This is a genomic window from Cobetia sp. ICG0124 (genome assembly GCF_004006355.1).
GTDB classification, from domain to species: Bacteria; Pseudomonadota; Gammaproteobacteria; order Pseudomonadales; family Halomonadaceae; genus Cobetia; species Cobetia marina.
Window position 1 is genome coordinate 2,809,652 of record NZ_CP024893.1, and the last position, 57,671, is coordinate 2,867,322.

Annotated in this window: 42 protein-coding genes, 2 tRNA genes and 2 pseudogenes (2 of these 46 running past the window's edge); 17 read left to right on the plus strand and 29 right to left on the minus strand. The window is 64.8% G+C overall.

Going from position 1 to position 57,671, the window contains the following annotated elements:
• The 5 genes from CU110_RS13105 to sdhC all read right to left on the minus strand — a co-directional run.
• Positions 1–1,446 carry the 5' portion of a 2-oxoglutarate dehydrogenase E1 component gene (locus CU110_RS13105; RefSeq protein ID WP_077379225.1) on the minus strand. The gene continues 1,389 nt to the left of window position 1, outside the view, so only the first 1,446 of its 2,835 coding nucleotides appear in the window; it begins with the start codon at positions 1,444–1,446; the stop codon falls past the left edge of the window.
• A gap of 228 nt (positions 1,447–1,674) precedes the next feature.
• Entirely contained in the window at positions 1,675–2,379 is a 705-nt protein-coding gene (locus CU110_RS13110; protein WP_077379223.1) for a succinate dehydrogenase iron-sulfur subunit, read from the minus strand.
• A 114-nt stretch (positions 2,380–2,493) separates the two neighbouring features.
• Positions 2,494–4,266 carry a succinate dehydrogenase flavoprotein subunit gene (gene sdhA / locus CU110_RS13115; RefSeq protein ID WP_077379221.1) on the minus strand — a complete coding sequence of 591 codons (1,773 nt, stop codon included), beginning with the start codon at positions 4,264–4,266 and terminating at the stop codon, positions 2,494–2,496.
• Between the two features lie 3 nt (positions 4,267–4,269).
• A complete protein-coding gene (gene sdhD, locus CU110_RS13120; RefSeq protein WP_077379219.1) occupies positions 4,270–4,617 on the minus strand; it encodes a succinate dehydrogenase, hydrophobic membrane anchor protein in 348 nt (115 codons plus the stop codon).
• A complete protein-coding gene (gene sdhC / locus CU110_RS13125; RefSeq protein WP_043333108.1) occupies positions 4,611–4,988 on the minus strand; it encodes a succinate dehydrogenase, cytochrome b556 subunit in 378 nt (125 codons plus the stop codon). Before sdhC ends, sdhD begins: the two co-directional genes overlap by 7 nt.
• 391 nt (positions 4,989–5,379) lie before the next feature.
• Between sdhC and gltA the strand changes: the two genes are divergently transcribed.
• A complete protein-coding gene (gene gltA, locus CU110_RS13130) occupies positions 5,380–6,666 on the plus strand; it encodes a citrate synthase (RefSeq protein WP_077379217.1) in 1,287 nt (428 codons plus the stop codon).
• Between the two features lie 30 nt (positions 6,667–6,696).
• Positions 6,697–7,584 (plus strand): NAD(P)-dependent oxidoreductase, encoded by an 888-nt coding sequence (locus CU110_RS13135; protein ID WP_084209308.1) that lies wholly within the window; start codon positions 6,697–6,699, stop codon positions 7,582–7,584.
• A gap of 526 nt (positions 7,585–8,110) precedes the next feature.
• On the opposite strand, the gene CU110_RS13140 is transcribed toward CU110_RS13135, so the two are convergent.
• The 3 genes from CU110_RS13140 to gltX all read right to left on the minus strand — a co-directional run bounded on the left by CU110_RS13140 (position 8,111) and on the right by gltX (position 9,831).
• Positions 8,111–8,186 (minus strand) — tRNA-Glu (locus CU110_RS13140).
• Positions 8,187–8,204: 18 nt separating this feature from the next.
• A tRNA-Ala gene (locus CU110_RS13145) sits at positions 8,205–8,280 on the minus strand.
• A gap of 75 nt (positions 8,281–8,355) precedes the next feature.
• A complete protein-coding gene (gene gltX, locus CU110_RS13150; RefSeq protein ID WP_077379213.1) occupies positions 8,356–9,831 on the minus strand; it encodes a glutamate--tRNA ligase in 1,476 nt (491 codons plus the stop codon).
• Between the two features lie 180 nt (positions 9,832–10,011).
• Here gltX and CU110_RS13155 point away from each other — a divergent pair, with 180 nt between their 5' ends.
• Both CU110_RS13155 and cydC read left to right on the plus strand, forming a co-directional pair.
• Positions 10,012–11,688, plus strand: a complete 1,677-nt coding sequence (locus CU110_RS13155; RefSeq protein ID WP_127736273.1) for an ABC transporter transmembrane domain-containing protein — start codon at positions 10,012–10,014, stop codon at positions 11,686–11,688.
• A 14-nt stretch (positions 11,689–11,702) separates the two neighbouring features.
• Positions 11,703–13,922, plus strand: a complete 2,220-nt coding sequence (cydC, locus tag CU110_RS13160; protein WP_276317869.1) for a thiol reductant ABC exporter subunit CydC — start codon at positions 11,703–11,705, stop codon at positions 13,920–13,922.
• A gap of 18 nt (positions 13,923–13,940) precedes the next feature.
• On the opposite strand, the gene CU110_RS13165 is transcribed toward cydC, so the two are convergent.
• The 3 genes from CU110_RS13165 to CU110_RS13175 form a co-directional block, all read right to left on the minus strand.
• Positions 13,941–14,840 carry a LysR family transcriptional regulator gene (locus tag CU110_RS13165; protein WP_043333112.1) on the minus strand — a complete coding sequence of 300 codons (900 nt, stop codon included), beginning with the start codon at positions 14,838–14,840 and terminating at the stop codon, positions 13,941–13,943.
• 371 nt (positions 14,841–15,211) lie between these two features.
• On the minus strand, positions 15,212–16,096 hold the full coding sequence (corA, locus tag CU110_RS13170; protein WP_164850375.1) for a magnesium/cobalt transporter CorA: 885 nt from the start codon (positions 16,094–16,096) through the stop codon (positions 15,212–15,214).
• Between the two features lie 725 nt (positions 16,097–16,821).
• Positions 16,822–17,376, minus strand: a complete 555-nt coding sequence (locus CU110_RS13175; protein WP_077379203.1) for a carboxymuconolactone decarboxylase family protein — start codon at positions 17,374–17,376, stop codon at positions 16,822–16,824.
• Positions 17,377–17,649: 273 nt separating this feature from the next.
• Between CU110_RS13175 and CU110_RS13180 the strand changes: the two genes are divergently transcribed.
• The 3 genes from CU110_RS13180 (at position 17,650) to CU110_RS13190 (ending at position 20,992) form a co-directional block, all read left to right on the plus strand.
• The gene (locus tag CU110_RS13180; protein WP_127736283.1) at positions 17,650–18,258 is read left to right on the plus strand and encodes a TetR/AcrR family transcriptional regulator; all 609 of its coding nucleotides are present in this window, start codon (positions 17,650–17,652) and stop codon (positions 18,256–18,258) included.
• A 46-nt stretch (positions 18,259–18,304) separates the two neighbouring features.
• Positions 18,305–19,312 carry a tRNA dihydrouridine(20/20a) synthase DusA gene (dusA, locus tag CU110_RS13185; protein WP_084209813.1) on the plus strand — a complete coding sequence of 336 codons (1,008 nt, stop codon included), beginning with the start codon at positions 18,305–18,307 and terminating at the stop codon, positions 19,310–19,312.
• Between the two features lie 282 nt (positions 19,313–19,594).
• Positions 19,595–20,992, plus strand: coding sequence for a peptide MFS transporter (locus CU110_RS13190; protein WP_084209315.1), 1,398 nt, complete (start codon positions 19,595–19,597; stop codon positions 20,990–20,992).
• Positions 20,993–21,012: 20 nt separating this feature from the next.
• Here CU110_RS13190 and CU110_RS13195 read toward each other — a convergent pair whose 3' ends face one another.
• Positions 21,013–22,050: a succinylglutamate desuccinylase/aspartoacylase family protein gene (locus CU110_RS13195; protein ID WP_127736287.1), complete on the minus strand. Its 1,038-nt coding sequence runs from the start codon at positions 22,048–22,050 to the stop codon at positions 21,013–21,015.
• 193 nt (positions 22,051–22,243) lie between these two features.
• On the opposite strand from CU110_RS13195, the gene CU110_RS13200 reads away from it, so the two are divergent.
• From CU110_RS13200 to CU110_RS13215, 4 genes are all read left to right on the plus strand, one after another.
• Positions 22,244–23,014, plus strand: coding sequence for a sulfite exporter TauE/SafE family protein (locus CU110_RS13200; RefSeq protein ID WP_240499597.1), 771 nt, complete (start codon positions 22,244–22,246; stop codon positions 23,012–23,014).
• A 23-nt stretch (positions 23,015–23,037) separates the two neighbouring features.
• Positions 23,038–23,379 (plus strand): DOPA 4,5-dioxygenase family protein, encoded by a 342-nt coding sequence (locus CU110_RS13205; RefSeq protein ID WP_084209316.1) that lies wholly within the window; start codon positions 23,038–23,040, stop codon positions 23,377–23,379.
• 26 nt (positions 23,380–23,405) lie between these two features.
• Positions 23,406–23,897 carry a CreA family protein gene (locus CU110_RS13210; protein WP_077379193.1) on the plus strand — a complete coding sequence of 164 codons (492 nt, stop codon included), beginning with the start codon at positions 23,406–23,408 and terminating at the stop codon, positions 23,895–23,897.
• A gap of 176 nt (positions 23,898–24,073) precedes the next feature.
• Positions 24,074–24,565: a pyridoxamine 5'-phosphate oxidase family protein gene (locus CU110_RS13215; protein ID WP_084209317.1), complete on the plus strand. Its 492-nt coding sequence runs from the start codon at positions 24,074–24,076 to the stop codon at positions 24,563–24,565.
• Positions 24,566–24,714: 149 nt separating this feature from the next.
• Here CU110_RS13215 and adhP read toward each other — a convergent pair whose 3' ends face one another.
• Positions 24,715–25,743: an alcohol dehydrogenase AdhP gene (gene adhP / locus CU110_RS13220; RefSeq protein ID WP_169477233.1), complete on the minus strand. Its 1,029-nt coding sequence runs from the start codon at positions 25,741–25,743 to the stop codon at positions 24,715–24,717.
• 85 nt (positions 25,744–25,828) lie between these two features.
• Entirely contained in the window at positions 25,829–27,349 is a 1,521-nt protein-coding gene (locus CU110_RS13225; protein WP_084209318.1) for an aldehyde dehydrogenase family protein, read from the minus strand.
• 231 nt (positions 27,350–27,580) lie between these two features.
• Between CU110_RS13225 and CU110_RS13230 the strand changes: the two genes are divergently transcribed.
• Positions 27,581–28,387, plus strand: a complete 807-nt coding sequence (locus CU110_RS13230; protein ID WP_084209319.1) for a response regulator transcription factor — start codon at positions 27,581–27,583, stop codon at positions 28,385–28,387.
• Between the two features lie 21 nt (positions 28,388–28,408).
• Here the strand turns inward: CU110_RS13230 and CU110_RS13235 are convergent, their stop codons facing one another.
• The 10 genes from CU110_RS13235 to CU110_RS13275 all read right to left on the minus strand — a co-directional run bounded on the left by CU110_RS13235 (position 28,409) and on the right by CU110_RS13275 (position 44,773).
• On the minus strand, positions 28,409–29,725 hold the full coding sequence (locus tag CU110_RS13235) for an Nramp family divalent metal transporter (protein WP_240499598.1): 1,317 nt from the start codon (positions 29,723–29,725) through the stop codon (positions 28,409–28,411).
• 5 nt (positions 29,726–29,730) lie between these two features.
• Complete coding sequence (locus CU110_RS13240; protein WP_240665579.1) at positions 29,731–30,774, minus strand: hybrid sensor histidine kinase/response regulator; 1,044 nt, start codon at positions 30,772–30,774, stop codon at positions 29,731–29,733.
• On the minus strand, positions 30,656–31,225 hold the full coding sequence (locus tag CU110_RS17285; RefSeq protein WP_240665391.1) for a histidine kinase dimerization/phospho-acceptor domain-containing protein: 570 nt from the start codon (positions 31,223–31,225) through the stop codon (positions 30,656–30,658). The genes CU110_RS13240 and CU110_RS17285 overlap by 119 nt, the downstream gene beginning before the upstream one ends.
• Positions 31,215–32,405 (minus strand): nitric oxide-sensing protein NosP, encoded by a 1,191-nt coding sequence (gene nosP, locus CU110_RS13245; RefSeq protein ID WP_084209815.1) that lies wholly within the window; start codon positions 32,403–32,405, stop codon positions 31,215–31,217. Before nosP ends, CU110_RS17285 begins: the two co-directional genes overlap by 11 nt.
• A 112-nt stretch (positions 32,406–32,517) precedes the next feature.
• Positions 32,518–34,677: an exodeoxyribonuclease V subunit alpha gene (gene recD / locus CU110_RS13250; RefSeq protein WP_084209321.1), complete on the minus strand. Its 2,160-nt coding sequence runs from the start codon at positions 34,675–34,677 to the stop codon at positions 32,518–32,520.
• On the minus strand, positions 34,670–38,908 hold the full coding sequence (gene recB, locus CU110_RS13255) for an exodeoxyribonuclease V subunit beta (RefSeq protein WP_127736290.1): 4,239 nt from the start codon (positions 38,906–38,908) through the stop codon (positions 34,670–34,672). Before recB ends, recD begins: the two co-directional genes overlap by 8 nt.
• On the minus strand, positions 38,905–40,992 hold the full coding sequence (locus tag CU110_RS13260; RefSeq protein WP_127736293.1) for an exodeoxyribonuclease V subunit gamma: 2,088 nt from the start codon (positions 40,990–40,992) through the stop codon (positions 38,905–38,907). The genes recB and CU110_RS13260 overlap by 4 nt, the downstream gene beginning before the upstream one ends.
• Positions 40,992–42,935 (minus strand): exodeoxyribonuclease V subunit gamma, encoded by a 1,944-nt coding sequence (locus tag CU110_RS13265; protein ID WP_127736296.1) that lies wholly within the window; start codon positions 42,933–42,935, stop codon positions 40,992–40,994. The genes CU110_RS13260 and CU110_RS13265 overlap by 1 nt, the downstream gene beginning before the upstream one ends.
• 39 nt (positions 42,936–42,974) lie before the next feature.
• Complete coding sequence (locus CU110_RS13270; protein ID WP_127736299.1) at positions 42,975–44,339, minus strand: MFS transporter; 1,365 nt, start codon at positions 44,337–44,339, stop codon at positions 42,975–42,977.
• A gap of 14 nt (positions 44,340–44,353) precedes the next feature.
• Positions 44,354–44,773, minus strand: coding sequence for a DUF1499 domain-containing protein (locus CU110_RS13275; protein WP_077379176.1), 420 nt, complete (start codon positions 44,771–44,773; stop codon positions 44,354–44,356).
• A gap of 216 nt (positions 44,774–44,989) precedes the next feature.
• Between CU110_RS13275 and sbcD the strand changes: the two genes are divergently transcribed.
• The 3 genes from sbcD to CU110_RS13285 are packed head-to-tail and all read left to right on the plus strand — an operon-like array spanning position 44,990 to position 49,789.
• Entirely contained in the window at positions 44,990–45,517 is a 528-nt protein-coding gene (sbcD, locus tag CU110_RS17290) for an exonuclease subunit SbcD (protein ID WP_240665392.1), read from the plus strand.
• Positions 45,486–46,391: an exonuclease SbcCD subunit D C-terminal domain-containing protein gene (locus CU110_RS17295; protein WP_240665393.1), complete on the plus strand. Its 906-nt coding sequence runs from the start codon at positions 45,486–45,488 to the stop codon at positions 46,389–46,391. The genes sbcD and CU110_RS17295 overlap by 32 nt, the downstream gene beginning before the upstream one ends.
• Positions 46,388–49,789 (plus strand): AAA family ATPase, encoded by a 3,402-nt coding sequence (locus tag CU110_RS13285; RefSeq protein WP_127736302.1) that lies wholly within the window; start codon positions 46,388–46,390, stop codon positions 49,787–49,789. Before CU110_RS17295 ends, CU110_RS13285 begins: the two co-directional genes overlap by 4 nt.
• On the opposite strand, the gene CU110_RS13290 is transcribed toward CU110_RS13285, so the two are convergent.
• From CU110_RS13290 to CU110_RS13300, 3 genes and pseudogenes are all read right to left on the minus strand, one after another.
• Positions 49,790–50,557 carry an endonuclease V gene (locus CU110_RS13290; RefSeq protein ID WP_084209327.1) on the minus strand — a complete coding sequence of 256 codons (768 nt, stop codon included), beginning with the start codon at positions 50,555–50,557 and terminating at the stop codon, positions 49,790–49,792. It abuts the gene before it with no gap.
• A 53-nt stretch (positions 50,558–50,610) separates the two neighbouring features.
• A complete protein-coding gene (locus CU110_RS13295) occupies positions 50,611–51,183 on the minus strand; it encodes a PRC-barrel domain-containing protein (protein WP_084209328.1) in 573 nt (190 codons plus the stop codon).
• 178 nt (positions 51,184–51,361) lie between these two features.
• Positions 51,362–53,060 (minus strand): annotated as a pseudogene (locus CU110_RS13300) (DEAD/DEAH box helicase).
• A 480-nt stretch (positions 53,061–53,540) separates the two neighbouring features.
• On the opposite strand from CU110_RS13300, the gene CU110_RS13305 reads away from it, so the two are divergent.
• A complete protein-coding gene (locus CU110_RS13305; protein WP_346427195.1) occupies positions 53,541–54,041 on the plus strand; it encodes a YaiI/YqxD family protein in 501 nt (166 codons plus the stop codon).
• 162 nt (positions 54,042–54,203) lie between these two features.
• Here CU110_RS13305 and CU110_RS17300 read toward each other — a convergent pair.
• Both CU110_RS17300 and CU110_RS13315 read right to left on the minus strand, forming a co-directional pair.
• Positions 54,204–54,827 (minus strand): annotated as a pseudogene (locus CU110_RS17300) (glutathione S-transferase C-terminal domain-containing protein); the annotation flags it as partial.
• Positions 54,827–55,840, minus strand: a complete 1,014-nt coding sequence (locus tag CU110_RS13315) for a LysR family transcriptional regulator (protein ID WP_240665394.1) — start codon at positions 55,838–55,840, stop codon at positions 54,827–54,829. The gene CU110_RS13315 and the pseudogene CU110_RS17300, both read right to left, overlap by 1 nt.
• A gap of 499 nt (positions 55,841–56,339) precedes the next feature.
• On the opposite strand from CU110_RS13315, the gene CU110_RS13320 reads away from it, so the two are divergent.
• Positions 56,340–57,671, plus strand: partial view of a peptidoglycan DD-metalloendopeptidase family protein gene (locus CU110_RS13320; RefSeq protein ID WP_346427142.1) — the 5' portion only. It continues 66 nt past the right edge of the window; only the first 1,332 of its 1,398 coding nucleotides appear in the window; it begins with the start codon at positions 56,340–56,342; its stop codon lies off the right edge, out of view.

A 57,671-nucleotide genomic window follows, 5' to 3' on the forward strand; every position in this document is an offset into this window, starting at 1 on the left:
GATCTTGGCGTACATCAGCGGCTGGGTGCCGGACGGCTCGTCCGCCTCGTTGTGACCGCGCTTGCGGTAGCACACGAGGTCGATCACCACGTCACGCTTGAACTGCTGGCGATAGTCGATGGCGACCTGGGCGGCGTGCAGCACGGCGTCCGGGTCGTCACCATTGACGTGGATGATCGGCGCCTGAACCATCTTGGCGATGTCGGTGCAGTATTCGGTGGAACGCGCGTCATCGGCACGCGAGGTGGTGAAGCCCACCTGGTTGTTGATGACGACGTGAACGGTACCCCCCGTCTTGTAGGCACGGGTCTGCGACATCTGGAAGGTTTCCATCACCACGCCCTGACCGGCGAATGCCGCGTCACCGTGGATGGAAATCGGCAGTACGCTGTCACCCTCGGCGTCTTCACGACGATCCTGACGGGCACGCACCGAGCCCTCGACCACCGGAGAGACGATCTCCAGGTGCGACGGGTTGAACGCCAGTGCCAGGTGGACTTCGCCGCCCGGTGTCATGACATTCGAGCTGAAGCCCTGGTGGTACTTCACGTCACCGGAGCCCTTGGCGATCTGCTTCTTGCCGTCGAATTCCTCGATCAGCTCGGACGGGCTCTTGCCCAGCAGATTGACCAGCAGGTTGAGGCGGCCACGGTGAGCCATGCCGATCACGACTTCCTTGGTACCGTACTTGCCGCTGCGCTGGATCAGCTCATCCATCATCGGAATGAAGGATTCGCCGCCTTCCAGACCAAAGCGCTTGGTCCCCGGGTACTTGCTGGCGAGGTAGCTCTCGAGACCTTCGGCGGCGGTCAGACGTTCCAGCACGTGATGGCGGACATCGCGTGAGAAGTTCGGCTTGGAACGCACGGACTCGAAACGCTGCTGCAGCCAGCGCTTCTCTTCCGTATTGACGATGTGCATGAACTCGGCGCCGATGCTGCGGCAGTAGGTCTGCTCCAGCGCGGCGTGAATTTCCTTCAGCGGTGCAACGTCCTTGCCGAGGAACAGCGAGCCGGTCTGGAACTCGACGTCCATGTCAGCGGAGGACAGCTGGTGGAAGGAAAGCTCAAGATCAGGAATCGGTGCCGGCTTGCGCAGACCGAGGGGATCGATGTCCGCCTTCTGGTGGCCACGGAAGCGATAGGCGTTGATCAGCTGAAGAACACGAACCTGCTTCTTGTTCTCGCTGCTCTCGCCCGCCGAGACAGCCACCGAGCGGCGACTGTTGCGACCCATCTCGTAGAACTGCTCACGGATCGGGGTCAGCGGAACATCCTGGGAGGGGCTGCCGTCATGACGCGGCAGAGTATCAAAGTAGTTGCGCCACTCGTCGGGAACCTCGTTCGGGTCGACAAGATAACGCTCGTAGAGATCTTCTACGTAGTGGACATTCCCGCCGCTCATATGGGAAGTGCGCCACATCAACTCCATTGTGCCTTCTTGCATCTCTCGGTCACCCTGACTGATGGGGTGGGGTAGGCGCCGGACAAGCGCTGTCGGCGTCACTCGATTATGCCCTGTATGGCGAAACCATGGAGGCCTTCACCATCTGAGTCTTCTTTTATCGTCAAAAGCCGGTGCACAAGGCACCGGCTCCAGCAAGCTGTGCGCTGCGACAAGGTGTGACACCCTGCCGCAGCTGACGTGCAATCATAACAAGCTAGCGCTCGGCTTTTAAGTGGCGTTTGCCAGCAAAAGCTCACGAATCTTGCCGATGGCACGTGTCGGGTTCAGACCTTTCGGGCAAACCGCGACACAATTCATGATTCCGCGACAGCGGAATACGGAGAACGGGTCGTCCAGTTCGCTCAGACGCTCCTTGGTGGCCGTGTCACGCGAGTCGGCCAGGAAGCGATAGGCCTGCAGCAGACCACTCGGACCGACGAACTTGTCCGGGTTCCACCAGAAGGACGGGCAGGCCGTCGAGCAGCAGGCACACAGGATGCATTCATAGAGACCGTCGAGCTTGTCGCGGTCTTCCGGCGACTGCAGACGCTCGATGGCCGGGGCCGGCGTGTCGTTGAGCAGGTACGGCTGGATGCGCTCGTACTGCTTGTAGAACAGGCTCATGTCGACGACCAGGTCACGCACGACCGGCAGGCCCGGCAACGGACGCAGCACCAGCTTGTTGTCCTTGACGACTTCGGACAGCGCGGTGACACAGGTCAGGCCGTTCTTGCCGTTCATGTTCATGCCGTCGGAACCACAGACACCTTCGCGGCAGCTGCGACGATAGGCCAGCGAGCTGTCCTGTTCCTTGAGCATTTCCATCACGTTCAACACCATCAGGTCACGGCCCTGGGTGTCGACCTGAAACTCCTGCATGTACGGCGCAGTATCGGTTTCAGGGTTGTAGCGGTATATGGATACCTGAAGCATGGTTTCCCCTCCGGGCAAACGGGTCAGGTGCGTGCGATGCCCTGCACGCACCTGGATCACGGCGAACTCAAGCGAGCGTGAACTCGAGCGAGTGCGAACTGGTGCTTGTCAGACTCAGTAGGTACGAATCTTCGGCTCGAAACGCTCGACGGTCTTCGGCGCGAAGTTCACGTCACGCTTGCCGACACGCTTCTCGTTCGGGAAGAACAGAGAGTGCTTGAGCCAGTTCTCGTCATCACGATCCGGGAAGTCGTAACGGGAGTGGGCACCACGGCTTTCCTTGCGGGTCAGGGCCGCAATGGCGGTGGCTTCCGCCACTTCCATCAGGTTGTCCAGCTCAAGGGCTTCGATACGCGCGGTATTGAAGACCTGGGACTTGTCAGCCAGACCCGCCTTGGCGATACGCTCACGCAGCTCGGACAGCTGCTTGACGCCTTCTTCCATCTTGTCTTCCTGACGGAAGACGCCGAAGGAGTTCTGCATGATCTGCTGCAGTTCGCGCTTGAGTTCCGGCACGGACTCGCCGCTTTCGGACTCGTTCCAGCGATTCAGACGCACCAGGGCAGAATCGATGTCGCTCTGGGTCGGCTCGAGGTACTCGATGCCTTCGTTGAGCGCGCTCTCGATGTACTTGCCTGCCGCGCGGCCGAAGACGACCAGATCCAGCAGCGAGTTGCCGCCCAGACGGTTGGCACCGTGAACGGAGACGCAGGCCACTTCACCCACGGCATAGAGGCCGTTGACGATGCGGTCGGTGCCGTCTTCGTTCTGCGCGATGGCCTGACCGTGCACGTTGGTGGCGATACCACCCATCATGTAGTGACAGGTCGGCACGACCGGGATCGGCGCGTTGGTCGGATCGACGTGCGCGAAGGTCTTGGACAGCTCGGAGATACCCGGCAGGCGCTTGTTGAGCACTTCCTCACCGAGGTGATCCAGCTTCAGGAAGACGTGATCGCCATTCTCGCCACAACCACGACCTTCGAGGATCTCCATGACCATGGAGCGCGCGACGACGTCACGGCCCGCGAGGTCCTTGGCATTCGGCGCGTAACGCTCCATGAAGCGCTCGCCGTCCTTGTTGACCAGGTAGCCACCTTCACCACGGCAGCCTTCCGTGACCAGCACGCCCGCACCGTGGATACCGGTCGGGTGGAACTGCCACATTTCCATGTCCTGGACCGGCAGGCCGGCACGCAGTGCCATGCCGATACCGTCACCGGTGTTGATCAGGGCATTGGTGGTGGAGGCGTAGATACGGCCCGCACCACCGGTGGCCAGAACGGTGGCCTTGGACTTGACGACGACGGTCTCGCCAGTCTCGATGCACAGGGCAATCACACCGACGATGTCGCCGTTGGCATTCTTGACCAGGTCGATGGCGTACCACTCGTCGAGGAAGACGGTGCCGTTTTTCAGGTTGGCCTGATACAGCGTGTGCAGCAGCGCGTGGCCGGTACGGTCAGCCGCGGCGCACGTACGTGCTGCCTGGCCACCCTTGCCGAAGTCCTTGGACTGGCCACCGAACGGACGCTGATAGATGCGGCCATTGTCGAAGCGAGAGAACGGCAGACCCATGTGCTCCAGCTCGAAGACCGCCTTCGGGCCTTCGGTACACATGTATTCAGCCGCGTCCTGGTCAGCGATGTAATCGCCGCCCTTGACGGTGTCATACATGTGCCAGCGCCAATCGTCGTTCGGATCAGCAGAGGCGATGGCACAGGTGATACCGCCCTGGGCAGAGACAGTGTGCGAGCGGGTCGGGAAGACCTTGGACAGCACGGCAGTCTTCTTGCCGGACTGGGACAGTTCGAGACCGGCACGCAGGCCAGCGCCGCCGCCGCCGATGATGATCGCGTCGAATGTCAGGCTACGCATGGTGGACATGTATCAGGCTCCCCACAGGACTTGAACGCCCCAGACCAAGAAGATGAACAACGCAAGGATGACGAAGACCTGGAAACCGAAGCGCAACGCGGTCGGCTTCATGTAATCGGTCGCCACGGTCCACAGACCGATCCAGGCGTGTGCGGCAATCGCGATGAATGCCATCAGAGAGAAGATGCGCATTGCCGTGTTCTCGAACAGACCACTCCAGGTGGCGTAATCGAGGTTCGGGTGCAGCAGGAGATAGCCGACCATGAACACGGAATAGGCTGCCAGAACCACGGCAGACACACGCTGCAGCACCCAGTCAGACAGACCACTGCGACTGAAATTGGTGATGTTGTTTACCATACCCAGACTCCCGCCAGGACCACGAGAACGGCACTGATCACGACAGTGACCTGCGCCTTGCGATTCGCACTTTCAAGTTCGACACCAATGTCCATGTCCATCAGCAGGTGCTTGATACCTGCCACGAAATGGAAACCGAGGGCAGACAGCAGGCCCCAGGCCACGATCTTGGCAAGGAAATTGGTTGCCAGGGTGTCACGCACTGCCTCGAACCCTTCCGGGGAGGACAGCGAGGCATCGAGTGCCCACAACGCGAACACCAGGCCCACGAACAGAATCACGCCGGTAATACGGTGAGTGATTGAAGTAAGGGCAGGGAGAGGGAATTTGATCGTCGTCAGATCGAGATTTACGGGTCGTTTGCTATTCACGGCTCTTACACACTCTCTTGGCCCAACACGGACGCAAGCCCGCAGGGGCGGTGGTTTGAGGAAGGGTCTCGGGCGCAGGCCATCCACGGTACCGAGCCGAATTTCCCGCCAGTCGCGCGACGGAGGATTATAGGGGTTGGCCATTGGCATGACAAATGACACGACGTCGCATAGCCGCAACCACGAATTGCACAAAATGCGGCGATCAGGACGCAACCTGAAGGGCATGGAACGACAAACGTCGGGAAACTGACGCACAGCGCAGCATCGCACGTCTCTACGCCGAGTGGCGAATTGACAATCTTTGGCGGGCTTCTATAGTGGGCGGGATTGATGCAAGCCCGGCATGGCAAGCAAGTCAAAGAGTTACGCGAATAATGAGGAGGTCGGCATGACTGACAAGAAAGCGACACTGACGGTAGACGGTATCGACAAGACCATCGAATTTCCGGTCTATTCCGGCACGCTCGGCCAGGACGTCATCGATGTCCGCGGCCTGACCGCCGAAGGCATGTTCACCTACGACCCGGGCTTCGTCTCCACCGCCGCCTGCGAATCTTCCATCACCTTCATCGATGGCCAGAAAGGCGTCCTGCTGCATCGCGGCTACCCCATCGACCAGCTGGCCAAGAGCTCCAACTATATAGAGCTGTGCTACCTGCTGCTGTTCGGAGAGCTGCCGAACAAGGAAGAGTACGACAAGTTCGCGCAACTGATCGGCAACCACACCATGGTGCACGAGCAGATCGTCAACTTCTTCAAGGGCTTCCGTCGTGATGCCCACCCGATGGCGATCCTGTGTGGCGTCGTCGGTGGCCTGGCCGCCTTCTACCACGACAATCTGAACATCAACAACGAGAAGGAACGCTACGTCAGTGCGGTGCGCCTGATCGCCAAGATGCCGACCCTTGCGGCCATGTGCCACAAGTACAACATCGGCCAGCCGTTCATGTACCCGCGCAATGACCTCTCCTACGGCGAGAACTTCCTGTACATGATGTTCGGCAATCCGTGTGAGGAGTACAAGATCAACCCGGTGTTCGCCAAGGCGATGGACACCATCTTCATGCTCCACGCCGACCACGAGCAGAATGCCTCGACCTCCACCGTGCGTCTGGCAGGCTCCACCGGTGCCAATCCGTTCGCCTGCATCAGCGCCGGCATCGCGGCACTCTGGGGCCCGGCACACGGCGGCGCCAACGAGGCCGTGCTCAACATGCTCGATGAGATCGGTGAGGATTCCGAGGAGAACATCCAGCGCTTCATCGACAAGGCCAAGGACAAGGATGACCCGTTCAAGCTGATGGGCTTCGGTCACCGCGTCTATCGCAACTTCGATCCGCGCGCCAAGGTCATGAAGGAGACCTGTGACGAGGTGCTGGAGCAGCTGGGTATGGCCGACGATCCGCAGCTCAAGATCGCCAAGCGTCTGGAGCAGATCGCACTGGAAGACGAGTACTTCATCGAGCGCAAGCTGTACCCGAATGTCGACTTCTACTCCGGCATCATCCTCAAGGCGATCGGCATCCCGACCAACATGTTCACGGTCATCTTCGCCATGTCACGCACCATCGGCTGGATCTCCCACTGGAACGAGATGATCGCCGGCGGCCATCGTATCGGCCGCCCGCGCCAGCTCTACACCGGCCACCCGCAGCGCGACTACCCGGCCAAGTAAGCCACTGATAGATGGCCAGGAGCCCTTCGCATGTCAGAGACACACGCAACGCCACGCATTGCCGCCTTCATCGGACTCGGCGTCATGGGTCACCCCATGGCCGGCCACCTGACACGCGCAGGATGGGAAGTGCGCGTCTACAACCGGACCCGCTCGCGCGCCGAACAGTGGTGCGAGGAGTACGGTGGCACCCATCACGCCACGCCGCGAGAAGCCGCGGAAGGCGCCGAGATCGTGCTGATGTGCGTCGGCAATGATGATGACGTGCGCAGCGTCACCTACGGCGCCGATGGCGTACTGGCCGGTCTGTCGGAGGGAGGACTGCTGGTGGATCACACCACGGCCAGCGCTGATCTGGCGCGAGAGCTGTCCGTGGCGGCGCGCGAGCATTCGGTCGGCTTCGTGGACGCCCCCGTGTCTGGCGGCCAGCAGGGGGCCATCAATGGCGCGCTGACCATCATGTGCGGCGGTGACCCGCAAGATTACGATCGCGCAGCACCGGTACTGGCGCATTACGGGCGCATGGTGAAGCGTATCGGGGAGACCGGTGCCGGCCAGACCACCAAGATGGTCAACCAGATCTGCATCGCCGGACTGGTTCAAGCGCTCTCCGAGGGACTGCACTTCGCCGAGCAGGCGGGACTGGATCGCGAGGCGGTGATCGAGGTGATCTCCAAGGGCGCAGCGGGCTCGTGGCAGATGGAGAACCGACACGCCACCATGATCCGCGATGAGTACGAGCACGGCTTCGCCGTCGACTGGATGCGCAAGGACCTCGACATCTGTCTGGCGGAGGCACGCCGCATCGAGGCAAGCCTGCCGGTGACGGCGCTGGTCGATCAGTTCTATGCCGACGTCCAGAGCATGGGGGGCGGCCGCTGGGACACCTCCTCGCTGCTCAAGCGCCTGGCCAGATGAGGCGAGCCCTCCCCACTCGAAGCGGCCTCGCCCGCGTCAGCCGCCCGATGAAAAGCGCCGATTCCAGCGTCAGCGAGACGTTGGAATCGGCGCTTTCTTGATGCCGCATTGCAACAACCCTGTCACCGTCACGCTGCGCTGCCTTTTTCCACACTATCTGTGGATAACCTCGTTGATAACCCTTAGACAAGCGCTTCCAACCTGCATGACAGCGGGCTTACCAACAGATTGCACAATTTTTAACCAGCTTATAAGCCATTGATATAAAAGAAAATTTTGGCATGCAGGAGCAAGTGCAGACCGGATGGGCCGCACTTCGAGGGGGAGTATGAGGAAAGTTCACGTCCTGGCCGCGCAGTGGACAACACAACAGCGATGTCAAGGGCGACTTGGGGATAACATGCGTTTCGGGCGACACACCGGCTGTGCATAAGCCGAAATCAGAGACAAAAAAAACACACCCCGCAAGGTGTGCTTTTTGTTGACTTCCCGAGGCCATCACAGGCGACTCGAGATGTCAGAAGAGTGGCGTCCCATAGGGGGTTCGAACCCCTGTTACCGCCGTGAAAGGGCGGTGTCCTGGACCACTAGACGAATGGGACGCAGTCGCTTGAGAAACTTGGTGGAGCCTAGCGGGATCGAACCGCTGACCTCAACACTGCCAGTGTTGCGCTCTCCCAGCTGAGCTAAGGCCCCGTCTCTCAAGAACGAGGCGTATAATACTGACCCGCCTCGTAGTCGTCAACTTCTTTTTCACACAATTCGACACCCTTACAGCTCGCGATATTCCTTCTCGAAGCGCTTGGCAGCCTTCTTGGAGACGCCGCCCAGCACTGCCACGGCATGACGCAGACGTGCACGGGTCATGTCGGAACCGAGAATGACCATCGCATCCATCACCGAGGTGGAGGTCGCCGAGCCAGTCACCGCCACGAACACCGGCGCCAGGAAGTCCTTCATCTTGAGTTCGAAGTGCTCGGACAGCAGCTTCACTTCCGCCAGCAGGTGCTCCTTGTCCCAGGTGCTCACGGCCTCGAGCTTCCAGGTCAGGAACTGCATCTGACGCACCAGATCTTCGCCCTGAAGCTTGGCCTTGGCGAAGTCGTCCGGCGTGATGGCCGGCAGTCCGGAGAAGAAGTGCCCCGCCAGCGGAATCGCCTCGGACAGCGTCTCGATGCGCGGCTTCACTTCCGGCAGGATCTGCTTGACGTAGGACTCGTTGAAGGCCCATTGACGCAGCTCGCTCAGCAGCTCGTCCTCGGACAGGTCACGGATGTAGAGACCGTTCAGCCAGCTGAGCTTCTCGACATCGAACACCGGGCCGCCAAGGGAGACGCGCTGGATGTCGAAGTGCTCCTGCATCTCGCTCAACGTGAACTTCTCGCGCTCGTCCGGCATGGACCAGCCGAGACGCCCGAGATAGTTGATCACGGCCGCCGGCAGATAGCCCATGCGGCGGTAATACAGGATGGACGTCGGGTTCTTGCGCTTGGACAGCTTGGTCTTGTCCGGATTGCGCAGCAGCGGCATGTGGCAAAGCTCCGGCATCTGCCAGCCGAAGTACTCATACAGCAGCTGATGCTTGGGCGCCGAGTTGATCCACTCCTCACCGCGCATCACGTGGGTGATCTCCATCAGGTGATCATCCACCACGTTGGCCAGATGGTAGGTCGGCATGCCATCGGACTTGAGCAGGATCTGCGCATCGACCTGGGCCCAGTCGACCTCGATCTCGCCGCGCAGCATGTCCTTGACCACACAGGTACCGCTTTCCGGTACGTTCATGCGGATGACGAAGGGCGCACCCGCCGCTTCACGACGTGCCACTTCCTCGGCCGGCAGGGCGAGATCGGACGGCTTGAGCGCCATGTGCAGACCTTCGGCCTTGCGGGAGTCGCGCAGCTCATCCAGCTCCTCGCTGGTGCGGAAGCACTTGAAGGCGTGGCCGGCATCGATCAGTTGCTGGCAATGCGCGGCATAGATGTCGCCACGCTCGCTCTGGCGATACGGACCATGGGGGCCGCCGACATCCGGACCTTCCGACCATTCGATGCCCAGCCAGCGCAGCGAGTCGAGAATCATCTGCTCGGACTCACCGGTGGAGCGGGTCTGATCGGTATCCTCGATACGCAGAATGAACTCGCCACCATGCTGACGAGCGAAGCACTGGTTGAACAGGGCGATATAGGCAGTGCCGACGTGGGGATCACCAGTCGGCGACGGTGCGATACGCGTACGAACGGTCATGTGGAGTCCAGTATTTCAGGGGGAGGGGGCATATTATACGCAAGGTGAAGATGTGCGACAGTGCGTCACCGTGTGCCAACGCCTCCACGGCGGTAAGCTGACGCCCGATGATCGTCCGCCGTGACGCCTGGTGCCCGCGCCTTCTCACCATCCCCTCTGCCACCACCGGCAGGAGCCAGCATGTCCCGAACCACCGCCTCGTCTGATGTTGCCTCCCCCCTTCACGCCGACGCCTCGTCGTCTGAGTTCGTGCCACGCCGCTGGCTGGAGACCCTGGCCCGAGCTGGCGGCCACTGGCCGAACATCGCCATCGGCTGCGCCCTGCTCTCGACCCTGGTGCTGCTGGCACAGGCGTGGAGCATCGCGCGCCTCGCCCAGGGCGTGGCGATCGAGCGCGAGTCGCTCATGACACTGTGGCCGGCCATCGCGGTACTCGCCGCCAGCCTCTCGCTGCGAGGCGCGCTTGGCGGGCTGCGCAGCTACGCTGGCACCCGTGCCAGTCAGCAGATCCGTCGCCGCCTGCGAGAGCGTCTATTGCAGCGCTTCGCCGAACTCGGCCCACTGTGGGTGCATCGCCAGCACCGCGCCAGTCTCGCCAACCGTGTCTGGGACCAGGTCGAGTCGCTGCATGGCTATTACGCCGATTTTCGCCCCCAGACTCGCCTGGCCGGGCTCATCCCGTTGCTGCTGCTGGCAGTCGTCTTTCCGCTCAACTGGGCGGCGGGCCTGATTCTGGCGATCACCGCCCCGCTGGTACCCATCTTCATGATTCTGGTCGGGATCGCGGCGCGCAAGCGCTCCCGCGAGCAATTCCAGGAGATGGACCGCATGGGGCGCCACTTCATGGACCTGCTCACCGGCCTGAAGACGCTCAAGCTGTTCGGCAGCGCCAGACGCGGCGCCCAGGTCGAGGCCGTCAGTCACGCCTTTCGCAAGCGCACCATGCGCGTGCTGCGCCTCGCCTTCCTGTCCTCCACGGTGCTGGAATTCTTTACCGCCGTGTCCATCGCGCTGCTGGCGGTCTATCTCGGCTTTCACTTCCTCGGTCATCTGCAGTTCGGCACCTGGGACGAGGCACCGCTGACGCTGCAGACCGCCCTGTTCATTCTGGTGCTGGCGCCCGAGTTCTATCAGCCGCTGCGCGAGCTGGGCGTGCATTATCACGCCAAGGCCGAGGCCGAAGCGGCCGCGCTCGACCTGGCGCCGATCGTCGGTGCCACCCCCTTCACGCCCCCCGCGCTGGGCCCGCTGTCACTGCAGATCGCCGCCGGTGAACGAATCGCCATCACCGGCTCTTCGGGGGCAGGCAAGTCGACACTGCTCAACCTGCTGCTGGGCTTCGTCGAGGTCGCCGACGGCATGCTGTCTCTGAATGGACATCCCTTGACCCAGGGCCTCCCGGCCGGCACGGCCACCTGGGTGGGCCAGGAAACGGTGGTCCTGTCCGGCACGCTGGCCGACAACCTGCGACTGGCGAAGCCTCAGGCCAGCGACGACGAACTCGAGGCCGCGCTGGCCAAGGCCGACCTGTCCACATGGCACGCCAGCCTGCCCCACGGACTCGCGACACCGCTTGGCGAGGGCGGTCAGCCACTGTCCGGTGGGCAGGCACGCCGCCTGTCGCTGGCGCGCGCCTTCCTGCATGATGCGCCGCTGGTGCTGCTGGACGAACCCACCGCCAGTCTGGATGCCGAGAGCGAGGCACGTGTGATCCGGGCACTGCAACGCCTCGGCGAAGGCCGCACCCTGCTGCTGCTCACACATCGTCCCGAACTGCTGCCACTCTGCCAGCGGCTGATCCGTCTCGAAGGCGGCCGCCTGGTGGAAGATCGCGGCCACCATCGCTTGGCGAACTGAGTCCCTACCTGGCGTTGATGCGCGAGCACCGGGGCTGGCTGGGTGTCGGCGCCCTGCTGGCGCTGATCACCCTGCTGGCAGCCACCGGGCTGCTGGCGCTGTCGGGATGGTTTCTTTCCGCGACTGCCGTAGCCGGCGTGAGCGTCGCGGCCACCCAGGCCTTCAACTTCTTCACTCCCGCAGCTGGCGTGCGCGGACTGGCACTGGCGCGCACCGCCGGACGCTATGGCGAGCGCGTCACCACCCACGAAGGCACGCTGCGCCTGCTGGCCAGCCTGCGTCGTCGTCTGTTCGACGCCATCGAACCCCTCTCCCCCGCCGCTCTGCAGCGTGCCGGGCAGGGCGAGCTGATGACGCGTCTGGGCGCGGATATCGATGCTCTCGACAGCCTCTATGTGCGCGTGCTGATTCCGTCACTGGTGGCGGTGTGTGCCATCCTCGCCGCCGGTACGCTGATCGGTGTCTTCGCGCCGACATTGGCGCTGATCACCGTGCTGGGGCTGGCGCTGACTGGGGGGCTGGTGCCGTGGCTGGCCTGGCATCTTGGCAGCCGCGATGCCATGCGCCATCAGGCCTCCGCCAGTCACCTGCGTGCCCGTCTGCTGGAGCGCCTGCAGGGCCTGGGCGAGCTGGTCATCTACGGACGCTGGCAGGCAGAGCTTGCCAGCCTGGCGGAGCAACAGGCCGAGCGTGATCGCATCGAGCGCTCCCAGGCGCGTCGTCAGGCGCTGGCCACCTGGCTGAGCCATACGCTGCTGGGGCTGACGCTGGCAGGGGTCGCCCTGCTCGGCGTCATGCAGATGGCGCCTCAGACGCAGACGGCTGTCGGTGACGTGACCGCCCATGCCGGCGAGCTGCTCGACGGCCGCCTGCTGGCGCTGTTTCTGCTGGCGATCCTCGGTGCCTTCGAAGCCCTCGCCCCCCTGCCGCTGGCCTGGCAGGGGCTGGGCCGCTGCCTGTCGGCGGCCGCGCGCCTCAACCAGGTACAGGCCGATACCCCGGCGCCACAGTTTCCGGAGGACTCCGCCGCCGCCACGCCTGTCGGGCATGAACTGGTGATCCATGACCTGAATGTCGCGCATGGCGACACTCAGGTGCTCGAGCAGCTGTCGCTGAGCCTGGCAGCGGGCGAGCATCTGGCCTTGCTTGGCCCCTCCGGCAGCGGCAAGAGCACCCTGCTGGAAGTGCTCAGCCGCTTCCATGCCCCCCATTCCGGCAGCATTCATCTGGGCGGTGTGGCGCTTGAGTCGCTCGACGAGGCCACACTGCGCGCAAGCTTCGCCGTCTGTCCGCAGGACACGCATCTGTTCTGCGCAAGCTACGCTGACAATCTGCGCCTGGCCGCGCCTGAGGCCAGTGATGCGACACTCATCCACATGCTGGAAAGCCTGGGGCTTGGCGAGTGGCTGGCCAGACAGCCGCAGGGGTTGGCCGGTTTCCCGGACGAGGGGGGCCGTTCACTGTCCGGAGGCCAGCTGCGTCGCTTCGGCGTGGCACGGGCGCTGCTCTCGCCCGCCCCGATCGTGCTGCTCGACGAGCCCTGTGAAGGCCTGGATCGCGAGAGTGCCGAGCGGGTGATCAGCGCGATTCTCACGGCCTGCCGGGGACGCAGCCTGATCATGATCACCCATCAGCCGCTGGGGCTTGAGCGCTTTGCGCGTCTGGCACTGCTGGAAGAAGGGAGACTCAAGGAAGATGCCACGCCGACCACACTGCAGGCCGACTCGCGGCTGGCACGCCTGATGGCGCGCACCACTGAGCAGCACGCGGCACTGTGGCCCGAGAAACGTCTCGAGGATCTCGACATGGCCGCGCTGACGCGCCTGCATCAGGTCAATGCCTTCGTCCCGGCCCTGTTGCTGGGGATGCTCGCGCCACGCCTGCGCCGGCGCACGCCGCTGATCTTCGCCTCGCTCTCGGCGCGGGTCGGCTCGATCAGCGACAACCGCAGTGGCGGCTGGTATGCCTACCGTGCCAGCAAGGCCAGTCACAACATGCTGCTGAAGACCGCCGCCATCGAGATCGCGCGCCGCAATCCCGAGGCTGTGTTGGTCGCGCTGCATCCGGGCACCACCGATACCGGGCTTTCGGCCCCCTTTCAGGCGCGGGTCCCCGAGCACAAGCTGTTCACGCCAGGCTACGTGGCGCGTCGCCTGCTGCGGGTGGCGGGTGAGCTGTCGCCAGAGGACAGCGGCGGCTTCCGTGACTGGGCCGGCGAGCCGATCGACTGGTGACGGAAGCAGCGGGGGCGATCAGAGCTGCAGGTGCTCCTGAAACCATTCGGTGATGAAGTCCAGATAGGCACGCGTCTTGTCGGGCAGGTACTTGCGCGAGCGAAACAGCACCACCATCGAGCCATGCTCGTTCCAGTAGGGCTGCAACAATGGCACCAGTTCACCGCTTTCCACTGCTGCGCGGGCCGAGAAGGTCGGCAGATAGGCGAGACCGAAACCGGCCTTGGCCGCCTCCACCACGCCGAGCAGATTGTTGATCACCAGCCGCGACTCCGGCTCCACATCGAAGGGCTGCCCGTTGAGCGTGAAGCGCCAGTGAGCGCCCAGGTCATAATTGCCGTAGAAGATGGTATCGAAGGCGCGGATGTCCTGCGGCTGCACCGGCGGGGCATTGACGCGCGCCAGATAATCCGGTGCCGCATACAGGCCATAGACCACCTTGCACAGAGGCCGCGAGACCATCGAGGAATCCGGCAACGGTCCCATGCGAATCGCCAGATCCACCGACTCATCGATGGGCTCGAAGCGCTGATCCTCCAGCAGGATCTCGACGCTGACGTCCGGATAACGGCGCATGAAGGCGGTGGTCGGGGCGGCCAGATACATGAAGCCGAACGACACCTGCGCCGAGACCTTGAGCTGGCCCATCGGCTGGGAGGTGACGGACTGCACCCGCGCCTCGGCGGATTCCAGCTCCTCGCGGATGCGCAGCCCGTGCTCGTAATAGATGCGCCCCGCCTCGGTGAGGTGCAACTTGCGGGTCGAGCGATTGATCAGACTCACCCCCAGCTGCTCCTCCAGTGCCGCCACGCGCTTGGACGCCAGCGACTTGGAAATTCCCAGGCGTCTCGCGGCTGCCGTGAAGCTCGCCGCTCGTACCACCTCGACGAAGACCCGCAGAGCATCAAGCGTCGCCATCATGTTTCCATATTGGAAACCCTAGTTTTCGATTGTACGCGCTTATTCTCCAAAGCGCGTCGCCCTATACTGGGCACCTCGAACATGCGGGAGCAGACGCGTCGCGGCATCGACCGTCTGCTTCCGGACTAGACCGTGAAGCGTCTGGCCTGCGTGGCGCAGTCAGGCGATTCAGGTTCGCGCTCAGGTAGTTGCACTGCTCATCCCACCGGGTCCCGGTGACTGGTCTGCATGGCGACACCCGCACGCGCGGTTTCGCCGTCGGCCCATCCCGGGCCTCGGTGGCGATCTTCAGTGTAGTAATGCAAGCTATTTGCGCGCCTGGCCGTCTCACGACGCCAGGCGCTTTTTTTTTGCCATTGATCAGCGACTTACAACCACTTCTTCCACTTGAAGAACAGGTAGGTCGAGAGAGCCGATGCCCCCATCAGGCACAGCGCGAAGGGATAGCCCCAGTCCTTGTCCAGCTCCGGCATCCAGTGGAAGTTCATGCCGTAGATGCTGGCGATCAGGGTCGGTGGCATGAACACCACTGCCGCGACCGAGAAGATCTTGATGATGCGGCTCTGGTCGAGGTTGGTGAAACCGATCGAGGCATCCAGCAGGAAGTTGACCTTCTCGAAGATGAAGGTGGTGTGCGGATTGAGCGAATCCACATCGCGCAGCATGTCGCGAATTTCCTGACGCCGAGCCTTGTGATGCGGCTCGGCGGGCAGATGGCGCGTCAGCTGACGCAACAGCCGCTGACTGTCCAGCAGGGCCTGGCGCACCTTGTCGTTGTAGCGCTCCTGCAGCAGGATGCCATGCAGGGTGTCCTCCAGCGATTCAGGGTGCACCGCCTGCTTGCCCAGTACCTCCAGCGCGCGATAGATGTCCTCGATCTCATCGGCCAGGTAATCGACCTTCATCGCCAGCAATGCCAGCAGCACGTCCCAGCCATCCTGGGGACTCAGGCGCTGGCGACGCAGATGATTGCGGAACAGCCGCAACAGCCCGATCTCCTCGTGACGCATGCTGATCAGCTGCCGCCCGTGCAGATGGAAGGCGACGTTGGCGGTCTGCGGTTCGCGCCCCCTGCGATGGGGAAACAGCGAGACGACATGGATGCCATCGCCGGCCAGATAGAATCGCGAGGACGACTCGATCTCCTCGAGCTCCTCGATCTTCGGCAGCTCCACGCTGAACTGCTCGCTCACCCAGCGCTGCTCGGCCTCATCGGGCTGGCAGAGGTCGATCCACAGCACATCGCCACGCACCAGTACCGGAGGTGCCAGCTCATCACTGGCCAGCCGCTCGGCATGCAGGGCGCTGGCCTGCTCATGGCTGTCGGCGAGCTGCGGCGCCTCGCCGAAAAAGGGCGACTCGAAGAGTCGCCCGAAGACCGTGACTAGCTTGATGAGGAGAAACTCTGAAGCAGGGGCCTGACTCCGCTGTTCTGGCCATCGCGTTCCATGGCGGGAAACGATGACCCAAGATTATGCCCTGACAGATCGTCCGTCAATACCAATGAGAATTATTTTCATTAACCATTGAGACAGCGTTTATCTCACCATCACGGCTGGCCTCCATCGATGAGCTGACGTATCATGCCGCCAGAATATCAAGGTCGTGACTGGCCTGATGAGACGCCCGCCTCGGACCTGACATCCACACTCTGGCGGGCACGAAGCACCGCTCGACTCGCAAGCCTTCCTCCCTGTCATTGGCAGAGGGAAAGCGAATGACTCGAGAAGCGCTTCCGGACGCCTCCCTCGTGCAAGCGAAGGAGGCGTCTTTTTTTGCGCATGAAAAAAGCGGCTCACCCGTGAGGGGAGCCGCTGGCAAGGACCGTAAAACGTCTGATGAGAAGCCTCCCGGAAAGGGGCCTGACTCCACTGACCGGGGCACCGCTGCCCATGGCGGGGAAGCGATGGCCCCAGATTAGGTCGCGAGCACGCGTCCGTCAACACTAATGAGAAATATTTTCATTAAGATTGCGGCTTCAGCCTTGCTTGTGCCATTCAAACTTCTTGAACGGCTCGTCGATCGGCGTCTCGGCCAGGTGATTGGTGTAGTTGCTCATCACCTTCTGGGACAGGCCAAGAACCACTTCCAGCACGTTGCGCTTGGTGTAGCCGGCATCGAGGAAGGTCTGCACGGTAGCGTCATCGACGAAACCACGCTCACGCACCACGGCCAGCGTGAAGGTGCGCAGGGCTTCCAGGCGCTCGGTCGGCAGCGGCGTCTCGTTGCGCAGCGCCTCGGTGATGGCGTCATCCACCTTCATCGCCTTGGCGATACCGGTGTGTGCCGGCACGCAATAGTGACAGTTGTGCTCGACATTGATGGTCTGCCACACCACGGTGGTCTCTTCATCATTGAAGCTGCTGTCGAGGAACAGCTGGTGCAGCACCTGATAGCCTTCCAGCAGGCCCGGCGCCTCTGCCATCACCGCGTGCAGACCCGGCACCATGCCGAAGGCCTTGACGGACTTGTCGAGCAGCGGCTTGCTGTCCTGCGGGGCGGTATCGGCAGTGTGCAGCGTGAAATCGGTCATGATGACTCCTTCAATATGATGGACGAGATGAGCGCATTGGCAGGGCTGGGGAGGCGTCGTGAACGTCGTCGCTACCCGTGATGATGAGCAATTGCTCAAAAAAAGACCTGCTCATGCGCTTCACTACGTTGTCGTGGGACACACTAGCTGGATTTGAGCGGTCATTCAAGTTAAAATTGAGTACTCACTCAATACCTTGCTCCTCGGGACCAGCCTCCCCTCCACACTGTGTGGAGTCAGGCGACACTCGCGAGCCCCATCGTCAGGACAGCCATGCCACGCGCGACCTTGCACAACCGCCAGGACTCCCTCGACCGGGCGCTGAATCTCTTCTGGCAGAAGGGCTTTCATGCCACTTCGCTGAAGGACATCGAGCGCGCGCTCGACATGCGTCCCGGCAGCATCTACGCCACCTTCGGCAGCAAGGATGGCCTCTTCCAGGAAGCGCTGGAGTGCTACTCCGCGCGCAGCCTGCGCGAGATGGAAAGCCTGATGGCCAGCCACGACTCGCCCTTGACCGCCCTCGCCGCCTACATCCGCAAGCTCGGCGGACTGCGTGACAGCGAAGTCCCGTCACGCGCCTGCATGCTGGCCAAGAGCCTGCTGGAACTCGGTGAGCGCGAACAGGCCGCCCGCGACAAGGTCGAGACACTGCTCGCCGGCATGGAAGCCCGCTTCCGCCAGGCCTTCGCGGACGCCCGCGACGCCGGTGAACTCGTCGACCCCGAGCGCCCCGCGCACCAACCGGAACGTCTCGGTCGCCGCCTGCAGGCCGAAGTCATGGGCCTGCGCGCCTACGCCCAGCGTGAAGGCGAAAGCGACGCCGTCCGCCAGCTCGCCGAAGACATCGCCCAGGATATCGAGGCGCTGAACTGCACCTGATGCTCCGTCCCCTGCTCCCACACCAGCCGATATGACTGCCATGCCGATGACACCGATTGACCGCACCTTTTCCGTTGCGCCGATGATGGAATGGACGACCCGTGACTACCGCGCCTTCGCGCGCGTGTTGAGCCGGCGTACGCTGCTGTACACGGAGATGGTGACCACCGGGGCATTGCTGTTCAATCCGGACCGCGAGCGCTTCCTCGGTCACGACGAGACGGAGCATCCGCTGGCGTTGCAGCTGGGCGGCAGCGACCCTCAGGCGCTGGCCGAGTGTGCGGCGATCGCCGAGAGCTGGGGCTACGACGAGGTGAACCTGAATGTCGGCTGCCCGAGCGATCGCGTGCAGAACAACATGATCGGTGCCTGCCTGATGGGGCATCCGGAGCTGGTGGCCAAATGCGTGGCGGCGATGCAGGCGCAGGTGAAGATTCCGGTGACGGTGAAGTGCCGCATCGGGATCGATGATCAGGATGAGGACGCCGATCTCGAGCGCTTCATCAGCACCGTGGCCGACGCCGGCTGCGACACATTCAGCGTGCATGCACGCAAGGCGTGGCTGCAGGGCCTGTCGCCGAAGGAGAACCGCGATGTGCCGCCGCTGAACTACGGCCGCGTGCACCGTCTCAAGCAGGCGCACCCGTCCTTGCATATCGGCATCAACGGCGGTCTCAAGCAGATGGATGAGCTGCACGAGCAGCTGGAGCATGTCGACAGCGTGATGGTCGGCCGTGAGGCGTACCACAACCCCTGGTTGCTGGCGACGGTGGACAGCGAGCTGTACGGCGAGGCCGAGAACCCGCACACCAGCCGCCACGATGCGCTGCGTGCCTTCCGCCCCTACATCGAGAAGCGTCTCGCCGAGGGCGTGCGCCTCAATCACATCAGCCGCCATCTGCTGGGGCTGTTCCAGGGCCAGCCGGGCGGACGCCAGTTCCGCCGCCATGTCTCCGAGAACGCCCACAAGCCGGGCGCGGGCATCGAGGTGATCGATGACGCCATGGCCCGCGTGCCGGAGCACCGGCCCGAGACACAGGTCGAACAGGCCTGATCACGCAACCCTGCGTCGCTGTATAAGCTGATAACTCCTTTAATACCAATGACATGCATGACTTTCGTTTGATTGTCTGACAAGGGCGTCTCGCGCAGAATGACTGACCATGCGGACAACAACAGGTCACGTCATCGTCACGTCGTGCTGACGTGTTGACGGCCATACAACGGCTCCGTCACCCGGCTCCGTCACCGGCTTCCCCCACAGACCTGTGGACCGGTCCATGCAGTCCCCCATCACGGACTGCGCTGCTCATGCTGACACATCCTTCGAGGTTCCATGTCCACATCCTCCCCCTCCGGAGCCAACAGCCGTGAGCTGTTCGGGCACCCGGCCGGACTCTATCTGCTGTTCTCCACGGAACTGTGGGAACGCTTCTCCTACTACGCCATGCGCGCCCTGCTGGTGCTCTATCTCACCGATGCCGTCACCAGCGGCGGGCTGGGCTGGAATCAGGGCGATGCCCTGCAGCTGTATGGCATCTTCACGGGGCTGGTATACATCACGCCGATGTTCGGCGGCGCACTGGCGGACAACTGGCTGGGCGCACGCCGCGCGATTCTGATCGGGGGTCTGATCATGGCGGCCGGCCAGTTCGTGCTGGCCGTGCCACCGGACATGAGTGGTCTGGATGCCGAGATGCTGCTGTACGTCGGTCTCGGCCTGCTGATCGTCGGCAACGGCCTGTTCAAGCCCAACATCTCGACGATGGTCGGCGATCTCTATCCACAGGGCGATCACCGTCGTGATGGCGCCTTCACCATCTTCTACATGGGCATCAACCTCGGTGCGCTGCTGTCAGGTATCGTCGCGGGCTCCATGGCCGAAGGCTATGGCTGGAACGCCGGCTTCCTAGTGGCGGGTATCGGCATGCTGCTGGCGGTCGCCATCCAGCTGATCTTCGCGCCACGCCATCTGGGCGAGCTCGGCGTGGAGCCCAGCGCCAGACGCGAGGCTCGCCTGAGCAAGAGGAGCACCACCAGGACACCGCTGAGCCGCGAGGAGCGCGATCGCATCAAGGTCATCCTGGTGCTGGGTCTGTTCACCATCCTGTTCTGGGCCGGTTTCGAGCAGGGCGGCGGCCTGATGGCACTGTACGCGCAGGACTACACCGACCGCATGCTGATGGGCTTTGAAGTCCCGGCGGCCTGGTTCCAGTCGCTCAACCCGCTGTTCATCATCCTGCTCTCGCCACTGCTGGCGGGACTGTGGACACGCATGAATGACCGCGAGCCCAGCTCACCGGTCAAGTTCGCCTTCGGCCTGATCGCCCTCGGCATCGGTTTCGTGTGCATGATCGGCGCGGTGCTGGAGCAGAAATCTGCGGGCAGCGCCTCGATGATGTGGCTGGTCGGTGCCTTCTTCTTCCACACCCTGGGCGAGCTGTGCCTGTCGCCGGTGGGGCTGTCGATGGTCACCAAGCTGTCGCCGGTTCGCATGGGCGCGCTGATGATGGGCGCCTGGTTCGCCTTCGTGGCACTGGCCAACTACCTGGCCGGGATGATCGGCTCGCTGGTCGGCGAAGCCGGCGCCATGAGCGTGTTCGGTGGCATCGCCATCACCGGCGTGCTCGGCGGCCTGCTGTTGCTGGTGTTCGCCGGCAAGCTGGTCGACTGGATGCACGGCGCGGAATCGCGTCATGACGGCCCGCTCGAGCCCCAGACCAGCCACGGCTGATCTCGCAGTCGTCGTCATCTTCACTGGCGACGACAGATGGAGTCCGGCACGAACAGCTGCTGGAAGTTGTCGACGGCGCTCTCGGCATCATCGATCGCATGGAAGCGCGCCACGTGATAGAGCGCCTCGCCCTCGTTGGCCAGCGGCAGATTGGCCATACCGATGATGATGCCATCCGCCGGCGACAGCACCTCGCTTTCGCTGTTGCCGAAGGGGTCGGCGACGATGCCCAGCACCTGATGCTTCTCGACGCGGTCTCCCAGACCCACGCGGCTCTGGACGATGCCATCGATGGAGGCGCGCGCCCAGCTGGAGCCGTTGGACATCTCCACCGCGCGGGAGCTGGGCTTGCGGTCGCGGTCCTTGGCCAGCATGCCGATGGAGCGCATCACGCGCTTCACGCCGCTGACACCCGGACGAATCGCCCACTCATCGAAGCGCAGCGCCTCGCCGGCCTCATAGGTGATGACCGGCACGCCACGGCCACTGGCATAGGCGCGCAGGCTGCCTTCACGCAGCTCGGCGTTCAGCAGTACCGGTGCACCGAAGGCATCCGCCATCTGGCGCGTGGCGTCGCTGCCGCTCATGGTGGCGCGAATCTGCGGCAGGTTGGTGCGATGAATCGCGCCGGTGTGCAGGTCGATGATGTGGGTGGCCTGATCGGCGATCTGCTCACGGAACAGCGCCGCCACCCGCGAGCCCAGCGAACCGCTCTCGCTGCCCGGGAAGCAGCGGTTGAGGTCCCGGCGGTCCGGCAGGTAGCGCGTGTGCTGCACGAAGCCGAAGACGTTGACGATGGGCACCGCGATCAAGGTGCCGCGCAGCCGCGCGAGGCTGGAACTCTTGAGCAGGCGACGCACGATCTCGACACCGTTGATCTCGTCGCCATGGATGGCACCACACACCAGCAGCACCGGGCCGGGCTGACGGCCATGCACCACCTCGACGGGGATATGCAACGGCGCGTGGGTGTAGAGCTTGGCGACAGGCACATCGACCTGGGCCCGCGTTCCCGGCGCGATGCGGGTACCGCTGATTTCAAATGGAGCGCGTGACATCGCCACCTCAGAGATTGTTCGACCAACGAGCGACAGGCGTCGTGACAGCTCCTGCCAGATCAGGCTGCTCGCCCAGTGTCTCGAAAGAAAACACTGTGCGACATGCGCCTTTTAGCGCATTGGTGCGTCAAGGGAAAGACTTCATTGCAGCGTGTCGGGATGAAGACCGGACGGAATTGTTCAACAATGGCCCGTGACCGATCTTCTCGACTCTCTGCTGACCCTGCCCGATTACTCCGCCCTGGCCTGGAGCGTGATCGTCTTCTCGACCTACCTGACCGGCATCTCCAAGGGCGGCTTCGCCGGCGGGTTCGGCTCGCTTTCCGTGCCGCTGATGGCACTCGCCATCGGTCCGCTGGAAGCGGCCGGCATCCTGCTGCCGCTGTTGATCGTGATGGACTTTCTCAGCGCTCGCGCCTGGTGGGGCAAGCAGCTGTGGTCGGAGGTGCGCATCATCCTGCCCAGCGCCGCCATCGGCATCGCGGTGGGCGTGGTGCTGTTCGATGAGCTGAACGAGAACATGATTCGTGGCTTGCTGGGCGTCATCTCGCTGCTGTTCGCCGCCTACATGCTGTTCAAGCCCACCGCGAGGAACCCGCTGCCGCGCTGGCTGGCCATTCCTGCCGGTGCCACGGCCGGCTTCACCAGTTTCTTCGCCCACGCCGGTGCCCCGCCCTACAACCTGTACATGATTCCGCGTCAGCATCCCAAGGAGACCTTCATCGCCACCACGGTGATCATCTTCGCAGGCATGAATCTGATGAAGCTGGGCCCCTACGTGGCGCTGGGCGAGGTCAACCTCACCAGTCTGTCCACCTCGCTGCTGCTGGTGCCGGTGGCCTGGGCAGGTGTCAGGAGCGGCCTGTGGCTGCAATCCCGCGTCAACGAGAAGCTGTTCTTCCGCCTGATCATCCTCGCGATGGCGCTGGTCGGCGTGCAGCTGATCTACAAGGCCTGGGGCTGATCGAGAATGACCGGGGCAACGCCATGACACCGCAGATCCACTACTACCACGCACATCTCTACTACACCGATGAGCAGAGTCTGGCCGCCGCTCGCGAGCTGGCGGCCCGCGCCGAGCAGCACTTTCCGCTGCGCGTCGGTCGCTTCCATGAGCAGCCGGTAGGCCCGCACCCGCTGTGGAGCTGTCAGCTGTCCTTCGCTCCCGAAGACTTCGGGCGCATCATCCCGTGGCTGGCGCTCAATCGCGGCACGCTGGACATCTTCGTGCACGCCGGAACCGGTGATGATCTCTTTGATCACACCCAGGGCGTGATGTGGCTGGGCAGCTCCCACCTGCTGAATCTGCACGTCTTCGGCGATGAGTGAGGCCCCACTGACTCAAGGATGACCCCATGACTCGACTGCGCCGCCTATCCCCTCGTGCCGCCCTGCTGGGCGTGATCGCCTCTGGCCTGCTGCTGGCCGGCTGTGACGACAATGAGGTCGGGGATGTCTCGCTGGGCCTGTTCACCACCAAGGACATCAAGATCGAGAGCCTGATCGACCCCAAGGTGCCGGGCGTGACCTGTCACCTGAGCAACATCGAGGCGAATCTCGATTTCTCCGACCCCTCCGACATGAGCATCGCCTGCCGCCAGACCGGCCCGATCACCCCGGCGATGCTCGCCGACATCGACACCTCCAAGAGTGGCGAGGAGGTCTATCGCAAGTCCAAGAGCGTGCTGCTCAAGAGCCTCAAGATCCGGCGCATTCTGGACCGTGACTCCCAGAGCCTGCTCTACATCGCCTACAGCACCAAGGAAACCAGCGGTAGCTTCAAGCATGCGCTGAGCAGCGTGCCGCTGTGGGGCAGCGAGGCCTGGCAGGCACCGGCAGCGCAGTGAGCCGCCCGGGCGCCTGAATCAAGCCCCGATTGATCAAGCGCTGATTCATCAAGTGCTGACTCATCAAGTGAAAGCTTCACCATCATCCCTTGAAGTTGCGGGGTGTCGCTCCAAGGTCTTGTTCAACGGCTAGCCAGCCGGATTTTCATTCGCATGAGGCAAAGGAGTGACACACGATGTCGAGCCCGGAGCACAAGCAGAAGATCTGGAAGCTGATCAAGGATGTGAAGGTCGGCATGTTGGTGACGCAGGGTGACGGCATGCCACATGCCCGCCCGATGCATCTGGTGCAGGATGACTATGACGGCACCCTGTGGTTCTTCACGCGAGCCAGTGCCGAGAAGGTGTTTGAAGCAAAGAAGGACAGCGAGGTCTGCCTGAGCTTTTCCGATCAGGATGATGGCGTCTATGTGTCGCTGAGCGGTCATGCCAATCTGCACCGCGATCAGGGCCTGATCGACAAGTTCTGGAATCCGTTCGTGGCCGCCTGGTTCCCGGAAGGCAAGGATGACCCCGATGTCACTCTGCTGGAGGTCAAGGTGCAATCCGGTGAGCACTGGAAGGCCAAGGAGAGCAAGGCGTATCAACTCTATGAGATTGCGCGCGCCAACCTCGACAAGGACCACACCCCGGACATGGGTGAGAACGAGAAATTCGGCACGGTATGAGCAGAAGCCCGAGCTCGTCATGGAGAGCTCCTTGAAGTGCCCGCGTAAGAGTTGACGCACACGGCCATGCCAGACACGACAACGCCAGCCCGAGGGCTGGCGTTGTCGTGTCTAGTCTCCTGCCGCCTAAGTTCAGGACAGTGAACGCCTCAAGACTTCATGTCGAGCACGATGCGCCCTTCGATCTTGCCGTCGATCATGCGCCCGAAGATGTCATTGATGTCCTCGAGCCTGCCGGTCTGCACGGTGGCCGCGACCTTGCCTTCCGCGGCGAAGTCCAGCGCCTCCTGCAGGTCCTGACGCGTACCGACGATGGAGCCACGCACCGTGATGCCGTTGAGCACCGTGGAGAAGATCGGCAGCGGGAAGTCACCCGGCGGCAGGCCGTTGAGCACCAGGGTACCGCCACGGCGCAGCATGTTCTGGGCCTGATCGAAGGCCTTGGGCGACACCGCCGTCACCAGTGCGCCGTGCGCGCCGCCGATCTCGCGCTTGATGACGGCTGCCGGATCTTCCTTCATGGCATTCACGGTCACGGTGGCCCCCAGACGGCGGGCCAGATCCAGCTTGGCATCATCGACATCCACCGCCGCCACGTTCAGGCCCATGGCGCGGGCGTACTGCACCGCCATGTGACCCAACCCGCCGATCCCCGAGATCACCACCCACTGACCGGGGCGAGTGTCGGTCATCTTGAGCCCCTTGTAGACCGTGACCCCGGCACACAGCACCGGCGCGATCTCCACGAAGCCCACGCTGTCCGGCAGACGCCCCACGTAGCCGGCATCCGCCAGCGTGTACTGGGCAAAGCCGCCATTCACCGAATAGCCGGTGTTCTGCTGGCTCTCGCACAGCGTCTCCCACCCTCCCAGACAGTGCTCGCAATGGCCACAGGCCGAGTAGAGCCAGGGCACCCCGACCCGGTCGCCTTCCTTGACGTGGGTCACACCCTCGCCCACCGCCGCGATGGTCCCCACTCCCTCATGTCCCGGGATGAACGGTGGGTTGGGCTTCACCGGCCAGTCGCCATGCGCGGCGTGCAGGTCGGTATGACAGACCCCGGAGGCGGCGACCTCGACCAGAATCTCGCCACGCCCTGGTCGCGGTACCGCGACTTCCTCGATCACCAGCGGTGCACCGAATTCACGTACCACGGCGGCTTTCATGCTGTTATCCATGATGGACTCCTCATTCATTGTCGAAAGACGAACCTTCGGGAGGTGGATTCAGCGCCACTAGCCTCGGTGGCGCTGACGGACAGGCCTAGAAGAAGCCGAGCGGATTGATGTCGTAGCTGACCAGCAGGTTCTTGGTCTGCTGGTAGTGTTCCAGTGCCATCTTGTGGGTCTCGCGACCGACACCGGATTTCTTGTAGCCACCGAAGGCGGCATGGGCGGGATACTGGTGGTAGCAGTTGGTCCACACGCGACCGGCCTGGATACCGCGGCCCATGCGGAAGGCGACGTTCATGTCGCGACTCCAGACACCGGCGCCGAGACCGAATTCGGTATCATTGGCGATGGCCAGCGCCTCGGCCTCGTCGCGGAAGGTGGTGACGGCGACCACCGGTCCGAAGATCTCCTCCTGGAAGACACGCATCGCGTTGTGGCCCTTCAGCAGGGTCGGCTGGATGTAATAGCCGTTGGCCAGCTCGTTCTCCAGCTGCTCGCTGCTGCCGCCGGTGAGCACCTCGGCCCCCTCCTCACGGGCGATATCCATGTAGGACATGATCTTGTCGAACTGCTCGCGAGATGCCTGGGCGCCGACCTGCACGTCGGTATCCAGCGGATTGCCGCGCTTGATGGTCTTCACGCGCTCCATCACACGGGCCATGAAGTCGTCGTAGATGCTTTCCTGGATCAGGGCGCGTGACGGGCAGGTGCACACCTCGCCCTGATTGAAGAACGCCAGCACCAGCCCTTCGGCAGCCTTGTCGATGAACTCGGGCTCGGCATTCATGATGTCGGCGAAGTAGATGTTGGGGGACTTGCCGCCCAGCTCCACCGTGGAGGGAATGATGGTCTCCGCGGCGCACTTGAGGATGTGCGAGCCCACGGGGGTGGAACCGGTGAAGGCGATCTTGGCGATGCGCTTGCTGGTCGCCAGTGCCTGTCCGGCCTCGGCGCCATAGCCGTTGACGATGTTGAGCACCCCTGCCGGCAGCAGGTCATTGATCAGTTCCGCCAGCACCAGGATCGAGGCCGGGGTCTGTTCCGCCGGCTTGAGCACCACGCAGTTGCCCGCCGCCAGCGCCGGGCCGAGCTTCCAGGCCGCCATCAGGATCGGGAAGTTCCACGGGATGATCTGCCCCACCACCCCCAGCGGCTCGTGGAAGTGATAGGAGACGGTATTGGCATCGATGTCCGCCGCGGTGCCCTCCTGGGAGCGCAGGCAACCGGCGAAGTAGCGGAAATGATCCGCTGCCAGCGGGATATCAGCGTTCAGCGTCTCGCGCACCGCCTTGCCGTTGTCCCAGGTCTCGGCGACCGCCAGCATCTCGAGATTCTGCTCGATGCGATCCGCGATCCTGAGCAGGATGTTGGAGCGCTCCTGCACCGAGGTCTTGCCCCAGGCGGGGGCTGCCTTGTGGGCGGCGTCCAGCGCGAGATCGATGTCTTCCGCACTCGAGCGCGGGATACGGCAGAACACCTCACCCGTCACCGGACTGACATTGTCGAAATATTCCCCCTTGACCGGCTCGACGAAACGCCCGCCGATGTAATTGCCGTAGGTGTCCTTGAACGTGACCAGCGCGTCGGCGCTGCCCGGGGAGGCGTAGATCATGGCGAACCTGCATCAAGAACTGCTTGATCAGGCGACCCTCACAGTCTTGTTCACTTGTGGCATTCGCGACATGCGCCCATGGGCGGAAACCGTCTCATCCCTTGGGAGGAGAAAAGGGAGAGCCATACCGCGAAGGCCGCAAGGCACGACACCACGCCATGACGTTATGCTCAGGGTAGCTATTGTCAGCAAGGTCATGATCAGGACGCCAACGACCGGCCAGGAGCCTTCATGTACCGTCTGCTGATCGCGGATGACCATCCGCTGTTCCGTGATGCCATCAGTCGTACCCTGAATCTGGCCGTCGCTGACGGCTCTACGCCAGAATACGAGCTGCTGCAGGCCGCCAGTCTCGAGGAAGCGCTCAGCGTGATCGCTCATCATGCTGACAGTCTCGACCTGCTGCTGCTGGATCTCGACCTGCCCGACAGCCACGGCCTGGAAGGCCTGGCGCGCCTGCGCGAGGAGGCAGACTGGCTGCCGGTGGCGATTCTCTCCGCCCACGAGGCGCGCGAGACGGTACTCGAGGCATTGGCGCTCGGTGCGGTGGGGTATCTGTCCAAGTCGAGTTCGGCGCAGACCCTGCGCGATGCCCTCGCACGCATGCTGGCCGGGGAGGTCTACGTGCCTGCCCAGTTGATGCGCGCTGCGCCGCGTCCAGCGCCGCTCTCAGCATCATCTGCATCAGCATCATCGGCACCAGCATCATCGGTACCAGTGCCACCGCCAGCGCCCCGACTGGCGCCGAGCCTCAGCGATGCTGAATTCGCGCGGCGCTGGCAGACCCTCACCACCAAGCAGCGCGGCGTGCTGGAGCGCATGGTGCTGGGCGAGTCCAACAAGATGATCGCCTGGCAGCTGGGCGTGGCGGAGACCACCGTCAAGTCGCATGTCTCCGCCATCCTGCACAAGCTGGGGGTCGCCAGCCGGGTGCAGGCGATCCTGCTGGCCAGCCACGCCCTGCCTGCCGTGTCAGGCCCGAGTGAGGCCTCTGCCGCCCCACGACGCGAAACGCCCCGGTCCAACGCTCACGAATGAGGCGCGAACCGGGGCGTTGCCCTACATCAGCTCCCCGACCAGCACATAGCCATTGAGCAGGATGATGATCGCCGCCACCAGCATGCCGATGGCCGTCACCCAGTGCCGATTGACCAGGTCCCCCATCAGGCGGCGATTGGCGGTGAACATCAGCAGCGGCACCAGCGCGAAGGGAATCCCGAAGCTGAGTACCACCTGGCTTGCGACCAGCACCTGCTGCTCCGGCAGCCCCATCAGGATGATGGCGATGGCCGGTGCCATGGTGATCACGCGGCGCAGCCACAGCGGAATGCGGAAGTTGACGAAGCCCTGCATCACCACCTGCCCGGACAGGGTGCCGACGATGGACGAGGACAGCCCCGCCAGCAGCAGCGTGAAGCCGAAGATCAGGCTCGCGGCATTCTGGCCCATCAGCGGCGACAGCAGCTTGTAGCTCTCGGTGATGGAAGCCACGCCGGTCTCACCATTGCCATGGAAGACCTTGGCGGCCAGCACCAGCATCGCCATGTTGATCAGCCCCGCCAGCGCCATGCCAATGATCACATCGAGACGGTAGTAACCCATCACGCGACGACGCTGACCGCTGTCACGCACCCGGATGCGGTTCTGGGACAGCGCGGAATGCAGGTAGATGACATGCGGCATCACGGTGGCACCCAGGATACCCGCCGCCAGGAAGATGGCATGGCTATCCGGGAAACCTGGTGTCAGCAGGCCGTAGATGATCGGCTCCACCGGCGGACGACTGAGGATGATCTCGAGCAGGAAGCCCGCCGACACCGCCAGAATCATCGCCCCGATGATCATCTCCATCATGCGGAAGCCGTAGCGCTGCATCACCAGCACCGCGTAGGTGATGGCACCGGTCAACAGCGCCCCTTCCAGCATGCTGAGCCCGAACAGCAGATTGAAGGCCAGCGCCGCGCCGAGAAACTCGGCCAGATCGGTGGCGATGGCCACGATCTCCGCCTGCACCCAGAAGGCCCAGACCACCGGACGCGGGAAGCGCTCACGGATGACTTCCGCCAGATTCTTGCCGGTGGCCAGCCCCAGCCGGGCGGACAGGGTCTGGATCAACATCGCCATCAGGTTGGCCCACAGCACCACCCACAGCAGGGTATAGCCATAGCGGGAGCCGGCCTCGATGTTGGTCGCGAAGTTGCCGGGGTCGATGTAGGCGACGGCGGCGATCATCGCCGGGCCGAGAAACGGCAGCGCGCGACGCAGGCGTCCCGCAAGGGACAGAGGGGATGCGGTGCGCACACCGCCGGCAGCAGAGGCTTCACCTTCACTGCCCAGCGACATGCTGGCGGCATGACGTACGGATTTATCGGACATGATATTCAGCATGGGGGGGAAACCTGCCAGATCAATGGCCCGCGAACAGAGAAAGAGCGATGGTTGACCAACAGCTGGCGCAGGCGCAGCGGCTTGACCGGCTTGAGCAGGAACCCGAAGCCGAGCGCGCGTGCCCTGGCCTTCAGCGGCGCCGAGTGGTCCGCGCTGATCACCACCACTGGCAAGTCTGGCCAACGCTTGCGCAGCCGTTGTGCCTGCGCCAGACCATCGGGCTGCCCGTCACCCAGCTGATGATCAACGATCAACACCTCCGGCGGCGCGGCCAGCGCCTGCTGCAACAGCACCTCGGCGGTATCGGCGCAGTGGACACTCGCGCCCCAGCCCTCGAGCAATGACTGCATGCCGGCACACACCTCCCGATCATCCTCGACCACCCAGATAACGGTATCGAGCAGCGGCTGCGCAAGCGGTGACGCGCAAGGCTGACCGGGAGAAGGCGCGTCAGCCGACGGGCCCATCACATTGGCAGGCTGTCGAATCGGCACGCGCACCGCGAAGGCGGCACCGCGCCCCGGGGTGCTGGCCAACGACAGGGGGTGCTCCAGCAGGCCGGTGATGCGCTTGACGATCGCCAGCCCCAGCCCGAGGCCGCGCTGCTCGTTGTCCTGGCGCGGCGCCAGGCGCCGGAATTCCTGGAAGACCACCTCGCGCTGATGCTCGGCGATGCCGGGGCCGTTGTCGGCCACCGTGATCTCCAGCCAGTCACCACGCCGGCGACACCCCAGCAGCACGCGTCCGCGCGTCGAGCCATCCGGGACATGGCGCAGCGTATTGCTCAGGAAATTGCGTATCACGCGCGCCAGTAGCTGCAGATCTGACTCGACGCTCAGGTGGCTGGCCACGTAGTGCAGCTCCAGCCCACGGGCAGCGCCCAGTTGACGATATTCCTCGGCAAGCACATCCAGCAGCTCACGCACCGGGAAGGTGGCGACATCGGCCGTCAGCACGCCGGCATCCAGCCGCGAGATGTCCACCAGCGTGCCCAGCAGGCTCTCGACATCGGCCAGCGAGCGCCCCAGCCGCGCCACCAGCTCGCCCGGCGAAGCGTCGCGCGGCGGCGTCGCGCGGCGTGGGGTCATCAAGTGCCAGCCTCGCCAGCTGCTCTTCCAGAGCGCTTGCGAACAATCGGGCGGCATTCAGGGGTTGCAGCAGATCATGGCTGATGGCGGCGAGAAAGCGGGTCTTGGAGTGATTGGCCGCCTCGGCGGCGGCCTTGGCGGCGGTCAGGCGTCGATTGAGTGCCCCCAGTTCATCGAGGGTGCGGTGCAGGGTGTCGGTACGCTCGCGCACCTGATCCGCCAGCAGGACGGCGTGCTCGAAGGCGGCGTAGGGCGCGCTCGGTGAAGGGCTGCTGGATTCGACCCGCTCGATCAGGGCGGCGTTGATCTTCTCCAGCTGGCGATTGCGCGCCTTGAGGGCGGCGAGTTCAGCGCTCAGGCCGTCCTTTCGGGAATCTGTCAGCGGCGTATCAGGCGCCATCCTGTCCTCCCGTGCCATCGGCCGCGAGACGGCGCTGGCCGATCACCACGCCGGTGAAGGTCTGGTTGATGTGCATGCCGTGATGCTGCTCACCGTAGGTATTGAAGCCGATCACCCGGTGATGCCTGAGCAGACGCGAAGCCTCTGCCTCCAGCCCCAGCGCCTCGATCTCCATGCGCCGCAGGAAGCAGTCACAGCCGATGGTCAGCGCGGGCGGCCCCAGGCGCGCCTCCACCTCGGCCAGCCGCTGCTCGAGCTGCGCGAGAATCGGCGTGGCCTGCATGGCAGTGAGCACGATGCCGGTCTCCACCGCGCAGTAGAAGCTCAGGCTGGCATCGGCATTCACGCGCTGGATGGAGCGTACGTAATGCGCCTCACCGATGCGCACCGCCAGCGGGCAGCGCGCGAAGACCGCCTCCTCCAGCGCCTCGGGCGCGACACCGGCCAGCCGCGCATACTCCTCGGCGGCGGGCTCGGCATTCAGCTCCAGCACGCGGCGTGAATCGCGGTCCACCGCCGTCACCACCAGCTTGTCGGCCAGCGGCGTAAGATGGTGCGTACTGATGACCTCGAACGGCAGCCGCGTATTGATCACTACCACGACCGCCGCCTGATCATGGAAGACCCCATCGGCGTAGACATAGGTATGCGCCAACCGGTTGTCGTCCCCGGCGGAGCCACCGAAGGCGGGAATGCTGCCCAGCGCCGCATCCAGCGTCGCCAGTACCTGCTCCTCACTGCTCGAGAGGCCATCGAGCAGCGTCAGCGCGAAGCTGTTGCCCATCACCGGCGCCACGGCCTGCTCGCGACAGCGCGCCAGCAGCTCATCACTCAACGTCTGGGCCCGCGGAAGGTCGAAACCGCTCAGATCATCGATCAACACCTGCGCCAGCGCGAAGTCGCTGCGCGCCAGGCCGATGGCGGTGATGGAGCCGCGCGCATAGCCCTCGGGCGTGATCTCGCCGGCGGTGGTGCAGCCACTCACCGCTACCTCACCGAAGGCATCGGCCAGCGCCTGACCCAGTGCCGGGAGGGGGTAATCCGCCGAGCAGAAGAATAGCACCCCGCCGAGCCGCTGGCGGCCACCTAGCGAGTCATCAAGCTTTCGGGCCAGCTCGGCCACCGCCGCCTGCGGGTCCTTGAGGTGACTGGCCGCTGTGGCCAGCGGCACGGCAATCATCTCGCTCTGTGGCTGCGGCCTTCCCTTCACGCGACTGCTGACATCCGTCATGTCCCCTCCTCCTGTCGAGCGCAGCGGGGCCAGACCTGACGATCATCCATCGGCGTCCGGTCTAGAGCACCAGCCCGCTGGCTCTCACCACGCGTCGTTCAATGGCGCCTTCCAGCGTCTCGCGGCGGGTGCCCGCCAGCGTGACCCGCGACTTGGCCCGCGTGATGCCGGTGTAGACCAGCTCGCGAGTCAGAATCGGATTGGCACCCTCAGGCAACACGAATACCACATGGCGGAACTCGGAGCCCTGCGACTTGTGGACCGTCATCGCGAAGACCGTCTCCACCGCCTCGAGGCGTGACGGCAATACCGTGCGCACGCCACGGTGGAAGCGCTGGATCTCGGTGTCCTGCCCATCACGCTCGGCGTCTGACGATACCTCCTCCTCGACCGGGAAGAACACGCGCAGGCGTCCCCCGGCGGCGGGGTCCGGCAGGGTGATGCCGACATCGCCGTTGTAGAGCCCCAGCGCGCGATCATTGCGCGTCACCATCACCGGACGCCCGGCGTACCAGCCGCGTTCCTCGGCGATCAGGCCACGGCGCATCAGCACCCGCGCCACCCGCTGGTTGAGGCCATCGACCCCATAGGGGCCACGGCGCAGCGCGCACAGCAGCTGAAACTCGAGCAGCAGATCGATCACCTCTCGTGCCGGGCGCCGCTCACGCACGGCCTCCAGCGCCGGGCGATAGCCATTGACCACCAGCTTTTCCAGATCGCGGTCCTCCGGGCCGCTGAGCTTCAGCCAGGCGATATCGCGATAACCGGTCTTCCAGACGGCGCGCAGCGCCTGGCGGTCTCCGGCATTGCAGGCACGCGCCAGGGCACCGATACCGCTGTCGGCGGAGAAGCGGTAGCTCTTCTGCAGCACTACCACGTGATCGGCGAGTCGGCCGCGGTCTGCCGTGTCCTGCGTCTCCAAGACATCCGGCGTGGCGATGGCCTCATCCAGCGTTTCGCCAGTCAGGCGGGCGAGGTCTGCACACAGCGCCGGTGAGTAACGCGGCGGCAGCGCATGCTCGCAGAGATCGCCCAGCACGGCGCCGGCTTCCACCGAGGCCAGCTGGTCCTTGTCGCCGAGCAGAATCAGGCGGGCGTGGGCGGGCAGCGCGCCGAGCAGCGCCGCCATCAGGTCGAGATCGACCATCGAGGCCTCGTCCACCACCAGCAGGTCCAGCGCCAGCGGGTTGCCGGCGTGATGGCGGAAGTGGCGGGAATCCGGACGTGCGCCCAGCAGGCGGTGCACGGTGCTTGCCTCACGCGGGATGGCAGCGCGCACCGCGTCTGGCACCTCGAGCTTCGCCACCGCGCCACGGATCGACTCCGACAGCCGCGCCGCCGCCTTGCCGGTCGGGGCGACCAGTCGGATATCCAGCGCCCGCCGTTCATGCGGATGGCCTGTCTCATCGCTCTCGACACTGCCTACCACACCGCTCTCCACCTCCACACCGCCAGCTCCACCAGAGAGCGCCTGCGCCTGCAACAGTGCCAACAGGCGCGTGACGGTGGTGGTCTTGCCGGTACCGGGACCGCCGGAGATCACCGTCAGGCGCTGACGCAACGCCAGGGCGCAGGCCAGCTTCTGCCAGTCCGGCGCGCCATGGGGGTCCGGCTGATTGCTGGCGAACAGCTCACGCAGGCGCTCGCCCAGCGCATCACTGACCCGCGTCTCGCCCTCCTCGCTTGGCCCCATCCGCGCACGCAGCCCCGCCGCGACTTCACGCTCGGCCTGCCAGTAACGCCGCAGATAGAGGCGCTCGCCCACCAGCACCAGCGGGCGCAGCGGCAGATGCCCCGCCGGGGAGTCGGCCTGCGCCAGCACGCTGACCAGCCGCGATTCCGCCAGCTGCTCGGCCCAGCGGCCGGCATCGAGATCCGCCAGGAAGGCTTCCGGCAGGGCCACGCTGACCTCGGCAAGATGCGCCTCGGACTGCTCCAGCGGTGGCAGCGACAGGGTCGCGCGTGGCTCGGCCAGCGCCCGCGACAGCGACAGGCACACATGCCCGCGCCCCAGCTGGTGGCTGGCAAGCGCAGCCGCCAGCAGCACGCTGGACGGGGCCTCCGGCACATGACGCGCCATGAAGCGCACCAGATGGGCATCGACTCGCCTGAGCCAGCCCAGCTCCACCCACAGGCCGAGCGTCGCGAGCAGGGTCTCGGCAGTCGGGGCGTCAGGGGCAGCGCTGAGCTGCTGCGTTTCCAAAGGCGTGGCGTCAGACATCGAAGGCCCCCTGCTGGCCGCTTTGCGTAAGTGGCGTGGTGTCGGTGGTGTGAAGGAGCAGGCTGTCCAATGCGGAGCTGTCACCGCCCAGCCAGAGATCCAGCGCCTCGATCAGCGCCTGTGATGGCCGGCGCTGGAACACGCCGGGCGTCGCCATTCCGGGCGCCTCCCCCTCGGCGTCCACCGCAAGCGCGGGTGAGTCACCGCCGGCATCCAGGCCGCGCAGGAAGACATACAGCACGCCCCCCATACAGCGTTCGTAATCGTAGTCCTCGCCGAGGCGCGCCTTGAGCAGACGATGCAGCGCGAGGGTGTAGAGCACGTACTGCAGGTCGTAGCGGTGCTCGACCATCGCGCGGGCCAGCGACTCACCGAGGTAGTCCTCGGGGCGCTCGCCCAGATAGTTGGACTTCCAGTCCAGCACGTACCAGCGCCCACCGGACTGGAAGGTCAGATCGATGAAGCCCTTGAGCATGCCGTGCATGCGGCGTGGCGCGAGCCTGGGCCGCGAGCGCGGCAACGGCTCCAGCGCGGTGACCACGGCGTCCAGCGGCAGACTGCGCGCGTGCACGGCCGGCAGCCAGAATTCCAGCTCCGGCTGCCAGGCCTCGAGTCGGTTGAGCAGGATAGGCTCGCCCTCGAAGCCCTGCAGCGGACGAGTCAGTGCCTGCTCCAGCCAGTCGGTGAGACGTGGCTGCCAGCTGGCATCGAAGCCACCGAAATGCAGTCGCGAGCCCACCAGCCGCTCAAGCTCGCCGCGATAGTCATCCGCACCGAGCCGATCGAGATCCACCGCCTCCAGCAGCCCGTGCAGGAAGGTCCCCGGGCGCGGCCCACGCGGGAAATCATGCAGATGGATCTCGCCCACCGTCATCGGCAGGCCGCCCGCCAGCAGCGGGCCGGACTGGCCTGCCACCTCGCGGTCCGGGCGCGTCAGGCCCTGCTCGCCTTCTTCCAGCGCGATCTCGGTGGCGCCTTCGGGCACGCGGTCATCCTCGGCATCGCCGGTGTCTTCCAGCGCCGCCGTCACCTGACGGGCATCCGTGAGCAAGGCGGTGTAGGAGGCGATCCACCAGTCATCCTCGATACCGCCGGCGAAGTGACGCGCGCCGTGGAAGTGCTGATCGCGCTCCGCCGGTGGCTGATAGTCATGACCGGGCAACTCCGGCAGACCGGACACGCGAGCGAGTCCGGCCGACTGCTGTTCACACCAGCGGCGCAAGGCAGCCTCGATGGCGCTGGCCTCGATCTCCTCGTTGTCACTCATGCCGAGCAGATAACCGATGGCGGTGACGGGCAGGCTGAGCTGCTTGCTGAAGCCGCCCTTGCCGATGGGCGCCAGCCCCAGCCAGCAGGCGAACTTGGGACGCGTCAGCGCCACGTAGAGCAGACGCACGTCTTCTCTTAATCTTGCCTTATCAGCCTCCTTAATCATGTCCTTCGATGGCTTCTTGACCAGGATGCTGTCATCGAGCGCGTCATCCTCCTGATTGACTCTCCGAGCAGGCACTTCCTCGTCATCACCTCCCTGGTCATCACCTCCCACGTCAGCCACAGCCAGCCAGCGCTGCTTGAGGGTCAGCAGGCCGAAATTCCTGTCCGGCTCGGCGGCGCGGAAGCTGGCCATGAACGGCAGCAGCACGATGGGATACTCAAGCCCCTTGGACTTGTGGATGGTGACGACCCGCACCAGCCCCTCATCACTTTCCAGTCGCTGACTGAGGCTGTCGCTGTCCAGCGCTTCATGGCCGGATTCCAGTGCCTGATGCCACCAGCGCAGCAGCGCCTGTTCGCCATCGAGCCGCTGGGCAGCATTCTGGGCCAGCTCCCCCAGGTGCAGCACGTCGGTCAGGGCACGCTCCCCCCCGGCGCGGGCCGCCAGCCGCTCACCGACCCGGAAGTCACGCATCACGCCGCGCAGCATCGGCAGCACACCGCGCCGCTGCCAGTCACGGTGGTAGCCATCGAAGCGCTCGACCTCGCGCTCCCAGGCCAGCTCATCCACCACAAGACGCTCGACCAGCGAGAGGTCATCCGCCAGCAGGCGTGTCGCCAGCGCGGCGCGCAGACGACGGTCATCCCGCGGATGGGCCACGGCCTCGAACAACTGCAGCAGCTCGAAGGCCTCCGGCGTGTCGAACACCGAGCTCTTCTCGCTCAGATAGACGCTGCGGATACCGCCTTCGGCAAGCGCCCCACGCACCGCTGCGGCCTCGCGCCCGTTGCGTACCAGCACCGCGATATCGCTGGCGGCCACGCCCCGCACCGTCGAATCTCCCGCGTCCATGAACACCAGCCCCGGCTCGCCCGCCGCCAGGCGTTGTTGGCCCTCGAGCAGTGTCTGGATCTGGGTGCGGCAGGCGCGACTCATGTCGCGGCGATGCGCATCGGCGCTAAGGCGCTCACCGTTGGCCCACCACAGATTCAGTGCACAGGCGGCCTCTTCCCGGCCATCCGGATGCCGCAGCACCAGCCGGGTGCGCGTGCCCTGGGCCTCGACCGGCTGGAAGGGAATGTCCTCACTGCCGAAGGGCGCGGGATGCTGGGCGAACAGCGCATTCACCGCCGCCACCATCGCGGCGCTGGAGCGGAAGTTGCGCGGCAGGGTGAAGCGCGAGGGGGTGACCTGGCGCGCCGCCAGATAGGTGTCGATATCGGCGCCGCGGAAGGCGTAGATGGCCTGCTTGGGGTCACCGATCATCAACAGCGTGCTGGGTGTCTCGTCAGCGTCGTCGCTGTCAGTAGCGTCAACGTGCTGCTCATCGAGCGGCTCATCGCACGAGCCATCGCCCGCCGTCTGCGGATAGATGCGCCGGAAGATGCGGTACTGGACCGGGTCGGTATCCTGGAATTCATCGATCATCGCCACCGGCAGTTCCTGACGGATCTGACGCGCCAGACGCTGGCTGGCCTCGCCATTGAGCGAAGGGTCCAGCGCGTGGTCGAGGTCATTGAGCAGGTCCGAGAATTCCCAGAGTCCCAGACGGCGCTTCTCGCAGATCAGGGCGCGGGCGACGCTGTCACGCGCGTGCACGGCGACCTGATCCAGCAGCACGGCGTCCGGTGCCGGCACCTCGGCCAGCAGGTCCAGCGCCGCGAAGAAGGGGTGACGCGGCGTCTGGCAGTTCTTCTTGGTGCCCTTCTCGAGCTTGGCCTGGCTCAGCCAGCACAGCTTCTTGCTGTCGAGCATGTCGGCGGCGAAATCGTGCTCGCCGCTGGCCAGCCAGGCGGCTGTCGCCGCCAGGCGCGGCTCCAGCTCGGCCTCCTTGTAGCTGTTGCCGTTGAGCGCCTTGCTGGCGAAGGCCTCGCCCATCACCGCGCGGATGGCCGGCTCATCGAAGCTTTCCTCGACGGCGCGCCGCGCGGCCTGTTGTTGCTGACGCCACTGTTCGGCATTGCCGAGCAGATCGCTCAGGTCTTGCGGGGCCTCAAGACATTCACCGTCGCGATACAGCGGGCGTGGCGTGCCGTCACGCAACAGGCCGCGCAGCTCCTCTCCCAGTGCTTCCGGGCCGGCCCAGCGCCCACGGATCAAGGCCTGCCACTCGCGGGCCAGCGGGTAGAATTCGCAGCGCCAGTAATCCTCGACGCAACGTGTCAGCAGTGACTGACCATCCTGCAGCAGCTCGGCGCCGAAGCGTCCGCCGGCATCGAAGGCATGCCGACTGAGCATGCGCTGACAGAAACCGTGGATGGTGAAGATGGCGGCGTCATCCATCAGGCGCGCGGCCTGATCGAGCCGCCGTGCCGCCGCGGCCTTGAGGCGCGATGCGTCCTCGGCAGGTGAGGATGTCAGCAGCGGCGCGAGCAATTCGGCCAGGATCGGATCAGGACTGGCACGCCCCAGCAGCGCCTCACGCGCCTGCTTGAGGCGCGCGCGAATGCGGTCACGCAGCTCTGCGGTGGCGGCTTCGGTGAAGGTCACCACCAGAATCTCCGGCGGCGTCAGCGGACGCGGATAGCTCACGCTGGCCGCCTGCCCGGGCAAGGGCCCGAGCACCAGCCGCACGTAGAGCGCAGCGAGGGTGAAGGTCTTGCCGGTGCCGGCACTCGCCTCGATCAGATGCTGACCGAGCAGGGGCAGCGTCGGAATATCGAGGGCCTGGCCCTGCTGGCTCGGATCCATCTCGTCACTCATTGCCGCTTCCTTGTCCTGAGCGATGCCACTCCTCACGCCGCTCCCCACGTCACTCTCCACACCGCGCATGCCTTCCATTCTAATATCGCTCATGGTTGCGCCTTCCCGGTGGCAAGCTCCACCGCGCGCTCGCCGAGAATGCCCTGACGCACGCCGATCATGCTCTCGATCAACGGCTGATAGAGCTGCACGCTGTTGAGCACGCCGCCCGCACGGGCGAAGGCGTCAAACTCCGGCCACAGCTCGCCCAGCGCACCTTCCTGTCGCCTGAGTGCCTGGGGGCCCTTGAAGATGTCTTCCGTGAAGCGGGTTTCCATGGCGCGCGACAGGCTGTCGGCAAGCCAGGGCTTGTGGATGGCGGCCAGCGCCGTCTCAAGCGTTGGCGTGCCGTCAGCGGCCTGCGCCTTGAGTGCGCCGAACAAGGCACTGCGATCCTCCTCGCCCACTACCTCCCAGAGCGTGGTCGCCAGTTCCAGCGCGGCGGCCAGCGGCGCCTGCCAGCCCTGGGCATACGCCTTGACGAGATGGCGCAGCGCGGCTTCGGCCTGCTCGATACGCAGCGCGGGGAACAGCAGCCAGCGGTCCTCGAACACCGCCAGCCACTGATAGCCTTCACGGCGCGTGCCCTGATCACCCGCCACCTCCCCGAGGCCGGGGCGCGCGTTGGCCATCAGCCAGTCGAGATAGCCGGCCAGCAGACGATGCGGCTTGCCGAGCTTCTTGTAGCGGCCCTCCTTGCCGGGCTTGAGGGTGCCGAAGTGGGTCGCCTCCAACGTGGCCAGCAGGCAGCTCTCGCCCTCGGCGTCATCGCGCAGTTGCCGACGGCTGATCAGACGCGTGGTGAGCGTCACCCGCAAGGGCCTGCCGTCCTCATCCTGCATGATCAGCGGTACCTCGAGGGTGCGCGGCGGCAGCGAGGTGGCATCGCTGAGCTGATCGCGCCAGCTGGCCAGCTGCTGATCGAGACGCTTGAGGCGCGGTTCGATCAGCGCATCGGCAAAGCCCAGCGCCGGCAGGCGCCCGGCCCGGCGCAGACGTTCGGCGGCCAGCGGCAAGGATTGTCCGGTGAGCGCGGCGTCCAGCAGCTCGCGGGTCAGGGTGAAGTTCTCCAGCCCGTCGGGGGCGAAGGGTTCGTTGTCCTCATCCGGCACCTCGGCATCGCGGAAGCGCACTCCGACGCGGTCCAGCCCCAGCTGCCAGGGACGACGCAGGAAGCGCGCCAGCGAGTCCGCGCCGAGACGCAGATGGGACTCCGGTGCCTGCTCCACCAGCTGCTTCAAGGCGGCCGCCCCCGCCGCGCTTGCCTGAGCCTGACCCGCCGCGCGATACAGGCTCGACCAGCTGGCGTCATAGCTGAACAGATCGCCAGCCGTCGCCTGGGAGGCATGGAAATAGCGCCGCGAGAACGGCTGCAATGGATGCTCGGTGATCAGACGCTCGCGCAGGGCAACTTCGCGAGAGACACCCGGTGCCTCGGCATGCGTCTCGGGGGTCCAGCCCAGCTCGATGTAATCAAGCAGTTCCCCGACCAGTACCGAGGGCGGCCGTTCGCCGTTGTCGCGCTGGTCACGCCCGACCCACGAGATCGACAGGCGATCCCGCGCCGCCAGCAGCGCCTCCAGGAACAGGTAGCGATCATCGTCACGCCGTGAGCGGTCTCCCGGTTGAGGGCGGCTGGCCATCAGATCGAAATCCTGCGGCATGCGCACGCGCGGGTAGTCACCATCGTTCATGCCCAGCAGGTGCACTTCGCGGAAGGGAATCGCACGCATCGGCATCAGGGTGGCGAAGTTGACCCGACCGGCAAGGAAGCGCTGGGCGAGACCACCACTGTCCAGCTCGCCACGCAGCGCCTCGCGCACCACCTTGAGCGACAGACAGCCCTCGAAACCGGCCTGCTGCCAGCCCTTGTCGAGGCGGGAAAGCGCCGCCTGCAGACGCGCCAGAATGTCGAATTCCTCGGCACTGTCCGGGCTGAGGCTCTCCTCCCACAATCGCTGCAGCGTAGTCGCCCAGTCCGCTGGCGTACGCGAGGTGTCCAGCCAGCGGCGCCAGCGATCCAGGCTCTCGATCAGCTCGCCGACCTTGCCTGCCAGTTCGGCCTCGAGACCGGCCACTTCATCGAAGGGCACCACGCCATCGAAGCTCAGGCCGTTCATGTCGACAAGGCCGTCCATCAGGCCGTCAAGGCGTCCATCAGGCCGTCCATCAGGTCGGCGCTCTGCTCACCTTGTATTGGGGAGCCGGCCGCCTGGGAGCCTGCCGCCGGGGAGCCGGTGGCGTAGCCCAGCAGCATGCGCTCGAGCCCGAAGCGCCAGCTGTTCTCGTCGAGGGGCATGAAGCCGAGCTGCTCACGGTGCTCACCGGAGAGCCCCCAGCGCACGCCGCTGTCGGCCAGCCAGCGCCGCAGGCGCTCAAGTTCGCCCTCCTCGATGGCGAAACGACGCCGGAAGGCGGCGACATCCAGCGCATCCAGCACCTCGCTGACGCCGAGGCGGCGCTCCGGCAGCTCCAGCAGCATCAAGACCAGTCCGAGCAGCGGATTGGCCTGACTGGCCACCCGGTCGGCGATGGTGAAGGGAATATGGCGCGGATTGCCCGGCGGCAGCTGACCGAAGACCGCCTCGATATAGGGGGCATATCGGTCGATGTCCGGCACCATCACCAGGATGTCGCGCGGCCGCAGCGGTTCGCCCTCCCCCTGCCGGGCCGCCTCGTGGGCACGTTCGAAGGCCGCCAGCAGGCGGTCATGCAGAATCTCGACTTCGCGCAGCGCCGAGTGGGCGCTGACCAGACTGATGGAATCATCTTGCGCCTCCAGCCTGCGAGGACTTCCCTCGGCCAGGGCGCGCTCGCCGGGATGCACCAGCTCGAGAATCTCATCCTGGATCTGATGCAGCAGCGGTGCCTGCTCGGGGGGCGTATCCTCGCTGATGCGCGGCACGAAGACGTCCAGTTCGAGATCGAAACCGCTGTCGCGGCCGGACAGCGCGCTCTCGAATTCATACAGATTGACGATGAAGTCACGCCCCTGGGCACCCAGCCCGGCCAGCAGCGGATTGGCCTTGAGGTGCAGCTCCTCCTCCGCCAGCCCGGTCAGCGCCGGTGCCTCGGGGTGACGGGCACGCTGTCGCGCGACGCGCTCGCTGTCCATGCGCAGACTGTCGGCTCTCATACTGCGCCGCACGGCTTCGCGGTCGGAGACGATATCGCCCCAGTAATGACGGCAGGGATTGGTGATCATCAGGTAGATGTCCATCACCCCGGACAGCGCATGCAGCGCATCCAGCGTCTGCCCCGGCAGTGCCGAGATGCCGAACACGAACAGGCGTGGCGGCAACGGGTGGCGGCGTGATGAGGGCAGCGATTCCAGCGCGCGCGCAGCCGCGACGAAGCGACCATGCAGGGCGGCACGGTGATGTTGCCGGCTGCTGGGCGGCGCATCCGCCAGTACCGCGCGCCACAGGGCCGGCTGCCATTTCTGGCTGGCGGGCAGGTTGTCCGGCAGCAGATTGGCGGGCAGCTCGCCTGCGGCCTGCTGACGCGCGAAGGCATCGCGGAAGTTGTCATCCTCCAGCCCGCTCTCCCAGCTGCGCACCCACTCGGGGCGATAGTTGAGGTACTGGTCGAAGAGATCCGCCAGCTGGCAGGCCAGCTGCCACTGCTGACGCTCTGCCTCCGGCCCCTCGGGCAGTGCAGGCAGGGCACCCTCACCGACTGCCTCGATCAGCTGGCCACGCTCATCGCGACACAGGTAATCCCTGAGCGGCGCATAGCATTCCGCCTGGGATTCATCGGCCAGCAGGCCCGGCAAAAGGCGCAGCAGACGCCAGGCAAGCGGACCCTTGTCGAAGGGTGACAGCTCCGGAATCTCGTCGCCCAGCACGCCACCCAGGACCCCGCGATAGGCACGCCACACGAAGCTTGAGGGCAGTGGAAAATCGACCGAGGCAGCGATGCCATCGGCCTCGGCCAATGACAACCTCAGCCACTGGGCCATGCCGTTGGACTGGACGAGAAAGGTTTCCGGCACCAGCGGAGGCTGGGGAGCGGCCTTGATCACCTTGAGCGCCAGATCGCGCAGATCCTCGAGGTGATTGGCGTGAAGAACGGTAAACATGCGGGCATCCTGCTGGGAGGCGTGACGAGTGCCTCCATCCTAGCGTCGCCTCGGCGCTGGCCCAAACGAAAAGATTTCCATCAGCTCGCGGCCGCGCGGACTGAGCGCCAGCCACAGACCCAGCACCACGCCCATCAGCGACAGCGCCGCCACGTACCAGGTGGGCGACAGCGGCGAGACGGTCATCATCAGCGAGACCAGAATCGGCGTGAAGCCACCGAAGATGGCGTAGGCGACATTGTAGGAGAACGACAGCCCGGTGAAGCGCACTGCCGGCGGGAAGCCGCGGATCGCGATGCTCGGCACCGCGCCGACGATGCCGACGCTGAAGCCGGTCAGGCAGTAGAGCGGCACCAGCAGGCTGGGGTCCGAGTGCATGGTGGCCAGGAAGATCCAGTAGGTGATGCCCAGCAGAGCGCTCCACAGCACCAGAGTCACCCCGGCACCGATGCGATCGACCATGTAACCGGACACGATGCAGCCGATGCACACCGCCACGATCGCCAGACTGTTGGCGGAGAAGGCGGCGGCACGAGTCAGCCCCTCGAGCTCCGCGATCAGGCTCGGTGTCATCAGGATCACCACCACGATGGCGGCGGTCAGCACCCAGGTGACGGCCATCGCCACGGCAATCGCCGGACGCTGTTCACGCAGGATCATCTTCAATGGCAGCTCGGCGGCCAGCGCCTTCTTCTGCTGCATCTCGGCGAAGACCGGGGTCTCGTGCAACCAGCGACGCAGGTAGACCGAGAACAGCCCGAACACGCCACCGATGATGAACGGAATCCGCCAGGCGAAATCACTCACCTCTTCCGGGGTATAGACACTGTTGATGGCACTGGCCATCAGCGAGCCGAGCAGGATGCCGCCCACCAGCCCCATCGACAGGGTGCCGCAGGCCAGACCATTGTGACGCGGTGCGACGTGTTCGCTGACGAACACCCAGGCCCCCGGCACCTCACCGCCGACTGCCGCACCCTGGAAGATGCGCAGGATGATCAGCAGCAGCGGCGCCCACATGCCGATGACGGCATAGGTCGGCAGCATGCCCATCAGCAGGGTCGGCAACGACATCATGAAGATGGACAGCGTGAACATCTTCTTGCGACCCAGCGTATCGCCGAAGTGGGCCATGATGATGCCGCCCAGCGGGCGCGCCAGATAACCGGCGGCGAAGATACCGAAGGTCTGCACCTGACGTAGCCATTCGGGAATGTCGGGCGGGAAGAACAGCTGACCGACGACGGTGGCGAAGAACACGAAGATGACGAAGTCATAGAACTCGAGAGCGCCGCCGAGTGCGGACAGGCCAAGTACCTTGATGTCACCACGCTTGAGCGAATTTTCGTTGGGCAAATCGTGGGCAGCGGTGGCTGAGCCCGCTGCGGGGACGGAATCGTTCATGGATCTCTGTAGCTTCAGCTGCAGTAACCCCAGCCTTCTAGGCGATGACGGATATCCTCGACCCGCTGACGATTCTTGCCGAGGTCGGAATGTCCCATGCGTGACACGCTGCGTACATGACAGACGCCTTCCTGTTCATTGCAGACGATTTCCACGTCATCGACGAAGCCCAGCAGGGGCGTGTGGAATTCCGCATGCAGATAACCGTCATCCGTACTGATGATTTCCGCATGACCCATGGATTCGATGATGCTGTGCATCTTCTCCATCGCGCTCAGGCAACAGTCCGTCGGCATCGGGAGCGGCGCTACGTAATGCTTGCTGTCAGAGGCCTGGGAGCTGACCCCGTTGGGGGTACTCGGGGCTGGTGCCAGCAGCCCATCATGCAGGCCGAGGTTATCGGGGCGAGGTGAGGCAAAAAGACCGTGGCGCATTGCGATTCCTTCCTGTCATCTCTGGGCATCGGCAACGGCTTCCCATGTTGCCGGCCTGATTGTTGTTCACCCTGACGCTGCCATCGCCGGGGCTTGTCGGATTTCGACACAGGCCTCGACTTTCAGCGTAGCGACTTTTGTCGATTTTGCCCGTGAACGGGATTGATCCAGATCAACTGCCTGAAAATGCGCTCCAGACACCGCAAGGAACGCATCGTGAGCTTCCGCTTTCTGCATACCTCGGACTGGCATCTCGGCCAGAGCTTCCATGGCCAGAGTCGCCATGTCGAACATGCCGCCTTTCTCGACTGGCTGCTGGCACGGCTCAAGTGTCTGACCCCGGACGCCCTGCTGATCGCCGGTGATCTGTTCGATGTAGTCAATCCGAGCCTCGCCGCCCAGGAGCTGCTCTACGACTTCATCGTGCGCGCCCACGAGCAGGACGCGGCGCTCGAGATCGTGATGATCGCCGGCAATCATGACTCCGGCTCACGCATCGAGCTGCCAGCCGCATTGCTCGCGCGTCTCAAGACGCATGCATTGGGTCGCGTGCGCTGGGTGGATGATTCCGCCGACGGCGGCGATGCCCACAGCCTCGACTGCCAGCATCTGCTGGTGCCCTTGCATGATCGTGATGGCAAGCGCCGCGCCCTGTGTCTGGCGGTGCCCTTTCTGCGCCCGGCCGAGGTCACCGGCCTGGGAGCTGGCGAGGATGAGAGAGTCGCAGGACGTGGACAAGCCTGAGCGCACCCGCAGCGAGGCCTATCGCGCGGGAGTGGCCCGTGTGCACGAGCAGCTGGTCAGCGCGGCGCGTGCCGCCCGCCAGCCCGGCGAGGCGCTGATCGCCATGGGCCACGCGCACATGCGAGACGGCGAGGTCTCCGAGAACAGCGAGCGTCCGATCCTGATGGGGGGCGAAGAGGCGCTCTCGACCAGCCTGTTCCCCGACGACATCGCCTATGTGGCGCTCGGCCACCTGCATCGTCCGCAACGCGTGGGCGGCCAGGAGCGTATCCGCTATTGCGGCACGCCGCTGGCGATGGACTTCTCCGAGGTCGATTACGGTCACCGCGTGCTGGAGATCACTCTCGAAGACGAGACACTCGTGGGCGTCGAGGAGCATCGCGTGCCCTGCCATGTCGCGCTCACGCGCATCGGGCCTGCACCGCTGACCGAGATCACCGCCCAGCTCACGGCGCTGGTCGCCGAGGCAGACCGTGAACTCGAGCCGGCACGCTGGCCGTGGCTTGAGGTGAGCGTGCAACTGGAGGCGCCCGTGATCGACCTGCGCGCGCGCATCGAGGCGCTGCTGGAAGGCGCGCCGCTGCGGCTGATCAAGCTGGTCACCCGCTATCCGGCGCCCAGCGCCGAGAATCGCGCGCCCAAGGGCGTGAAGCTCGATGAGCTGGGACCGATGGGGCTGTTCGAGCGCCACTATCGCGCCACCTATGACAGCGAGCCGGCCCCGTCACTGATCGAGGATTTCGCCCAGCTGCTCGAGGAGGTCGAGATCGCGCGTGAGGCACGCCTGGCAGGGGAACCGAGCAAGACCACCAAGCCCAGTCGCCAGGACGACAAGACAGCCTCAGCAGACAAGGCCAAGGGAGGTCAGTCATGAAGATCCTCGCCCTGCGCCTCGACAACCTGGCCTCGCTGGCCGGCGCGCATGAAGTCGACTTCGAGAAGGCGCCGCTGTCCGATGCGGGCCTGTTCGCCATCACCGGCCCCACCGGCGCTGGCAAGAGCACGCTGCTCGATGCCCTGTGTCTGGCGCTCTACGGCACCACGCCACGCCTGCGCCAGACCCCGAGCGGCGGTCAGCTGGAGGATGTCGGCGAGCATCAGCTGACCCTCAAGGACCCGCGCAGCCTGCTCCGGCGCGGCTGCGGCGAAGGCAAGGCCGAGGTGGACTTCATCGGCCGCGATGGCCTGCGCTATCGCGCCGGCTGGACGGTCAGCCGCGCGCGCGGCAAGCCCGGCGGACGCCTGCAGAACGCCAAGCAACATCTCCAGCTGCTGCCCACGGCCGATGACACCCAGTCAGCTCAGACCCTCAATACCACCAGCAATGACGCCAAGGCGTTGATCATCGACAGACTGGGACTGAACTTCGAGCAGTTCACCCGCGCCGTACTGCTGGCCCAGAGCGAGTTCAGCGCCTTCCTGCGCGCCAACGACAACGAGCGCTCGGAGCTGCTGGAGAAACTGACCGATACCGGCCACTACTCCGATATCTCGATCGCCGCCCACGAGCGTGAGCGCAGCGCCCGCGAGGCCGTCAACGAGCTCGAACGCCAGCTGGATGGCCAGCTGCCGGCAAGCCCGGACGAGCGCCAGGCACTCGAGGATGAGGTCCGTCTACGCCAGACGGCCATGACCCGCCTCAGCGAACAGCATGATGCGCTGACGGCCTATCACCAGTGGACCACCACGGCGGGCGAGCTCGAACAGGCCCTGGGTCAGGCGCAGCTTGAACAGAAGGAGGCTCACGCCGCCAGTGCTGCGCTATCCCGTCAGCGCGAGCAACTCAGCGCCCTGGAAGCCCTCGCACCGATTCGCCCTGCCCTGCTGCGCCTCAAGGCGATCTCGCCGCAGCATGTCCAGCTGACCACGCAGCTCACCCGAGTACAGCAACAGCTCGGCACTCTGTCACCACGCACCGAGCAGGCCCGGGCCGACAAGCAGGCCGCCGATGAACGCATGCAGCGCTGCGAGACCTGGCGTGGCGAGCAACTGCCCAAGCTGGAAGAGGCCCGTCAGGTGGCCTCGCGTCTGGCGCAACAACGCGAGACACATGTCAGCCAGCAGAGTGAGCAGCAACGCCTGCGCGACACGCTCGTCCACCATCAGCAGGAGCTGGAGACACAGGATCGACAGCGCCAGCAGCTGGATCAGCAACTCCAGCAGCTGCAGGCGACGCTGGTCGACGAGTCCGGCCAGCCGCTGAGCGATGCCGAAGACCATCGGGACCAGCTGCAACGTCAGCGCGATGCATTGCTGCAGCTGAAACCTGTGCTCAGCGAGCAGATCAATGGCCTGGCCCGCCGTGATGAGGTCCAGCAGCGCCTTGTCGAGCTGGAGCAGCAGCTGCCTCGGCAGCAACAGGCGTTGCGCGATGTGGCTGCCCGGCAGGCCCAGGCATTGCAGGCCCGTGATCAGGCGCGCCACGAGGAAGACGCCGAGCGCCGCCAGCAGGAGCAGGAGCGTCTGGCACGCAGCGACAACGTGATGGCGCTGCGCCGTGGGCTGGTCCATGGCGAGGAATGTCCGGTATGTGGCAGCCATGAGCACCCCGCCGCCGCCCAGGCCGCGCCGGCCGAGGCGCTGATCGCTCAGCTGGAACAGCAGGCCCGCGAGCGCCTTGAACAGCGCCGACAGGCCACGGCCACCGCGCAGCACGCCATGGAGGCGGCCAGTCACGAGCACGCACGTCTCGAGCAGCAGCTCGGCTACCTGCAGGAGGAACAGGCGCAGCTGCACACGGAGCGGCAACGTCTGCAGCAGCAGGCGCAGACCTGTCAGTCGAACCTGACCGACATTCTGGCTCGGCATTCGCTGTCAGAGCAGCCGCTGCTTGAGTCCCTGCCCCAGCTGCCTGCCGCACGAGCACTGGAACTGATCGAGCAGCGCCTTGGCGAACTGGACGCCCGCCAGAACACGCTGGTGACGACGCTGCGTCAGCTGACGCCGCTGCGGGAGCAACGCCAGGCACTGGCGACACGCCACGCCACGCTGACGACGCAATGCCAGCATGGCGAAGCACAGCTTCAGCAATGTGAGGCACGCATCGCGGCGCTGGCGAGCGAGATCGAGCAGCTGAGCGGCACGCTTGCCCAGCAGCTGAGCGCAGACCCCAGGCGACAGCATGCCAGCGTGAGCGACTGGTCCGACTGGGTCGAATCGCTGACCACCCGCATGCGCAACGAGCAGGAGGATGCGCGTCAGGCGCTGCAGGCGCTGAGCGACCAGCAACAGCAGCTGACGCAGCAGCAGGCCAACCTGCAGCAACGCCAGACGGAGCTGCAAGAGGAGCAGCGCGCGCTCGACAGCGAACGCGCGCATTGGCAGGCCGCGAACCCTGGCCTGGATGACGCGCGTATCGAGGAGTTGCTGGCCGTCGAGGATCACGACCTGCAGGCACTGCGCCAGCAACTGCGTAGCGCCCACGAGCGAATCGCACGCGCGGATGCCCTGTGTGAGGAGCGCAATGCGCGTCAGCTCAAACACTGGCAGGCCGCTCGGACCTCCGACTGGCAGGCAGCGCTCGAACAGCTGGCAGCGCCCGCCCCGGAAGAAGGAGCCGCTGGCACACTGACGGATGCGCCGCCAGGGCCCGAGGACGACACCCGCGAGCTTGGCGAGGCGCTGGCCAGTCTGATCACGGCACTCAAGGCACCGCTCAATGCCGTGCGCGAGGCCCATCAGACGGCACAGGCAGCGATACTCAATGATGATCAGCGCCGCAGTGGCAGCGCCGCGCTTGCCGAGCGTCTCGCAGCCGCGCGGGCCGAACATCAGCGTTGGGGGGCGCTGTCGGAGCTGATCGGCAGCGCCAGCGGCGCCAGGTTCCGCACCATCGCCCAGGCCTTCAATCTCGAGCGCCTGATCGAGCATGCCAATCTGCACCTGACCAATCTGGCACGTCGCTATCGTCTGGCCCGCGGCGCCAGCCCGCTGGGACTGGTGGTGGTGGATACCGAGATGGGTGATGAACTGCGCAGCGTTCACTCGCTGTCCGGTGGCGAGACCTTCCTTGTCTCGCTGGCACTGGCGCTGGGCCTGGCGGGCATGGCTTCCGGCGAGCTGCGCATCGAATCGCTGTTCATCGATGAGGGCTTCGGCAGTCTCGACCCGGATTCGCTGGCGCTGGCGATGGAGGCATTGGATGGCCTGCAGGCCAGCGGCCGTCGCGTCGGGGTCATCTCGCATGTGGCCGAGATGCATGAGCGCATTCCGGTGCGTATCGCGGTGCGCCCCTCGGGCAACGGCCAGAGCCGTCTGGAGATCGAAGGCTAGCTAGGCATCACGGAGCCGCTTGAGACGCCGGCTGGCGAGCTGATCCGCCAGTCGGGTCGGCTCGGGCAGCTTGGTCTTGCCCAGACAGTGCAGGGTCATCGAAAGCGCCGTGTCCAGATTCATGCGCTGGCCCGGCGAGACGAACACCGGCTTGACCTTCGCGCGTGAGCGCAGCACGGCGCCCAGCTGGCTGCGCTGTTCGCGTCTGGGCAGCGCGGTGTCCTCGATGATGCCGAGCTCGGCATCCGCCTCGCGTACGCGATCCGTCAACGCGACCCAGTCACCACGCGCATCGCCCGGCTCGCCATGCTTGCCGCACAGACGCTTCTTGGCCACGCCGAAGGACGGCAGGTCACACCACAGGCCGAGATGCGCCGCCACGCCCAGGCGGCGCGGATGGGCAATGCCGTGACCGTCCACCATCAGGCATTCGGGCGGCCGCTCGAGTGCCTCAATGGCGGCGATGGCAGCGGGCAGCTCCCGAAATGACAGCAGGCCCGGAATGTAGGGCATGCGGGTCGGCTGACGGATCAGCTGCTGCTCAAGGGGTTCCAGCGTCGCCAGATCCAGCGTCACCACCGCCGCACGTGTCACCTCGCCTGCATCCTCGAAGCCGATATCGACCCCCGTGATGGTCGCCGGCCAGTCCTCGGAGCTTGCTCCCCAGGGCGGCGTCAGCGTCAGTCGCGTCGCCATTACGCGTTGCATGGCAACGGCGTCGGCAGGGTCGAGATTCCAATCGTGCAGTGCTGTCGTCCACTCACTCATGCACTTACTCATGCATTCCCTCACGGCGGTTGCGGGTCTCTCCCTCTCAGATGCTATCGATCGCCCTCACCTTCAAGTTGCTTGCCCAGTGAACGCAGCACCTCCGCCGCCTGGTTGCGGAAGCTGTCCAGCCCGTTGCCGACCTCCCCCATGCTGCGTTCCAGCTGACGCGAGAGCCGATTGGAAAGCGGTTGATCCGCGCGTGCCGCCAGCTGCTCCGGCGTCATGTCGAGCACCAGGCGGTAGCGGATGTCGCCGGGGGCCGCGGCGGCGAGCGGATCACTGACGGCTTCACGAGTGAAGCGCGCGAAGTCGATGCTGGCCGCCTTGTCACCGCCTTGCGGGCGGACCAACAGACGATGGATCTGGCCACGCGTATCACTGAGCACATCCTCGACCCGACCCAGCACCTCGCCCTGCGGCGTGACCACCGGCGACAGCCGCAGGGCCTCCAGCGAGACCAGCGGGACGCGAATCTCCGGCGTGGCGCTGCTGGCGGGCATGCCGGACTCGGCATGGGCCGCGCTGAGCGACAACCAGGGTGTCGCCAGCAGAGCGCACAGCATCAGCTGGCGGGCGGGCGCGGCCTTCAGGCCACGGCGCAGGGCATCGAGTGAAGAGATCATGTGGGCATCCTCGGGAAATGATGGACGGTGGACGCTCCACCGCTATGCCAGAACAGGATACCAGCCCCTGTGGCGCCTTTCGTCCAGGCACAAAAAAACCGGCACCTCGTGAGAGGTACCGGTCTTTTCAGCAGCCGTGGCCAGCACTGTGTTCAGCGCCGGCCAGACTCAGGCCTGATCAGGCGCGACGACGGTCGTCGTTGCCACCTTCACGGCGCTGCGGACGAGCGCCCGCACCGTCTTCTGCCAATTCCAGCGGACGGCCAGCGACGCGAGCACGCGCCATCTTGGACACGATGCTGGTCGGCAGACCGCTCGGCAGTTCCACGACACTGTGCGTGTTGCGGATGTCGATGCGACCGATGCGCGAACCTTCGATGCCACCTTCGTTGGCGAGAGCGCCAACCAGCTGACCCGGCTTGACGCCGTCACGATGGCCGACGGCCACACGGTAGAGCTTCATGCCTTCACGTGCGACCGGCGCAGAGCTGCGACGCTCACCACGCTCCGGACGCTCCGCTCCGCTCAGGACGCTCGTTGCGACGCGCACCCGGCTTCGGCAGGGACTGGATCGGCGTCTCTTCGGCGCGAGCCATCTTGACGAAGACCGCGGCCAGCTCGACCGGATCATGACCTTCCTCGATCAGGCTCTGCACCAGGGCGCGGTGGCCATTGGAGCTGCTGCCCAGGGCTTCGACGACGCGAGCACGGAAGGCCGCGTCACGGTGAGCACGGATCTCTTCTTCGCTCGGCAGCTGGCGTTCGGTGATGCGCTGGCCCAGAGCCTGCTCCATCCAGCGAACCTTGCGCATCTCGCGACCGCTGACGAAGGTGATGGCGCGACCTTCACGACCGGCACGACCGGTACGGCCAGTACGGTGGACGAAGGATTCGCTGTCACCCGGCAGGTCGTAGTTGAAGACGTGGGTGATACGCGCCACGTCCAGACCACGAGCGGCGACGTCGGTCGCGACCAGCACGTCGACCTTGCCACGCTTCAGACGCGTCACGGTACGCTCACGCAGGGACTGGTCCAGATCACCGGACAGTGCCGCAGCGGAGATACCGCGAGCCATCAGCTGCTCGACGACGGTGGTACAGGCGGCACGAGTCCGCACGAAGACGATGGCGGCATCGACGGTCTCGACTTCCAGCAGGCGAGACAGCGCTTCCAGCTTGGCGCCGCCTTCGACACGCACCATCATCTGCTCGATGGTGGAAGCGGTCTTGGATTCAGACTTGATGGCCACCTTGATCGGGTCAACCAGGTAGCGGTTGACGATACGCTCGATCTCGGTCGGAAGCGTCGCGGAGAAGAACACGCGCTGTGCTTCCTTCGGGGTATCGGCGACGACGCGCTTGACGTCATCGATGAAGCCCATGCGCAGCATCTCGTCGGCTTCGTCCAGCACCAGGGCGGACAGGCCGTCGAGCTTCAGGCTCTTGCGATCCAGGTGGTCGATGACACGACCCGGAGTACCGACGACGATCTGGGCGCCGCTCTTCAGGCTGCGCATCTGCTCGCGGTAGTCCTGACCACCACACAGGGTGGCAACTTCCAGGCCACGCATGAACTGGCCGTAACGAGTGAAGTTGACAGCGACCTGCTGAGCCAGCTCACGGGTCGGAGCCAGCACGAGAACCTGCGGCTCGCGGCGGTCGAGGTCCAGACGGGTCAGCAGCGGCAGAGCGAAGGCCGCAGTCTTGCCGGTACCGGTCTGGGCCTGACCGATCATGTCACGGCCATCGAGCAGGCTCGGGATGGTCTGGGCCTGGATGGGGGACGGTGTTTCGTAGCCCAGCTTCTCGAGAGAGGTCAGGACGGCAGGCAGCAGGGCAAGATCGCTGAAGCGATCGACGACGGAAGTCGTGGTCATGTATATCTCACACCTAAATGGCTACAAGTGAAGCTTGTAGCTGAAGAATGGGTCGGCTTGAACCGACACGAAGCGTAAGGGCTCCGTCTGGCGATGCCGTCAGGCACGAGGCGCTGGCATCATCAGAAAAAACGTACGAGTGCTTGGACGTCTTGGCATGGACGGGCCCGGGTTGCTCTGATGGCAGACGCATTTCCGCTATCAGGCACAACGCTGCGGCGACCGTACAGCAACCAGAGGCTCTCCACTTGAGAGTCTCGGGGCGCTCCATCATGCACACTGTGGACTGGGACGGGTCTTGCGTCGCGGCGGCCGGACATCGAAGGATCGAGGGGTCACGGAGGGCTCGGGGCAAGCTACGCCACTCGGTCCGGGAGGCGCGAAATCACCGGCTTCGGCTACTCAGGATGGTGGGTCACTACATGCGAGGAGCTGGCATTCTAGCAGTCCCTCGCGCATTCTGCATCCTTTCTTTTGACCTTGGTCGCAGGCCAGGCGTCTACCGGCCCCGCCGAGCCCATCACCACGCTGTGGGTCGATGCTGACGCCTGCCCGCGCGCGGCGCGCGACATCCTGGTCCGCGCCGCGGAGCGGACCGCGACCCCCACCTGGTTCGTGGCCAATCATCAGGTGCCGCTGCCACGCTCGGTGCATGTCAAGGCACTGTCCGTCCCTGCCGGTGCCGATGCGGCGGACCAGTTGATCGTCGAGCGCGCCCGGCCCGGCGACATGGTGATCACGTCCGACCTGCCGCTGGCGCTGGAGGCGATCGAGAAAGGCGCGCTGGTGATGACGAGCCGCGGCGAGACACTGGATGCCAACAACATCCGCGCCAAGGTTCAGATGCGCGATTTCATGGAGAGCATGCGTTCCAGCGGCGAACACACCGGCGGCCCCTCCGCCTATGGGCAGCGCGAGCAGCGCGACTTCGGCAATGCGCTGGACCGCTGGCTGGCCAAGGCCAGACGAACCAGGCCGTGAGGCCGAGCGAATGCCCTGCCCTGTCAGGCGCTCACGATCATGCGGTGCCTCGAGATCCAGCGTCGGGCCGAGGGGCACGATACCGGTCGGATTCACCGCCAGCTGACTGCCGTAGTAGTGGGTCTTGATCTGCGCGAGATCGCAGGTCTCGGCGACGCCCGGCCACTGGTACAGCTCGCGCAGGTAATTCGAGAGATTGGGATAGTCACTGATGCGGCGCTGATTGCACTTGAAGTGGCCGTGATAGACGACATCGAAGCGCAGCAGCGTGGTGAAGAGGCGGATGTCCGCTTCGGTCAACCACTCACCGACCAGATAGCGCGAGTCGGCCAGACGGCGTTCCAGTGAATCCAGGCAGGCGAACAGCGCGGTGAAGTGACGCTCATAGGCCTGCTGGCGGGTGGCAAAACCGGTCTTGTAGACGCCATTGTTGACCTTGTCGTAGATCTCGGCATTGAGAGCGTCGATCTCGCCGCGCAGGTCTTCGGGAGAGAAGTCCAGGTCATTGCCGGTCAGCGGATCGAAGGCGTCGTTGAAGATGCGCACCAGGTCAGCGGATTCGTTGTTGACGATGCACCCCGCCTTGCGATCCCACAGCGCCGGTACGGTGACACGGCCGGTGTAGTGCGGGTCGGTCATGGTGTAGAGCTGATGGTGGTAGCGCACGCCGTTGATCGGATCGCCACTGGAGCCCTCTTCCTCGAGATAGCTCCAGCCATGTTCCAGCATGTAGGGGCTGGTGAAGGACATGCCCACGACCGACGTCAGTCCCTTGAGAGAGCGCATCACCAGCGCACGGTGGGCCCACGGACAGGCCAGCGAGACATAGAGATGGTAGCGCCCGACTTCGGCGGGCACGGCAGACTGGCCGTCAGGGCCCTGCTCGGCCGTACCGGGGGGTACGACCCAGTCACGCAGGCTGGCACTCTCGCGCTTGAATTCCCCGCCATTGCTGTCGGTATCGTAACCACGGTTCTGCCAGGTGCCATCGACCAGTAAGCCCATATCTCACGCTCGCCGCCGTTGAGCAAGGGCAAGGGCACGAGTGCCCCCTGGGTCAGCGCCTGCGAGATTCGTGAACGCGGCAGCCAGGCAAAGCCCAGGCCACGCTCGGCGAGATCGACGGACGTCGCCAGATGACTCACCGTCCAGCGCTCTTCTGCCTTCAGCCAGCCGGCATCCATGCCTGTCGAGCGACTGCTGTCGCGCACCACCAGCTGCCGATGCTGTTCGAGGTCACGCAGATCCAGCGGCCGTCCCAGCGCATGCAGGGGATGCCTTGGCGCCGCTACCGCCACGAAGGTTTCCCGCACCAGCAGGCTACCAAGCTGCCCTTCCTGTGGCAGCGCGCTGACCAGCAGATCGACCTGGCCGGCATCCCAGAGCTCACTGCCACCCGTCAGGGTGGTTTCGTGCAGCTGTATCCGTACCTGGGGATAGGCCGCGGAGAACCCCTCCAACGCACGGGCCAGCAGGTCCGAGGGAAACAGCTGGTCCACGGCCAGGCTTATCTCGCTCTCCATGCCTTGTGACAGCGCCTGGGCCACATCCTCCAGCGCGCTGGCACTCTCGATCAACTGGCGTGCGCGACGCAGGAGCATCTCGCCGGCCTCGGTCAGGCGCACGTTGCGCCCCACCGGCTCCAGCAACGGCACTCCCAGCAACGCCTCCAGGCGATGCACCGCATGATTGAGCGTGGAGGGGCTCTTGTGCACGGCCTCGGCGGCTCGGGCAAAACTGCCATGATCGACCACGGCGGCCAGCATCTGCCATTGGGCCAGAGTCACTCGAGACGACATCGGACATTCTCTTACAAAATTTAACAGCAAGCAGATATTACTGTGAGAACAGCGTTTCTTAAGCAAAAATGGCGGGATTTTCGACTGTCCTCATAAAACAGACACCGCTAGCACGACCCCTGATGATCAAAACAGGGTTGAATTCCTAATACTGGACATGTGTCCAGCCTATCGAATGCGCAAAAGCTTGGTTAAGGTTCGGATGCGAATCTGTCGTCTTCTGTTCTGTTCACTTCATCACATCATCGGTCAACTATGCTGCGAATCCTTCATTCGCTCCCACGCGTGCACAAGTATCTTCTTTTACCTGTTGCCACAATGGTCACCGTGCTGGGCGCTCACAAGCTTCTTGAAACTCTGGACTCTCAAGAGATCTCACCTGCCTCTCGCCACCTCGCCATCGACCTGGCCAATGCCAGCTCGGAGGTGACGAACGCATTACCGGTTGCCATCGCGCACGCGCAACAGACGCCTGCTCCGCTGGCCACGGCCTGGCGAGGTGCCACTCTCCGCGCTGACGCCGAGTGAGGTCATCGATGTCGACTTCGACATGCCGGTGATGTTGACCGACGCCAACTACCCTGCCGGTGAAGCTGAGCCCGGCCCGATCGTGGCACTGGCACCTTCTGCCGTGAAGACGGCCGAGGCGGTGATCGCCACCGCGACCGATGAGCAGGCCGGCGGGACCTCCTACGATGATCTGTCCGTCGATCCGGTCGAGCTGGGCGAGAGCCCGACGCTGCAGACCGAACTGGCAGCCAAGGAAGTCTATGTCCCGGAATGGCAGACCTACACCGTTCAGGCGGGCGACACCTTTGCCGTGATGGCGGAGCGTTCTCTGGGGCTCGGCTATCGCGAGACCACCCGCATCATCAAGTCGCTGCCGGACAAGCGTGTGCTGACCCACTGGCGCATCGGTGACAGCCTCGACTACAAGCTCGACGAGGACGGCAACCTGCTGGCGCTGCGCATCATGAAGGATGCGCGTCGCGGCTTCATGGTCAAGCGTGACCCTCAGCAGGATTCCTTCAGCGTCGCCAAGATAGAGAAGGCCACTCAAGCGACCCAGCGTCTATTCGCCGGTACCGTCAGCGGCAGCTTCTCGCTCTCGGCGGAGGCCACCGGTCTTGGCGTGGCGGATGTCACCCAGCTGACCCAGGTACTGGGCAAGAAGATCGATTTCCGTCGCGATACCCGCAAGGGCGACAAGTTCCAGGTGCTGGTCGAGTCCGACATGATCGATGGCACCAGCACCGACTCGCGCATTCTGGCCGCCCGCTACGAGGGTACCCGCAAGTCATTGACCGTGGTGCGCAATGCCGCCGATGGCCGCTACTACACTCCGGACGGCAAGGGGCTCGACCCGGCCTTCAATCGCTACCCGCTGGCTCACAAGGCGCGCATCAGCTCGCCCTTCAACCTGAGCCGCCGCCATCCGGTCACTGGTCGCATCAGCCCGCACAAGGGCACCGACTTTGCCGTTCGCGTCGGTACACCGGTCCTGTCCACGGCTGATGGCGTGGTCGAACTGGTCGGCAACCACCCGCTGGCGGGCCGCTACCTCGTGCTGCGCATGGACAATGGCTACAAGACCCGCTACCTGCACCTCTCCAGACCTCTGGTCAAGAAAGGCGAGCGCGTGAAGATGGGTGAGAAGATCGCCCTGTCCGGCAATACCGGCCGCTCCACCGGCCCGCACCTTCACTATGAGGTGATGGTCAACAATCGTCAGGTCGATGCCATGCGCGTCCAGCTGCCGAACAACAAGTCTCTGTCCGGCAAGGCGCTGGCCGCCTTCAAGCGTGAGTCACAGAACATGCTGGCCAAGCTG

Bases quoted from the DNA above. Each gene is read 5' to 3' on its own strand.
- nosP (WP_084209815.1), bottom strand. From the start codon at position 32,405: ATGATTGCCGTGCCGCTGGCCACAGCGGCCAGTCACCTCAAGGACCCG.
- CU110_RS13205 (WP_084209316.1), top strand. From the start codon at position 23,038: ATGACACCGCAGATCCACTACTACCACGCACATCTCTACTACACCGAT.
- CU110_RS17295 (WP_240665393.1), top strand. From the start codon at position 45,486: ATGAGAGAGTCGCAGGACGTGGACAAGCCTGAGCGCACCCGCAGCGAG.
- gltA (WP_077379217.1), top strand. From the start codon at position 5,380: ATGACTGACAAGAAAGCGACACTGACGGTAGACGGTATCGACAAGACC.
- CU110_RS13190 (WP_084209315.1), top strand. From the start codon at position 19,595: ATGTCCACATCCTCCCCCTCCGGAGCCAACAGCCGTGAGCTGTTCGGG.
- CU110_RS13295 (WP_084209328.1), bottom strand. From the start codon at position 51,183: ATGATCTCTTCACTCGATGCCCTGCGCCGTGGCCTGAAGGCCGCGCCC.
- CU110_RS13230 (WP_084209319.1), top strand. From the start codon at position 27,581: ATGTACCGTCTGCTGATCGCGGATGACCATCCGCTGTTCCGTGATGCC.
- CU110_RS17285 (WP_240665391.1), bottom strand. From the start codon at position 31,225: ATGGCGCCTGATACGCCGCTGACAGATTCCCGAAAGGACGGCCTGAGC.
- CU110_RS13285 (WP_127736302.1), top strand. From the start codon at position 46,388: ATGAAGATCCTCGCCCTGCGCCTCGACAACCTGGCCTCGCTGGCCGGC.
- CU110_RS13155 (WP_127736273.1), top strand. From the start codon at position 10,012: ATGTCCCGAACCACCGCCTCGTCTGATGTTGCCTCCCCCCTTCACGCC.
- CU110_RS13265 (WP_127736296.1), bottom strand. From the start codon at position 42,935: ATGTTTACCGTTCTTCACGCCAATCACCTCGAGGATCTGCGCGATCTG.
- CU110_RS13175 (WP_077379203.1), bottom strand. From the start codon at position 17,376: ATGACCGATTTCACGCTGCACACTGCCGATACCGCCCCGCAGGACAGC.
- CU110_RS13225 (WP_084209318.1), bottom strand. From the start codon at position 27,349: ATGATCTACGCCTCCCCGGGCAGCGCCGACGCGCTGGTCACGTTCAAG.
- CU110_RS13195 (WP_127736287.1), bottom strand. From the start codon at position 22,050: ATGTCACGCGCTCCATTTGAAATCAGCGGTACCCGCATCGCGCCGGGA.
- CU110_RS13235 (WP_240499598.1), bottom strand. From the start codon at position 29,725: ATGTCCGATAAATCCGTACGTCATGCCGCCAGCATGTCGCTGGGCAGT.
- CU110_RS13270 (WP_127736299.1), bottom strand. From the start codon at position 44,339: ATGAACGATTCCGTCCCCGCAGCGGGCTCAGCCACCGCTGCCCACGAT.
- recB (WP_127736290.1), bottom strand. From the start codon at position 38,908: ATGAGCGATATTAGAATGGAAGGCATGCGCGGTGTGGAGAGTGACGTG.
- adhP (WP_169477233.1), bottom strand. From the start codon at position 25,743: ATGGATAACAGCATGAAAGCCGCCGTGGTACGTGAATTCGGTGCACCG.
- recD (WP_084209321.1), bottom strand. From the start codon at position 34,677: ATGTCTGACGCCACGCCTTTGGAAACGCAGCAGCTCAGCGCTGCCCCT.
- CU110_RS13260 (WP_127736293.1), bottom strand. From the start codon at position 40,992: ATGGACGGCCTTGTCGACATGAACGGCCTGAGCTTCGATGGCGTGGTG.
- CU110_RS13315 (WP_240665394.1), bottom strand. From the start codon at position 55,840: ATGTCGTCTCGAGTGACTCTGGCCCAATGGCAGATGCTGGCCGCCGTG.
- CU110_RS13210 (WP_077379193.1), top strand. From the start codon at position 23,406: ATGACTCGACTGCGCCGCCTATCCCCTCGTGCCGCCCTGCTGGGCGTG.
- CU110_RS13275 (WP_077379176.1), bottom strand. From the start codon at position 44,773: ATGCGCCACGGTCTTTTTGCCTCACCTCGCCCCGATAACCTCGGCCTG.
- sdhA (WP_077379221.1), bottom strand. From the start codon at position 4,266: ATGTCCACCATGCGTAGCCTGACATTCGACGCGATCATCATCGGCGGC.
- CU110_RS13135 (WP_084209308.1), top strand. From the start codon at position 6,697: ATGTCAGAGACACACGCAACGCCACGCATTGCCGCCTTCATCGGACTC.
- dusA (WP_084209813.1), top strand. From the start codon at position 18,305: ATGACACCGATTGACCGCACCTTTTCCGTTGCGCCGATGATGGAATGG.
- gltX (WP_077379213.1), bottom strand. From the start codon at position 9,831: ATGACCGTTCGTACGCGTATCGCACCGTCGCCGACTGGTGATCCCCAC.
- CU110_RS13290 (WP_084209327.1), bottom strand. From the start codon at position 50,557: ATGAGTGAGTGGACGACAGCACTGCACGATTGGAATCTCGACCCTGCC.
- CU110_RS13110 (WP_077379223.1), bottom strand. From the start codon at position 2,379: ATGCTTCAGGTATCCATATACCGCTACAACCCTGAAACCGATACTGCG.
- CU110_RS13180 (WP_127736283.1), top strand. From the start codon at position 17,650: ATGCCACGCGCGACCTTGCACAACCGCCAGGACTCCCTCGACCGGGCG.
- sdhD (WP_077379219.1), bottom strand. From the start codon at position 4,617: ATGGTAAACAACATCACCAATTTCAGTCGCAGTGGTCTGTCTGACTGG.
- CU110_RS13215 (WP_084209317.1), top strand. From the start codon at position 24,074: ATGTCGAGCCCGGAGCACAAGCAGAAGATCTGGAAGCTGATCAAGGAT.
- CU110_RS13165 (WP_043333112.1), bottom strand. From the start codon at position 14,840: ATGGCGACGCTTGATGCTCTGCGGGTCTTCGTCGAGGTGGTACGAGCG.